Below are 48,465 nucleotides of genomic sequence, written 5' to 3'. Positions count from 1 at the left end.
GCGCTCGGCCCCGGCAAACAGACTGATCATCGGCTCTTACCCTGGATGGCGGTGGAACTATGATGCCAAGGATCGGGGGTTTTTAGAGCTGCCCTGTAGAACCCCTTGATGTAGTCGGACACATCACGGCCCCAACAACCAGTTCGCGATGAAGCGGCGGCCTGACGGACCAGCCGATGAACCTGCGCGAGAAACGGGGCTCCAAAAGCCCTGGGTTCTCAGCTGCTTGTTCTCATACTAAGCCACGCATCCCGAAGCACTCGCGCATCAACCAGCGCGTGGTGCCTATGAGCCGCGACCATTGGATCGGTAGAAAACCTGGCTTCTATAGCCGCTTGCAATGAATAGCCGGTAGCCAGTTGCATTTCAAAATCTGGCGCAGGGCCTAGATCCATTCTCTCGCTGGCCAGTAGGCCAGTGCCATCCAGTGCACTACGAAATAATTCGAAGTCCAGCGGATAGTCTGCGACAACGATTGGGTTTGATGCGGCACCAACGAAATCGCGAAGCGCCCGGGTTAGGGCTAGGGCGCTCATTGCAGCTACGCCACGCTCCAGGAGCGGGTAGACAGTCTGCTGCACGAATAAGGGCGCAGGTGCAGGAAGCTGCTCGCACTCGGCATAAAAGAAGCTCGACCCGTCTTCGCCGACCAAGGCGATGCTCACCAGTTCCGTCTCAAGCAAATCTGCCCATTCGCAATCCAGGAATAATCGCATGCACTTCCTACTATTCGATGATTCTTAATCGAAAAAAGAACTAGCCATATCCATTCGGAAGATCTCCGGTCCACAGGGTCATTTCGTGGCCATTGTGGTCGAGAATCCTCATTGCTCGAAGCTCCGGGTGATTGTCTAAGATATGAGAGAGCTCGTGCAGCACTGCAATAGGTACTGCGCTCCCTCCAAGCCAAGTCACATCAGAACGCTTGCGCATCTTCTCGAGCCCTTCAAGCGCCTTTATGTCCCTAGCGTCGTAGTCGCTGACTTCACCCTTCAGCCTGAAAGGGAGTACATCTGCGCTTATCCGCTGATCGTCGACCTTCGACTGGCCATCGGAATTTGGTGGCTCATTTGTCATGCGCGTTGCCCCTGTGTATATCTCGCGCGACGCCGGATAGGTCCATAGCTGTCGAGGAATTCTCCCATCGCACTTCTACGTTGAAGCACGTCCGCCGGCAGATCAATCCCGAGCTGTTTGGCAACTGAAGTTGCAAAGGAGATTTGGGCCGGAGTTGGCGTCTTGAGATCCCAGTCTAGACAGTCAAGAAGAACAGGAAGCAATCGTCGGGTGACTTGTGCCACGAAGATCTCGCGCTCTGGCTCGTGCAAGAGTCGAGCCCACTGCTCGTGAAGTGCAGCAAGCACATGATCCGGAGCTTCAAATTGGATAAGGACGTCAAGTTCAGAATCGAGCAGTAGAAGCGGCATGGGCTGGCAATCGACTGATACATATATGTAGTCTACCTATGAGGTGGTAGCTACAGAAGTAGCAAGGCCAAATCCTTGTCAGATGACTGACGACAAGTTTGCCGCTCGATTGGGCGCCGCCCTGCGTAGCCTCAGGAGTTCGGCTGGCCTTAGCCAAGAGGGGTTCGCGGACTCAATTTCGATGCACCGGGCGTACTACAGCTCCATCGAAAGAGGCGAGAAGAACATCACCATAGGGACCTTGGCACGCCTCGCCGATGGGCTAAATGTCAAGGTTTCAGAAGTTTTCGAGCTTGCCGGCTTGTAGTGGTCATCCGGCGTCGCATAGATCTCTCGCGACCGGGCGCCAAATTTTTCTCACGCTGGCATAGTCAGGCTTCAGGCTTTCCATTGGTCCTGCTCGGGACACGCAAAGGAGTTAGGTCCGCGCTGGGAAGGGCACCAAGTTGCGCCAACTTGTTTCTCGAAGCTTGGTAGGACTCATAGAATTGCGACCACTTGCTGAAACCGCCCAGTTCGCCGACGGCACGGATCATCGCGACGTGGGACGCCGTTAGCAGGGCGACCTGCGATTCGAGCTCGGCGATGCGCACGTCGCGATCTGCCAGGGCACTGGCCGCAGCGACACCGGAGAGCTTGCCCGGCCTGCCACGCCAACGACGGAACTCGGCTTGCCGCTCCTGATACTGCGCAAGCATGTGGCTGCGTTCGACGCTCCGGGTGATCGACGATGCCGCATTGATTCGCGGATGTAATCGCGCAACGGCCCGAGCGGTAATGTCCTCGTCGCGCGAGAGCAGGTCTTCCAGCACTCGGCGCATTTCTGGATCAGAATCGGATCCGGTTTCTTTCAAGCTGTCGTTATCCATCCATGACTCCGGTGCGGCGAGGAAGGGAGAGGTCGGGACCATCGGGAAATGGCTTTTCGCCTTGCTTGGTCGCCAAGAGCGTACGCACGCCGTCAAGCCGAATCCTGGCATGCTGAATCTGGTTCGTGCGACCGATGCTCTTTGATGGTTTGGCCTCAGCGGTCTCGACAGCCGCGGCAAGCTTGAGTTCGAGCGTCTGCAGGTGACGGCGGTTCTCCGGCAAGTTAGTTGCCGAAAGGTGGCGGCAGCCGGAAAAGCACTCAAGATGCTTTGGACACGGATCGACAGTGAAGCTGTTCAGGCAATGCCCGTAGGGAGTCGCGTGAAAACCGTCCGCTTCAACCTTCAGGAACTCGAACGCGGCGGTGTCACCCTCGGTGCTCTGGATCTTCTTGAACGCATCCACGATTGGACCGCTGGCTTTCCCGGATTGGATCATCTTCGCGACAGTGCTGGCTTTCTCGCCGAGCGCCATTTCCACGTCTGCAGGCAGTTCGAGTTGATCCAGCTCTTCCGCCAGGCTGCGATGATCGTACTCGTAGCTTTGGGCCATGCTGCGGCGATTGAAGCGTTTGGAGATGATGGTGTCGGCCACGCCGAGACGGAAAAGCTCGGTGTTCTGTAGGTGACGCAGGGTGTGGGAGGTGAGTACCAGGTCCTTGTCGTCGTCAGATTGCCCATACCGTTTGAACAACGTGTCACGGGACTTCTGCTCGCCAAGGGAAAGATTGACCAAGCTTGTATCAGGCCGACCAACGGAGACGTATCGGGTGACATCGCAGACTCCATTGTTTCGCTCCTCAGCCAAGGATCGTTTCGGATGCAAGAAAAGAAATTCCCAGGAAGCAAAGCTGCGATCGGTCAGACTGAAAAGCTCAGTGTCCGGCAACTTTGAGCCTGCCGCGACACGAAGGTAATTTTCAAGATCTCCGATTCTCACGAAGACCTTGCTCATGTCGCGCCTTCCGTTGGGTGAGACTGCCCTGCCTTCAACGTCTCTCAGCACCAATGCGCCACCATCTTTGGCCTCAAATCGCGCCATCCGGCGAAAGTACATGCGAGCGGTCGCACTCATTTCACCTTGAAAACTAGCGTTCAAGCTCTCTTGAACCTTGTGGAGCTCGTCGAAGCAATCAGCAGAATAGTTCTGACGGCACTTATGCATCCAATACCGCTTTTTGTCCTCGGCCAGGTCTAACCAGAAGGCGTTTCCGGAGAGGCGGGTGTAGATTTTCGTGGTCGGCACCAGCTCACTGAGCGCGAAGTCTGGCAAAACCCGCCCTGTTTCAGTCTGCTTCCTCAGCGTGTTTCGTAGCGGGTTGGTGATTGCCGCAGCACGGGTCAAGGTCTCGCTCACGATCTCCTCGAACATCTGGGGAACGTAATGAGTCCTGGCGATGAGCACCTTGCTATCAGCATTCTTTGCCTGCTGCTTTTCGGCGAAGTGTCGGATCATGAGCGATTGGGAATACCCACCTAGCTCCCCGGCAGGCCGCTGCTTCGAGTCGTAGTAGTGCCGGTCCGTTCGCCACTCAGCGGGAAGGAGCGTGGCCTCTCCAATTCGGAAGCCCGTCAAGATCATGATCCGAATGGCTGCAAAGCGCAGTTCGTCCACGAAGGTCTGGGGCTGCTCGGTCATGACGATCCGAACCAACTCCCAGAACGCGCGACGTTCGGGTAGGCGCTCAGCGCGTTTGCGTTCTTCCAGGTTGTGCCGAATCTCCGCTTGAGAATTGAGAAATTTGGACCGCCGAGTGGCTCTGGGCTGGAGACGGGCGGCGGCGAGGGCAGGGTAGAGCGGTCCCACATCGGCCAAGTGGTTGGTATCAAACAACACCTTGGTCAGTCCCGCGATCAAGTCGCCAAGCTTGCCGGATGCCTGGATGCTGTTGCCGGTACGAACCGCGAGAGCCATCTCGTCAACAGTGACACCCCACGGCTCGGTGCCTCCCGCGCATGTAGCGATCACGCGCAAGGGACGTACCACGTTGTTGGCGATGTGACCGAACGAATTGCGGCGAACAAATAGCTGCTCCATGACGGCAGCTTTGATGAGGTCTTGCCATGCGGGCGAAAAAGTGCGAGCAGGCAGAACCGGCAGCCCGTTAGAAGAGTGGGCTGCGTTGAGCGCCTCAAGTGCCGAACGTTCCGAACTGAAGTGGCGCAAGCGATGCTTGGGTGCGACGCCTCCTGCTAACGCAGTGAGGTCCCAGTCATACCCTTTGATCGCCGTGCCGCTCTGGTCCAGAGGAATTTCCCAAGGAACCCCATGCGTCGCGGCCAGCTCCATTCCGAGCTTGATGAAAGCGGAGAAGTGGGGATTCAAGACGGCGCACCTTCGAGCTCAACCACCACTGCCTGAACCTCTGCGATCGTCCGTTCAAGCTGTAGATAGGCCGGCGAAACCGCGTCGCCACGGGATGAGTCATGGAAGAACCGCGCCACACCCCGAAAGTCGGCTAGAACTCTCGAGTGCATCTGAACGTCGTAAATCGGCATGAACTTTCGACAGCCATAACAGGACAAGATCGGGTTGTAGGGGCACGCAGCCTGTCCGGAAGTGCATCCACCGATCCCCGTGATGGGAACACCATGTGGCGCTCCGCCGATCTGCTGAGACTCCTTCAACTGAGCGAGCTCTTCTGGACCGATAAACCGATCGTGGGCGATCCGAGCCACGCGCTGATAGATCTCGGAGATTCCCAGTGCCTTGTTCACCCGCTCAGCCTGGTTGGCTGATGTTTCGTAGTACACGAGCGCAGTCGTCACATCAGAGTGCCCAAGGAACTCGGCCAGTTCCTCTTGGCTTGCGCCGGCGTCAACGAGGCGTTGAGCGGCTGTGTGCCGCAGATTGACGGCAGTCGCGCCGAGCTCGAGCAGATCGCGAAGTAGAGAGCTGATACGACGACTTGCTTCATTAGCGGATGTGGCGCCGAACACCCTAGCGCCCGCATCATCACCATCAGCCTGAAAGCGCCGATCTATCTCGACGAAGAGAGGGGTCCACTCGCGCTTCACTCGCCTAAGCAGCGGCTTGGTGGCACTGGAACTACGCTGCTTTGCCATGCGGAATGTGATGTGGACGGACGCAAGCATGTCGACGCCTTCTCGACGAACTTTTACGTCATTAAACGTGAGCATTGCAATCTGAACCGGTCGCATTGCGAACTGGTACGCACAAAGCAACATTGCAGCGTCTTGCACATCTTCGAGAGCCAGCAACGACTTTTCGGCCTGGATCGCCGCTTCATCCAAAAACCGAACTACCGCAGCTTCATCGCCCGCCGAAATAAAGGCCTCGCCGGACCGAACGACGGCGTATTTGTCTTTGAAGGGGAGGGGTAGGGCGGATATGACGTCGTGATAGGAGTCAGCCCATTGGTTGAGTCGATATTTGCATAGCAGTCGAAGGATCGATTTCGCGCACGCGTACGCTTCCGCCGGCAGGCCGCGTGCAGAAAATGCCGCCCAGAACGATCCTATTTCTGTTGGTGCCACCCCCAACAAATTGACGATTCCTGCCTCGCCGATTGCCTTGCTGCCAAGGGCGTACTTGCTTGCCGACGATGGAGCCAGTCCTTCACCCAGGAGGTACAAGAAGACGTGTTTTATCAACAGGGCGAGTTGCTCGGGCAAATGATCAAAACCAACTTTGACAACGCGGCCATCGATATGGACCGCAAAACATTTGGCAGTGGTTGGATCTCGAATTGATCGTTGCTTTTCGTCGAAATCGTCGTAGTACCGAATCACCGGAGGCAACAACGGTAGTTGAGCAACTATTTCGTGAGCCCCAGCTTCCAACTGCCATTGAACATTTTCACTTCTAGCCATGTTGCGCTCCAAGCGTGGCCTAGGACGGGATTGCTCTTAGAACCGCAACTCTCTCATCTAGCGCGTCGTTCCAGACTGACGAGAGGCGATCTTCAAACACTGCCCGGGCGTAGCGAACTGGCATCTGTGACTCTCGGGACCAACCGAAGAAGGCGCGCAACTTCTGCAGGGCTTCGTCCATCGAGTCCCCTTGCTGGAGCAATTGATTCAGCCGCACCACCGCGCACGTGTGGCGGAGGTCATGGGGTGTGACGGACTGTTTTCCGCTGCGGTCCTTCAATTCTTGGCGGATCGACGGTGGCAGGCAGGCGGATACTTTTGCGAACATCTTTGTCACTGATTCTGTCGACAACGGGCTGTTTTGCTGTGTGTTCAGCAGGAAGGCGTGACTTGGCTTTCCTCGATAGTTTTCGACGTAGGTTTGGATCAGCCCAGCGATCGCGTCACTCACCGGCAGTTGACGGACCGAACTCGCCGACTTGATGCTGGGCCTGGAGTACCTCGGATCATCATCGTCGTCGGAATATTGGCTTTCTTGCACGTTCAACCAGCAACGGGATCGCTGCTGTCTTTCATCAAAGGCGTTTTTGATCACGTCCGCGGTAAGGAGCAGTAACTCGCCGCGTCGAAGGCCTTGGTGGAGCATCAACAGGAAGGCCACGAAGGCGAGCCACCGGGTATGCCTGCGTGGAAAGGGATTGCTGGCAGATGATGGGTCCAGGACTTCGTATAACGCCTGGACTACGCTCGCCGGCAGCGATCGGACCTGATTCGTGTGCCTGCTTTGACGGATGTGCAGTTGCCTGTACAGATGGGACAAGCGATGCAATCGGGCCTCGATCTGTCGGAGGCGGTCGGTCGAGAGCGTTGTCTTGGACAACCAAGTAACGATCGACACGACGAATTCAAGCCCAGCTCGCCAGCGCGACTCGTCCGCTGGGCCCACGGAGGGTTGATTTCGGATCGATATGAACCAGGACTCCAGGATGTCGGCGAGCACGGCATCGTTCAGGCTGCCCAACGCGTCATCTAGCGCATGGCTGCCAAACAGACGGTCCGCATGACCGTACAGATTCTCGATGTACCGAAGTTTCTTGATCTGGCTGGATGCGGCGAGGTCGTGGTTGGCCATCAAAGCCCAAACGCCAGCCCAGTACCGTGGCAACCTTTGAACATCATCAATAAGCAAGGCACCGCGTAGCGAGCTTGGAACCAGAGGATCTGTGAGCAGGCAGAGCATAGGCAGATCCCAACAAGCCAAGCAACCTGATTTGTACCATTAATCCTGCTTACTGTTGCGGTCAAAAGGAGCTAAAAGCGGTCCTCCATGCAACACTAAGGGAAGTACCACTTTTTCGCATAATGTATATTATGTCAGAAGCAGATTGGCAGCCAACTACCTCAGAGCCCCATCGTCTTCCTGCAGCTCCCCCTTGAACGGCACATCCGGTGGCGGTCTGGCTGTTGCCGGCTGATCGTTGAGGTTTGGGTCGCTCAGGCCGCAGCCGCCGCCGAACTGCAGCAGCGACACCACGCAGCTTATCTTGGTGGTTGTGCCCGGGATCGGGATCTCGATCTTCTTCAGGCCGCGCCGTACCCATTCCTGCAGCAGCGACTGGTTCGGCATCCAGTACTTGTCCAGCGAGGTCGGCGTGTAGCCGTACGGCGGACGCTTGAGCCAGGTGCCGCCCTGGGCGATCTGGTCGCGGGTCCAGGTGTCCGTTTCGCTGCCCGGCGGTCCGCGGTCGCCGGCGCCGTTGCCGGCATCGCCGGCTCCGGCGGCGACGTGAACGCTGCCGTCTGCGTTGAACATGCCGTTGCGCGCTCCATCGGCGCCTGTGGTTTCACCGGCGCGATGACGGTCGGATTTGCTCCAGTCGTCTGCATTGGACGCAACATCCCAGCCGCCCCTGCGGTCTGCTGGCGCCGGGCCGGCATTACTGGTCGCCGGCTTGGTTGCGGCTGCCGCCGTGGTGCTGCTGGGTTGCGCCGATCGCGCCAAATTCGCCTGTGCCTGATTGGGCTGCGTGGACGCCGCCGATGGTTGCGTTGCCGCAGCTACCGACGTCGGCGCTGGAGTCGTCGGCGTCTGCTGGGCTGGCCCGGCCGGTGCCGGTTGGGGCGTCGGGTCCGGCACGCTTGGCAACTCGGCCGTTCGAATGGCCACGTCAGGCATGCGCACCGTCGGTGTGATCTGGCGGCTGCGCACCGACGGCGCAACGACCTGGGGCCGGTCCAGCACGACGATCTCCCGCTCGCGCACCGTCGGTGCGTTGGCAGTGCGCATCGCGACGGTCGCTGCGGGACGCTGCAATTCGCGCAGTTGCGGCTGCTCGGTCACGGTCTGGATATCGCGCTGGCGCACCTCGATCTGCGGCGCCACCGGCTCGACCGGACGCGGAGCCGCCGTAATCGTCGGCGGTGGCGGTACGACGAAGTCGTTCGTGGCCACCGGTGTTTCGGTGACCTGCAGCGGCGATTCGATCGTGACCGGCGGCACCTGTACGGTCACGCGTGGCACCTCTGGGGCCACCGGTTCGCTGGCAGCGGCAGCCACCGGTTCCGGTGCAATGTCCTGGGCCTGGGGAGCATTTGAAGGAGGATCGACGGACTCGACAGGCGCAGGCTCCGACGGCGCGGCGCTCGATACGTTTGGCCTGCCGGTCGCAGCGGATGCACCGGACGGCGGCGCCGAAGCCGCATCGCCCGAGGCGGCCTGCGCAGCGTCAGCGGGCTGCCCTTGCCCACCGCCCTGCTCTGCCGCACCGTCGCCGATGAAGGTCATGCGCACCCGCGATTCGTCGCCGGTCTTGGTGTCATCCGGCGCCCAGCGCACCGTGACGACCCAGATCAGCAGTGCGATGAAGCCAAGGTGGATCAACAGGCTGCCGAGCAGCGCCAGCCAGTGTTGCGGTCGCTGGTCTTTCGGCCGCGGCTCCCAGTGCTGCCACCACAGGCTGCGAAATGCCTGGAACGGCGACAACAGCAACGCCATGCCAGCACCTGCAGGCGGCGCTGGCCGTGCCAGCAGCACCCCCATCACCTGGTCATCGTCGAACGCAGCCGCCGGCCCGATGCGGCTGCTCATCCAGGTTGCCCAGCCGTAAGGTAGACCGGTACGCCGATCCAGGATGAGCTTGCCCGGCATGCGCGCGCGCAGTGCCTGCAGCAGATCGGCGGCCGTGGTCACCGGTGGCGCGGAATCAGGCCGCGCTGTCGCGCGGGATATACGGCGCGTCGCCGGTGGCGTGGTCGGTCGCGTCGCGCACCGCAATCACGCCGGGCACGCGCCCCATCAGGGTCTTCTCGATGCCCTGCTTCAAGGTCACATCGGCCATGCCGCAGCCATGGCAACCGCCACCGAAGCGCAGCAGCACGACCCCCTCTGCCGAGACCTCCTGCACTGCCACACGGCCTCCATGCGATGCCAGTTGCGGGTTGATCTCGTTCTCCACCACCCAGCGCACGCGCTCCACCATCGATGCGGAATCGGCCGGCGCTTCGCCCTTGATCTTGGGCGCCTTGATGGTGAGCTGCTGGTTGCCGGTGGACTGGGTGACGTAGTCGATCTCGGCGCCATCCACCCAGGGCACGCTGGCGGCGACGATATACAAGGTGAAGCCGTCGCAGTCGATCGCCCATTCGTCGCCGCTCAGGTCCGCCGGTTCGGCAAACTCGAGCCGGGCGTCGGCACGCGGGGTGCCCGCGTCCACCGCGCTCAGGCGCACGCCCATGCCAGGCACGCCTTCGCGTTCGATGAGCTTGCGGAAATAGCTTTGGGCTTTGTCGGATATCTGGATCATGCGGGTTATTCTACCGCTCAATGCGCCTGCGCTCATGGAACACCGTGATCCTGAGTGAACGCGCCGTCCGCCACCCCTGCGAGACCGTCATGACCGATCTGATTCCCCTGGAGCACGCCCATTGCTTGCCGCGCAAGGGCAGTGACCACAAGCTCGGCGACGCACGCCTGGCTGAATTGCTGCCGCAGGTACCGGGCTGGGAGCTGGCCGAAGTGGGCACCGCGATCACCCGCACATTCCGCTTTGCCGACTATTACCGCACGCTGGCCTTCGTCAACGCGCTGGCGTGGATCGCCCACCGCGAAGACCACCACCCCGACCTGGGCGTGCATTATGACCGCGTGGTGGTGCGCTATTCCACCCACGATGTCGGCGGATTGAGCGAAAACGACTTCATCTGTGCGGCCAAGGCCGCCCAGCTTTACGATCAAGGAGCCACCCCATGACCCTGTCTCGCGCTGCCCTCGCCGGCCTGTTCATTGCCGTCGGCATCAGCGGGTGTGGCAAGTCGTCGCAGCAGCCTGCCGCACCGGCGGTGGCACCGACCGAACTGGCCGCCTTGAAGACCCCCCCGCCGGAATACTCCCCGCAGCTGGCCTGTGCCGGCATCGGCGGCACCTCCGTGCTTCGGGTCGTGGTCGGTGTCGAAGGCACCCCGACCGAGGTCTCGGTATCGCAAAGCAGCGGTCAGCCGGTGCTGGACGAAGCAGCGCAAAAACGCGTGCGCGAGTGGAAATTCCGAGCCGCCACGCGCAATGGCCAGGCAGTGCCGCAGACGATCCAGGTGCCGGTCGCGTTCAAGCCACCGGTGCCGCGGCCGGACGAATGCTTTGCCATCGAAGAGCGTGCGCGTCGGGGCGGATAAGAGCGGCTAACAAAACGTAGCGAGCGGTCGTCAGCCGGGTGCGGACAGCGCACAGGCGCCGGAATGCACGAGTGGTACACGCCGATTCCGAGCACCGGTCGCGCCCGACTGACGGCGTCGCGGTAGTTTTTAAGCCGCTCTAAGCCGCCTTCGACGCATTGCGCGAAGAGCGGCCGCGGCAACTCGCCGGCGCGCAGCGCTGGGCGCGACGAACAGCCCGCATCAACTCCGGGTACCAGTGCGCTTGCGTGGTGGCAGCGTGCACTTGCCGTGGTTGTCGCGTTAGACACCACGCGTTCGTCATCCAGGCATGGCCATCCTGCAGCCGCAGTGTGGTGATGCAAAGAGTGCGCAGCAGCAGTCGCCACGCCCCCTGCCGGGTAGGCTCTATTCCACGAGGTCGTGCGTCACATGCTCGAAGTGTCATCCCACAATGTCTGGACCGCATTTGCGGTCACGCTGGCCGCTGGCCTGGCGACCGGACTCGGCAGTCTGATGGTCGTGTTCTCCAAGAAGCCCAACCCGCGCCTGCTGGCGTTCGGGCTGGCATTCGCGGGCGGCGCGATGGTGTACGTGTCGCTGTCGGAGATTCTCAACAAGTCGATCGCCTCGTTTTCCATCGCCTACAACGACAAGCTCGGCTTCACCTTCGGCACACTGGCGTTTCTGGCCGGCATGCTGTTGATCATGGTGATCGACCGCCTGGTGCCCAACCCGCACCAGAGCCTGTCCAGCGACGATCCGCTGTTCCGCGACGACAACCGTGCCTATATCCGCCGGGTCGGCCTGATGACTGCCATCGCCATCACCGCGCACAACTTCCCCGAGGGCCTGGCGACCTTCTTCGCCACACTGGAAAGCCCCGCAGTCGGCATGCCGCTCGCGTTCGCCATCGCCATCCACAACATTCCCGAGGGCATCGCCATTGCGGTGCCGGTGTACTTCGCCACGCGCAACAAGTTCTATGCCTTCGGCGCCAGCCTGCTCAGTGGACTGGCCGAGCCGATCGGCGCCGGCATCGGCTACCTGGCCTTGTCCAGCGTGCTGTCCGAAGCGGTGTTCGGCACGGTCTTCGGCCTGATTTCCGGGGTGATGGTGTTCCTGGCGCTGGACGAGTTGTTGCCGGCGGCCAAGCGCTACGCGCAGGGCCACGAGACGGTCTATGGCCTGGTGGCCGGCATGGGCACGCTGGCGATCAGCCTGGTGTTGTTCCGCTTCGCCACGCCGTAGCGCCCGGCCGAGCCGCGGCCGCCGACACGACGACGCCAGCACCGCCCGGGTACGCCGGCAACGTCCTGGCGGCTTCAATCGGAATGGAAGCGTCGCCGCAGCGCAACGGCGGCCTTAGCGCCCCAGCCGGTCCAATGCCTCGGCCAGCTCCGGCGCCAGCGGTGCGCTCAGCACATAGGGCGTCTTGCCGGCATCCAGCGTGAATTCCAGCGAAGCGGCGTGCAGGAACAGGCGCTTCAGGCCGAGCTGGTCGCGCAGGCGCTTGTTGACCTCCGCTTCGCCATACTTGTCGTCGCCAGCCACCGGGTGCCCCAGGTGCTGGGCGTGCACGCGGATCTGGTGGGTGCGGCCGGTTTCGATGCGGACTTCGCAATAGGAGTGCCCGCCGCGTCGCTCCAGCAGCTTGAAGTGGCTCAGCGAGGGCTTGCCGATCGCATTGACCTGCACATGCCGCTCGCCGCCCTGGCGCAGCCCGATATGCAGCGGCGCATCGACCGTCATTACGCCGTCCGGCATGCGGCCGACCAGCAGGGTCAGATAGCGCTTGGTGATGCCGCGACCGTCGACACGGTCGTCCTCCCGCATCAAGGCCTGCAGTTCGGTCAGCGCCGAACGTTTCTTCGCCACGATCAGCAGGCCGGAGGTATCGCGGTCGAGCCGGTGCACCAGTTCCAGGGTCTGGTTCGGTCGCAGGGCGCGCAGGGTTTCGATGGCGCCGAAGCTGATCCCGCTGCCGCCATGGCTGGCGACTCCGGACGGTTTGTTGAGCGCCAGCAGGCGCGCGTCTTCGAACACGATTGCCGCTTCCAGCCGCGCCAGGAACGACGACGGTGGCGCCGCCTTGTCGCCCTCTTCGGCAACGCGCACCGGCGGAATCCGCACTTCCTCGCCGCCCTCGAGCTTGCGCTCGGCCTTGGCCCGCCCGCCATTCACCCGCACCTGGCCGCTGCGCACCAGCTTGTAGATCAGGCTGCGCGGCGCGCCCTTGAGCTGACCGAGCAGGAAATTGTCCAGCCGCTGCCCAGCACGGTCTTCCGGAACTTTGAGAATGCGCACACCCACACGGTCGGTGGGCGGCTTGGGGGGCTGGTGGTCGGTCATCCGGCTCTTTATTCTGTTACACTCGGCGAGCGAGATAAGGGTTTGATTTCGTTGGAAGTTGATTGGCCAGAAGCCTGCCTTCCGATGATTCCGGCACAGTGCGCGACCACCGCCCCCGGGGCGGCCATGTTAGCGGCTCACCGGCCTACCCGGCCATCGCCGGCGGTTTCCAACCGTCGCGCTGAACATGTCCCGTGCGCTGCCCCGGTCCGTCCGGACGCGGCTGCCGGCCCTGAAACACCTATAAAACTTAAGACAAGCGCTCCCGCGGCCTGCCGTGGTGTTGTAGCGCTGGAAACCCTGGTCAGGCCTGTCCGCGCGTTGCGCGAAGGGCCGACAAGCTGTTCCAGAGGCGAAACGTCACGGCGTTCCGCGCGGTAGAGCGCGAGAGGAACGCAACAATGAAGCGAATGCTGATCAACGCAACGCAGGCCGAAGAGCTGCGCGTGGCGATTGTGGACGGCCAGACCCTGTACGACATCGACATCGAACAGCCGTCCAAGGAACAAAAGAAGTCCAACATCTACAAGGGCCGTATCACCCGGCTCGAGCCCTCCCTGGAGGCGGCGTTCGTGGACTATGGCGCCGAGCGCCATGGCTTCCTGCCGCTGAAGGAAATCTCCCGCGATTATTTCCAGGCTGGCGTCGACCACAACAAGTCGACCATCCGCGAGCTACTTCGCGAGGGTCAGGAAATCGTGGTGCAGGTCGACAAGGAAGAACGTGGCAACAAGGGCGCCGCCCTGACCACGTTCATCTCGCTGGCCGGCCGCTACATGGTGCTGATGCCCAATTCGCCCAGCGCCGGTGGCGTCTCGCGCCGGATCGAAGGCGAGGACCGTGCCGCGCTGAAGGAAGCGCTGGACAAGCTCGACATCCCCGACGACATGGGCGTGATCATCCGCACCGCCGGTGTCGGCCGTGACGCCGAAGAACTGCAGTGGGATCTGGACTATCTGCTGCAGACCTGGAAGGCGATCGCCGAGGCGGCGCTGAGCAAGCCGGCCGCGTTCCTGATCTACCAGGAATCGCGCCTGATCATCCGCGCCCTGCGCGACTACCTGCGCGCCGACATCGGCGAAATCCTGGTCGACACGCCGGAGCTGTATGCCGACGCCCAGGAGTTCATGCAGCAGGTGATGCCGCAGAGCCTGCGCAAGCTCAAGCACTACACCGACGACATCCCGTTGTTTAACCGCTTCCAGATCGAATCGCAGATCGAAGGCGCCTACGAGCGCAACGTGCGTCTGCCGTCGGGCGGCTCGATCGTGGTCGACCAGACCGAAGCGCTGACCGCCGTGGACGTGAACTCCTCGCGCGCCACCAAGGGCAGCGACATCGAAGAAACCGCCTTCCAGACCAATCTGGAAGCGGCCGAGGAAGTGGCCCGCCAGCTGCGCCTGCGCGACCTGGGCGGCCTGGTGGTGATCGACTTCATCGACATGGCCTCGACCAAGCACCAGCGCGAAGTCGAAAACAAACTGCAGAACGCGCTCAAGTACGACCGCGCACGCGTGCAGCTGGGCCGCATCTCGCGCTTCGGCCTGATGGAAATGAGCCGCCAGCGTCTGCGTCCGAGCCTGGGCGAATCCAGCCAGATCGTGTGCCCGCGTTGCGATGGCCATGGCCGCATGCGCAGCGTCGAGTCGCTGTCGCTGTCGATCATCCGCGTGGCCGAAGAGCACGCCATGAAGGAAAACACCGGACAGGTGCTGGTCCAGGCCCCGGTGGAGATCGCCAACTATCTGCTCAACGAAAAGCGCAGCGCGCTGCGTGAGATCGAACAGCGCCACGAGTCGCCGATCATCATCGTCGCCGACGAACAGCTGCACACCCCGCACTACGAAGTCACGCGTCTGCGTGAGAACGAGCTGGGCGAAGACAGCGGCAAGCCGAGCTACCAGCGCGGCACCCCGCGCAAGTTGCCGGTGCATGCGCTGACCAAGGCACAGTTGAACATCCCCGCTGCGCCGGCAGTGACCTCGATCAAGCCCAGCCAGCCGGCTCCGCTGCGGGAAGAGGCCCCTGCCCCGGTCGCCGCAGCAGCACCTGCACCGGCTCCGGTCGCGCCACTGCCGCTTCCCGCGCCGGTGACCGGCGTGGTCGGCTGGCTGAAGCGCATCTTCGGTGGCGTCGAGCCGGTTGCGCCTGCGCCCGAGTCGACCCAGCGTCCGCGTCAGAACGATGCCGGCCGCAGCAACCGCAACGAGCGTAGCGATCGCGGCGGCCAGCGTCGCGACGGCCGTGATGCCCGCAATGGTGGCAACGGCGGCAATCAGCACCGCGGCAATGGCGGCAACGGCAATGGCGCCAACAAGGAGCGTCGTGACGAGCGTCGCCAGCCGGCCAATGGGCAGGCTGCGCAAAACGGCGGTCAGGCGCAGCAGGTGCAGGTGCCCAAGCCGCCGCGCAGCGAGGCACAGCAACAAGCCAAGCAGCCGCAGCAGGCCCAGCAGCAGAAGCAGAAGCCGCAGAACCAGCCACCGCGCCCGCCGCGTGCAGCTGCCCAGCCGCAGGACGGCGCGCCGTCCGAGCGGCAGCAGCGCCCTACGCGTCAGGAAGAAGGAACTGCCTCGGCACAGACGCTGACGTCCACCGCTTCAACCGCAACGACTGCAACCGTGGTCGCGGCGATTGCCGACACCGCAGCACCGGCAACGCCGGCTGCGGCAGCTGCGGTCACTCCGGCACACCCGGTCGAGGTCATCGTGACCGAGTCACAGGCCGATCGCGGTACCGACGCAAATGCTGAGGGTCAGGCGCCGGAGGCAGCAGGCGATGATGCGGCAAATGGCGAAGGCGGCAGCCGTCGTCGTCGCGGTCGTCGCGGTGGCCGTCGTCGTCGTCGCGGCGCTGGTGCAAACGGTGAAGGCGGGACTGGCGTCGATGGTCTGGAGACGGACGATCTGGACGGCGATGCCGAGAGCGATCTCGATGGCGACAACGAGAGCGACGATGCCGGTGCGCAAGCCCACACGTCGGCTGCCCCGCGCGCCGGTCAACCGGAGTTCGACTTCGACGACGACGCGAGCACGCCTGCGGTATCGGCACGCGCCAAGCCGGAATCCAGCACCCGGGCCGCAGTGAAGCCGCGCCCGGTGCCGAAGGAACGGGCGGAAGCGCCGCTGGCGGCCGACACGACGTCGACCACGGCGCCGGTTTCCAATGCCACCCCGTCGTTCGAGCAGCAGGCTGCGACTCCGGCAGTCACTGCAGTCGAGCAGGCACGCGGCGATGTATCACCGGCGGCTTCTTCGGCACCAGTTGCAACCACCGCATCGGCCAGCAACACGGCGCCAGCTGCATCGGCAGCGACTGCGCAGGCTTCTGCCGCTGCGCCGACTGCTTCGCAAGCGCCTCAGGCTCCGGATGTTGCGCAGCAATCGGCCACCTCGCCGGCTCAGGCGCCGGTTGCCGCTGCGGCTCCATCCGCTGCCTCTACACCGGTTGCTGCCTCTGCTCCGGTCGCAACGCCAGCCGCGGCTCCTGCAGCTCGGCCGGTCGAGCGTGCTGCTCCTTCGGCCGCGCGTTCGCCCGAGCCGGCTGTGCAATCAGCGCCGGTGCCGTCGGCATCCGCCGACATTGCAGCGCCTGCAGTTGCTCGGCAGGAACAGGCAGCACCGGTTGCCGCCGCGGCGGCAACGCAAGCTGATACGGTGAAAACCGACGCAGCGCCGGCAGCCGTCAGTGTGCCCACGCCGCTCGCTGCTGCGCCGTCCAGCGCGCAGGCGGACGTCGTGACATCCAAGCCGCCGCATGCCGAGCGGTCAGCGCCGGCAAGCCCGGCAGCCGATGTTGCTGCGACGTCCACCGCCACGGTGCCGCAGACCTCGCCGTCTGCCGACGCTGCGCCGGCACGCAAGCCCTACGCCCCTGTGCAGACCACGCTGCTTGACGCATTCGCTCCGGCCGACGCAACAGCAGCGACTACGGCTGCGACACCGCCGCAGGCCGAAGCGCCGGTGCCGTACAAGGCGCCTGAGCGGCCGGCAGCGGTCGCGCCCGCGCTGTCTGCAGACGCCAACGAGCAGACTGCCGACAAGCCGAAGCCGACGGTCGTCGTGTCCGAGGCAACGAAGCCGGCAGATGCAGCGCGCAATGGCGATGACGCGCAGGAGCAGCAGGACGACACCAACAAGCCGCGTGGCGATCACTGATCGTTGTCTAGCCGGTTGAACCCGCCTGCGTGAATCCAGGCGGGTAGTGTCAAACAAGGCGGCCTTCGGGCCGCCTTGTTTTTGTGTGCGGCAGTGTCATGCCGATACTAGATGACCAGGTTCTGACTGCTGCATCTGCAAGATCGAACCCGAGGGCGTGGCTTACAAAGTGCGCGCCGGATCGGTCAGGCCGTACTGATTGGCCAGACGCGCCAATGCGATGTTGTCCTGGATACCGACCTTCTCGAACAGGCGCGCCTTGTGCGTGTTGATGGTCTTGGCACTGAGGTTCAGGCGTTTAGCGATATCTTCCTGGCGCAAGCCCTGGGTCAGCAACAGCGCCACTTCGAGCTCGCGCGGCGATAGCGCGTCGAAGGGCGAGCTGCCCCCTTCCAGGTTGGACAGGGCCAGATTCTGCGCAATGGTGTTGCCGAGATAGCGCCGGCCCAGTGCGACTTCGCGCACTGCGCGCAGCAACTCCTGCGCATCGCCGCCCTTGCCGACATACCCCGATGCGCCGGCTTCGAGCAGGCGCTTGGGCAATGGGCCATCTTCCAGCACCGACACGATGATGACGCGGGTGCCGTAATCGCCTTTGACGATGCGCTCGGTGATCTCCAGACCGCTGACACCTGGCAGGTGCAGATCGCACAGCACGATCTCGGGCTTGAGCTGACGAATTTGCGGCAAGGCCGCCTCCCCGCTCTCCGCTTCTCCCACCACATCGATGTCCACTTCCTTGGACAGGATCATCTTCATGCCGGTACGCACTAGTGCATGATCGTCGATCAGAAAAACTCTGATGGTCATCCTTGTTGTCCTCGCTGTGCGGCTGGCTGGTGCAGCCTATCTCCGTGAATAATTCAGGGCAAGCTCGATGCAACGTATTACGTCTGAGTCAGAGCGCGAAAGCACCCTGCTGCCACGTGTCGTGGTAGGCATTGGATGCGCTATCGCGGCATGACCGGATGATGCGAGCGCTCCAGATACGCGAACATCGGGCAATTCACGCGCGCTCGGTCAGATTTTTCCTGCTTCGGTACTGGGCGCGCCGTCCACCAACGGCCGCAATTGCGCATCCAGTGCAACGCGTTCGTCGAACACGAAGCAGCGGCCGTCGTAGCCTTCGCCGCCGACTTCTTCGAAATAGCCGAGGATGCCGCCCTCGAGCTGCAGCACGTTGTACATGCCATCGGCCTGCATCCATAGCGCAGCTTTCTCGCAACGAATGCCTCCGGTGCAGAAGCTCACCACGGTGGCGTCGGCCAACGCCGCGCGATGTGCTTCCAGCGCAGCCGGCAGGTCGGTGAACTTGTCGATCGGCAGCGTCAACGCTCCCTGGAACGTGCCGTACGCCACTTCCTGGGCATTGCGCGTGTCCAGCAGCACCAGCGGGCGGCCACGATCGTCGTGCCCTGCCCGTATCCATTCGCGCAGCGTGGCAGGCGTCACCGCCGGCGCACGGCTCTGCAGCGGCGAGGCATCGTCGCGGCGAAAGCTGATGATCTCCGGCTTGACCTTCACCTTGAGCCGCGCGAACGGCTGCAGCGCGCTCAGGCTGTACTTGACGCGCATCTGCGCAAAGCGCGCATCGGCCTGCAGCCACGCATAGAAGGCGTCGATCTGCTCGGCTTCGCCGGCCAGAAACAGGTTGATCCCCTCTTCGGCCACCAGCACCGATCCTTTTAAGGCTTGCTGCCCGGCGTGTGCCAGGACGCTGTCGGCGAGCGACTGCGGGTCCTGGATGGTGACGAATTGGTAGGCAGCGGTATTGGTGATCATGCGGCCATTTTAAGCCGATGCGGCCGCAGGTGCGATCAGCCGCGCAACAGCAGGAACGGCAACAGGACCAGCGAGGCGACAACCAGCATGCCGACCAACGTGGCGATCACGAACAGCGGCCGCTTGCGCAGCAGCGCGCCGAAGGTTTCGGCCGTGCCGGCAGCGAGCGCATCCCGGTGTTGCGCTCGCGCGAGGGCGCCACGCCGGGCCTGATACGCGTCCATCAGCGCCTTGGCGCGCGGGTAATCGGCATCGTCGCTGAGCCAGATACCGCCGGCGGAGATGCCCCAGTTGCTGGGCCGGGTTTCGTAGATCTGCACCAGATGCTCGCGCATCAGCGCCCGCACCTCGTCGGCTTCGTCATCGGGAACATTGCGCAGATTGAGCAGCAGCTTGGCCATGGGCGCGATGATACCGGGAGCCAGGTGCGATAATGGCGCACTCTCTTTGCTGGACCACCCCATGCGCCTTCTGTTGACGCTTTGTGCTGCCCTGCTGCTCGCGGGCTGTGCGCCTGCCCTGCCGCCGTCCGGCGGCACCATCGCCACGTTCGAGCGAATCGACCGCAAGGTCGGCACCGGTGCCGAAGCCACAGCGGGCGCGATGGTCACCGTGCACTACACCGGCTGGCTGTACGACGAAAAAGCCGCCGACAAGCACGGCAAGAAGTTCGACAGCTCGCTCGACCGCGCCGAGCCGTTCCAGTTCGTGCTGGGCGGCCATCAGGTGATCCGCGGCTGGGACGAAGGCGTGGCCGGCATGCGCGTGGGCGGCAAGCGCAGCTTGATGATTCCGCCCGCGTACGGCTATGGCGACAATGGCGCAGGCGGGGTGATCCCGCCCGGCGCATCGCTGGTGTTCGATGTGGAATTGCTCGGCGTGCAGCCGCGCTGAAGGTCTGAGCAATGACGGATGCGAGCAAGCGGCGGCTGGCCGTCATCGGTGGTGGGCCGGCCGGGCTGATGGCGGCAGAGGCGGCATGTGCGGCGGGCCTTGCGGTCGACCTGTACGAAGCCAAAGGTTCGGTGGGGCGCAAGTTCCTGATCGCCGGCAAGGGTGGCTTGAACCTCACCCACTCCGATCCGATGCCGTTGTTTGCGCAGCGCTATCGCGAGCGCAGCGAGGCCGTCGCATCGTGGCTGCAGCAGTTCGATGCGGACGCGCTGCGCGCCTGGGCGCGCGATCTCGGCGTGGAGACCTATGTCGGCAGCTCGGGGCGCGTGTTCCCGATGGATCGCAAGGCCGCGCCGCTGCTGCGCGGCTGGGTGCGCCGACTCAAGGAACAAGGCGTCGCGTTTCATGTGCAGCATCGCTGGCTTGGCTGGGGCGATGACGGTGCGCTGCGTTTCCATTCGCCCACCGGTGATGTCGAACGCACCGCAGATGCCGTGGTGCTGGCGCTCGGTGGCGGCAGCTGGCCGCAGCTCGGCTCCGATGGTCTCTGGCAAGGCGTGCTGCAGGAACGCGGCATTGCGGTGGCGCCGCTGGTGCCGGCCAACTGCGGCTTCGACATCGCCTGGAGCACGCATTTTGTGCAGCGGCATGCCGGTGCGCCGCTCAAGCCCGTGGTCGCGCACTGGCAGGATGGCAGCGGCACACCGCAGCAGTTGCAGGGCGAGTGCGTTGCGACGTCCACCGGCATCGAGGGCAGCCTGATCTATGCGCTGGCTGCGGATCTGCGCGCGCAGATCGATGCCGATGGCGTCGCAGAGCTTGGCCTGGACCTGCTTCCGGGACGCTCGCTGGAACGCGTCAGCGCCGAACTGGAAAAACCGCGCAAGGGACGCAGTTTCAGCGAGCATCTGCGCCGGCAGGTGGGTATCGACGGCGTCAAGGCCGCCTTGCTCTACGAACATCTCGGCAAACAGGCGGGCAGCGATCTCGCGCTGCTGGCGCGTACGCTCAAACGCTTGCCGTTACGCCTGTTGCGGGCGCGACCGCTTGCCGAGGCGATCAGCTCGGCCGGTGGCGTGCAGCTGGAGGCGCTGGATGCGCAGCTGATGGCGCGCTCCCAGCCTGGCGTGTTCTGCGCCGGCGAGATGCTCGACTGGGAAGCGCCGACCGGCGGCTATCTGCTGACCGCCTGCTTCGCCAGCGGATTACGCGCCGCGCATGGCGCGGTGCAGTGGTTGCAGCAGAACGGCCGCGCTACAGACGATCGCTGACCGCCTCGCGCGGCCACACCGATTTGACGTCGTAAATCACCGCACCCGGTTTGCCCAGGGCTGCGATGCGCCGGGTGTCGTAGTCGCGGTACTGCGCATGCGCGACTGCCAGCACAACGGCGTCATACGCGCCTTCGTCCGCAACCTCGCACAACTGCACGCCGGCATGATGCAGCGCTTCTGCAGGGTCGGCCCACGGGTCGCAGGTGTCGACCTGCACGCCCGCGGCTTGCAGCAGCTGCACCAGCTCCAGCGCTCGGCTGTTGCGCAGGTCCGGGCAGTTCTCCTTGAAGGTGGCGCCCAGCACCAGCACCCTGGCCTGCGCGAGCACCACGCCACGCGTGGCCAGCATGCCGCAGACGCGCTCGGCCACGTGCCGGCCGACGCGGTTGTTGACCTGGCGCGCGGTGTGGATCAGGTCCGGGTGATAGCCCACGCTTTCGGACTTGTGCATCAGGTAATACGGATCCACCCCGATGCAGTGACCACCGACCAGGCCGGGACGGAACGGCAGGAAATTCCACTTGGTTCCGGCAGCCTCCAGCACATCCAGCGTGTCGATGCCCAGCTTGTCGAAGATCAAGGCCAGCTCGTTGACCAGCGCGATATTGACGTCGCGCTGGATGTTTTCCACCACCTTGGCGGCCTCGGCCACGCGCATCGACGGCGCCCGCCAGGTGCCGGCGGTGATGATGCTGGTGTACAACGCGTCGACCGCATCGGCGGCTTCTGCGGTGGAGCCTGACGTGATCTTGCGGATATCGCGCAAACGCCGCTGGCGGTCACCCGGATTGACACGCTCGGGGCTGTAGCCACAGAAGAAGTCGTCGTTGAAACGCAGCCCCGATGCGGCTTCGAGCAAGGGCACGCAGACTTCTTCGGTGGTGCCCGGATAGACGGTGGATTCGTAGATCACCAGGTCGCCGGGCTTGAGCGCAGCGGCGATCAGCGTGGTGGCACCGCGCAGCGGTTCCAGGTCGGGCTGCTCGAAGCTGTCGATCGGCGTCGGCACGGTGACGATGAAGATGCTGCATGTAGCCAGGTCCGCAGCGTTCGCGGTGTAGCGCAACCGGGTGGCGGCAGCCAGCTCGGTGTCGTCCAGCTCCAGCGTGGCGTCGTGGCCGTCGCACAGTTGCCCGACCCGCTGCGCATCGATGTCAAAGCCCAACGTATCGCGTTGCTCGCCGAATGCAACGGCCAGCGGTAAGCCGACATAGCCCAACCCAATCACGGCGATGCGGGCCTGCAGCGGAGCGAGTAGCGTGGTGCGGGACATGCGGCTTCCTTCAATCGTGCGCAGCCGGTTGCTGCGCGCCTGCGCGGTGGGAGCATAGCGCAGGCAGCCATCCGGCCATCAGTGCGGCAGGCCTGCGACGCAGCGATTCACAATCGGTGCGTAATCAGGCACGCTATCGCAATGCCCGGGTGGCGAAACTGGTAGACGCAAGGGACTTAAAATCCCTCAGCTGCAAGGCTATGCGGGTTCGATTCCCGCCCCGGGCACGTTCTCACGGCGCTGCAAGTCGCGCAACGCCACCAACGCGCCAACAAGTCTCGCGCGCTACGCCGTCGCAACTATCTCGCATGGCGATCCATGCCGCTTCTGCCTCGTGTATTGCAAATGCGTGGCGCGTCCTCAGGCAAATCCTCCGCTTCGTACATCACCGCAACCGTCAATGCATCAAAGGCTGAGGTGGAGGGCCGCGGGCGGATCAGGCATCAACGCTACGGGTGATGTCGACGGTGACACCAAGACCTGGTCTAACCAAGATGGAGCGGCACGCCCCTCCTCGCATAGCGAATGCAGGCACTCGGCTTTTGCAATGTCTCCTAACAGCATTGATCGCAGTACCAACACATTGCCCCGCGCAACGATGCGATCTTGCCTGCGGCAGAAACGGCGCATTCAGCGCACTGAACAATCGCGCCAGGTACGCGGTCCAGCGTCAGCGGGAAGAAAACAAGCACTTGCCTTCAAGAGCAACGTCAGACAGCAGCATCGACCCATAAAAAAACCTCGTATATCGCTAGATATACGAGGTTTGAATTTGGAGCGGGAAACGAGACTCGAACTCGCGACCTCAACCTTGGCAAGGTTGCGCTCTACCAACTGAGCTATTCCCGCGTGGAGCAAAATTGTACAGCTTGTTACTTCGTTGCGCCAGTCCTGTCGCCGTTGCCGACGCATGAAACAACGCATGCAATGTGGAGGCCTGGGCCGGAATTGAACCGGCGTACGCGGATTTGCAGTCCGCTGCATAACCACTCTACCACCAGGCCGAAACATCAAACCCAAGGCATCCTGCCTTGAAACAACGAGACCTCCGGCAAGGGGCCTTGTCTACATCTGGAGCGGGAAACGAGACTCGAACTCGCGACCTCAACCTTGGCAAGGTTGCGCTCTACCAACTGAGCTATTCCCGCTTGGGAGGCGAAATTCTACAGCGAACAGCATCGCTGTCAACTATTGCTTTCGACTTTTTTCGGTTTGCTGGTGATCGCGGCTTTTTCGTCGGCGCGCAGGCTCGGCCAGGCGGCCTGCAGGTACTGGAATCCGGACCACAGCGTCAGCAATGCGGCGATCGCCAGCGTCCAGTAACCGGCGCGGAAGATCAGGTTGCCGAACCAGATTTGGTGTGTGGGCATCTGCCCCGGCGTCACCGAATACAGCAGGCAGAGCAGCGCGACCATCTGTGCGGTGGTCTTGACCTTGCCGATCACCGCCACCCGTACCTTGGCACGCTGGCCGATTTCGGCCATCCATTCCCGCAACGCCGACACTGCGATTTCGCGGCCGACGATGACCGCCGCCCAGAACGCCATCCACGGTGTGGGGTGGCCCTGTACGATCAGGAACAATGCCACTGCAACCATCAACTTGTCGGCCACCGGGTCCAGGAATGCGCCGAAGGCCGAATACTGGTGATAACGCCGCGCGACCCAGCCGTCCAGCCAGTCGGTGATGGCGGCCAGCGCGAACACACCGGCGGAGGCGAAATTGGTCCAGGTGTACGGCAGGTAGAACACCACGACCAACACCGGGATCATCACGATCCTCAGCAGTGTCAGCCACGTGGGGATGGTCAACTTCATTACGGACTCGACTCGCCTGCCGCATCGGGAAGCGCCAGCCCGTGCAGGTTAGCGTAGATTCGCGCGGCAAGTGCGGCATTGACGCCCTCCACCCGCGCAATCTCGGCCTCGCCGGCGGCCTTGAGCCCGACCAGGCCACCGAAATGCTTGAGCAGGCTCGCGCGCCGGCGCGGACCGATGCCGGGGATATCCTCCAGCTTGCTGGTCATGCGCGCCTTCTGGCGGCGCCCGCGGTGACCGGTGATCGCAAAGCGGTGCGCTTCGTCGCGCACCTGCTGGATGAACTGCAGTGCCGGCGATGCCGCGCCCGGGCGCAGTTCGCGGCCGTCGGCCATGATCAGCGCCTCGTGCCCTGCCCTGCGCTCCTCGCCCTTGGCCACGCCGACCAGCAGCACATTCTCGATGCCCAGATCTGCCAGCGCCCCCTTTGCCTGCGTCAGCTGACCGGCGCCGCCGTCGATCAGCAACACATCCGGCAGCACGCCGTTTTCTTCCACCGCGCGTCGAAAACGTCGTTCGATGGCCTGGCGCATTGCGGCGTAGTCGTCTCCCGGCGTGATCCCGGAAATATTGAAGCGTCGGTATTGGCCGCGCACCGGCCCGTTGGCATCGAACACCACGCACGAGGCCACCGTCGCCTCGCCCATGGTGTGGCTGATGTCGAAGCACTCCACCCGCCTGACCTGCTCTGCCAGCCCTAGCATCTCGCGCAATGCCTCGCTGCGTGCGTGCTGCGCGCTCTGGCTGGTGAGTTCGGTGACCAGGGTCAGCTGTGCATTGCGTGTCGCCAGCAGCAGATAGCCGGCACGCTCGCCGCGCACGTTCCACTTCAACGTCACCTTGTATTCGGCGGCGGTGCCGAGTGCGGCTTCAATCAGCTCAGCATCGGGAATTTCCCGATCGAGCAGGATCTCGCGCGGCGGCGAATGTTCTGCGTAGTACTGCGACACGAACGCAGCCAGGATTTCGGCAGCGCTGTCTTCGCCATTGGTCTTGGGAAAGAACGAGCGCGTGCCCAGGTTGCGGCCGTCGCGGAAACTCAGCAGCAGCACACAGGCCTGACTGGCTTGCGTGGCGCAGGCCAGCACGTCCAGATCCGCCGCGCGGCCGTCCACGTACTGGCGGTTCTGCATGCTGCGCAGCGAGGACAGCAGATCGCGCAGGCGTGCGGCACGCTCGAATTCCAGCGCCTCGCTGGCCTGCTGCATCGACTGCATGATCTCTTCGCCGAGCTGGTCGCTCTTGCCTTCCAGAAACATGGTGGCGCGGCGTACCGATTCGGCGTAGTCGGGCGCGGCGACCAGCTCCACGCAGGGCGCGCTGCAGCGGCCGATCTGGTATTGCAGGCACGGCCGCGAGCGGTTGCGGAACACGCTGTCTTCGCAACTGCGCAGCTTGAACAGCTTGTGCATCAGGCTCAGCGTTTCGCGCACGCCGGTAACGCCGGTGTACGGGCCGAAGTAGCGCCCCTGCACGGCGCGCGGGCCACGGTGCAAGGCGATGCGCGGCCACTGCTCGCGCGTCAGCAGCACGTAGGGATAACTCTTGTCGTCGCGCAGCGACACGTTGTAGCGCGGCGACAGCGACTTGATCAGCTGGTTTTCCAACAGCAGCGCTTCGGCTTCGCTGCGGGTCACGGTGACGTCCATCCGCGCGACTTGCGACAGCATCGAGGTCAGACGCGCATTCTTCGGTGTGCCGTTGAAATAGCTGCCCACGCGCTTGCGCAACGCACCGGCCTTGCCGACATACAGCAGGGTGTCGTCGCCCGCGTACATGCGGTAGACGCCGGGCGCGGTGCTCAATTGCGCAGCAAACGCTTTTCCATCGAAATCGGATTGGAGCCTTGCGTTCATGCTTCTATCGAAACATCGCGCAGTTCGCCGCTCGCCAGGTCATAGCGCAGCACGGCATGGGCATCGGTCTCGGCAATCCACACCGCACCGGCGGCGACCGCCAGTCCGGCCGGGCCATGCAGGCGACGTGGCAGCGCGACCGTGGTCAGTTCGCCGCCGCCCAGACGCAGGCAGCGCAGGCGGCCGTTGCCGGTGTCGGCAATCCACAGCACCGGCGACTCGGCAGCCAGCGCGATGGCTTGCGGAAACTGCAGGCGCGCAGTGCCGCGCGGGCCGTCCTCGTCGCCGAACTGCCAGGTGCCCTGGCCGCCGACCAGGGTCTGTACCAGATCGCCGCGCAATTGCATGGTGCGGATCGACGAGCCCAGGCCATCGCAGATGTAGGCCACCTGCTGCACTGCTGCCAATCCGGCCGGCTGCGCGAACGCGGCCAGATGCCCGCTGCCGTCGCGAATCTCGAGCGCGCCGGTACCGGCGAGCGCGCTCAGTGCGGCGCTGCCCAGGTGATAGCTCCAGATGCGGTTGTCGCCTGCCATGGCGATCAACACCTGATTGTCGGCAACGGCCAGGCCTTGCGGGTAGTTCAACGCCGAGGCGCCGGCGAATGCCAGCGACCCCTCGACCGGCTCGCCGGAACGACCGGTGCCGCACAAGGTGTCGACCTGCCCGCTGCGCAGGTTGATGCGGCGCAGGGCATGATTGCCGGTGTCGGCGACATACAGCTGGTCACGCTCCAGCGCTAGGCCTTGCGGGCGCCGGAACGCCGCTTCACCGACGCCACCATCGATGAAGTCCGCGTTGCCATGGCCGAACTGGCGCAGCACGCGGCCGCCATGCGTGCATTCGAGCACGCGGTGATGTCCGGTGTCGGCGATGTACAGACGGTCCTCGGTGGCGGCAAGACCGGTTGGAAACCGCAGCTCCAGGCGCGGCTCGGGATCGCGCTCGACCACCGCCTGGAGATCGGCATCCGATGGCGGCTGCTGGCCTTCGCACAGTGCGACCAGCGCCTTGTCGAGATCGCCGGTCACCCCGACCAGACGCTGACGTTCACGGCCATAGGCATCGAGCAGCACCAGCGTGGGCCAGGATTCGACGCCGAAACGACGCCAGCTCTCCCAATCCCTGTCGAGCAAAATGGGCGCACTGACACCATGACCGCGGAGCTGCTTGAGCGCACGTTGCGGCTCGCGTTCGCTGTCGAAGCGCGGCACCTGCACCACGATCACCTGCAGCCGGCCGGGGCTGCGTGCCTGCCAATGCGCCAGCTCGGCCAGGCGCTCGGCGCACCACACCGAGCTGGCGTTGACGAATGCCAGCACCAGCGCCCGCCCGCGATGCTCCTGCAGGGTGGATGGCCTGGCATTGAGCCAGGTAGGAAATTCCGGCAATTCCTGGGTGAGCTGGGCAGTCATGGCGTAATTATGCCCAAGCCCGATTAGCCGCGGGTGAGTCTGGCCACGGTCTGGCGCGCAGCGGTATCGACCAGCTGCCAGGCCCTCTCGAAATCATCCATGCCCCCGCTATAAGGGTCGGGGATGTCGTCGCGCTCTTCCACTCCCGCCCAGGGCAGCCACAGCGCGATCCGGTCGCGCAGCGGCGCCGGGGCGAGGCGTTGCAGATCGCGCAGATTGCTGGCATCGGCGCATAGCAGCCAGTCGAAGTGTTCGACGTCTGCGGCACGCACCTGGCGAGCGCGCAATCCGGAGATGTCAACGCCATGGCCGTTTGCACAGCCAATTGCGCGCGGATCGGGTGGATCGCCGGCATGCCAGTCGCCGGTGCCGGCCGAATCGACCTCGATCCGGCGCGACAACCGTGCCGCGTCCAGCCGCGCACGCAAGGCGCCCTCGCCCATCGGCGAGCGGCAAATATTGCCCAGGCACACGATCAGTACCCTCATGCCGCTGCCGCGCGCGTTTGCGCGCGCGCCAGATCGTCCGGCGTATCGATGCCCGGCGGGAACTGTTCGGGCGTCAACGCTACCGCGATGCGGTAGCCGGCCTCCATCACGCGCAATTGTTCCAGCGACTCGATACGCTCCAGCATGCCGGACGGCATTGCGGCAAAGCGCTGCAGAAACCCTGCGCGGTAGGCGTAGATTCCGATATGGCGCAACCATTGCCCATCACCGGGCAAGCTGTCGCGCTGACTGGCAAAGCTGTCGCGATGCCAGGGAATCGGCGCGCGGCTGAAATACAAGGCGTCGCCACCTGCGCTACGCACCAGCTTGACCACATTCGGATCGAACAGCTCGTGCGCGCTGTCGACCTGCGCGGCCAGCGTGGCCATTTCGGCGCCGGAGTGCAGCAGCAGTTCGGCCACCGCACGGATACCGGCTGCGGGCGCGAACGGCTCGTCGCCCTGCAGGTTCACCACGCAGGTGTCGGCCTCCCAGCCGGCGATCCGTGCGCATTCGGCAAGCCGATCGGTCCCCGATATGTGTTCGTCGCTGGTCGTCGCCACGTGCACGCCGGACACGCCTCCGATCACCTCGGCAATGCGCGCATCGTCGGTGGCCACCCAGACCTCGCGCGCACCGGCCAGCAGCGCCCGCTCAGCGACATGCTGAATCATCGGGCGATCGCCGATCAGTTGCAGCGGCTTGCCCGGCAAGCGCGTTGAGGCGTATCGCGCGGGAATGGCGACGACGAAATCTGCAGGCGTTGAGGTGGTCATGCGTGCGCGCTCTGGAAAGCAGGAAGAGTTGAAGAGAACGAGATAACCGAATCGCATGATGTCGTTGTGTGATTGAGCGAAAGGTCCCGCGACGGTGGGTGGGCAAGGACCCTGCAACCAGGCCGCAGATCACCACTACCGGCGCAGCGTTCAAACGCCCTGCCGGCTTGCCAACTTGTCCAGTCGATCCAGCAGGCTCACCCAGAACGCCGCCGGCAACTCTGCCTTGAGCGGCACGCTGTACAGCCACTCGTCGGCGAACGGCCGGCACTTCACCGCGTCTTTTTCCGTCATCAGCACCGGCAGGCGGCTGCCGAAACTGAAATCCGCCGCGCGATAGACGTGGTGATCGGGGAACGCATGCGGCACCACGCCGATGCCGCGCGCGCGCAGCATCGCGAAGAAGCGTTCCGGGTGCGCGATCCCGGCCACCGCATGCACGCGTTGACCGGCCAGCCTGCTCAATGGTTGAGCGCGCTTGCCATCCATCGGTTGCACGCTGTCGATGCTCAGGCGCATCTGCCATTCACCGAATCCGGCGTCATCGGGCCCGGATGGCGTCGCTGCTGCGCTGGCCTGTCCCAGATTGACCACGCGGAAATCGCAGTCGCGTGCACGCGCCGCTGGTTCACGCAGCGGCCCGGCCGGCAACAGGCGCCCGTTGCCGTAGCGGCGCTGGCCATCGACGACTTCGATCTCGACATCGCGGGCCAGCCGGTAGTGCTGCAGCCCGTCGTCGCAAATGACGATGTCGCAGCCCGCTTCGACCAGGGCGCGCGCCGCGGCCAGGCGATCGCTGTCCACGCGCACGCGTGCGCCGGTCTTCCAGGCGATCAGGACCGGCTCGTCGCCGCCGAGCGCGACAGGCGTGTCCGCCTCGACCCAGCGTGGCGTGCCTGATTCGTCACGGCCATACCCGCGACTGGCGACGCCGGGCGTCCAACCGGCCTCCTGCAACTTGGCGACCAGGGCAATCGTCAACGGCGTCTTGCCGGTGCCCCCGGCAGTGACGTTGCCCACCACGATCACCGGCACCGGCACGCCGTGACGCTTGCGCCAGCCGCGGCGATACAGGGCGCGTCGCAGCGCGATGGCAGCGCCGTAGACCGGCGCCAGCAGGCGCGCCGACAGCGGGATCGGTGCATTGTCGTACCAGTAACCCGGCGTGCGGGTTCCGCGCTTGCTCATGCCTGACGTTCGCGAAACTGCATGCCGTGCAGGTGCGAGTACAAGCCGCCCTGCTCCAGCAATTGGTGATGCGTGCCGCGCTCGACGATACGGCCCTGATCCATCACCAGCACCTGGTCGGCATGCTCGATGGTGGACAGGCGGTGCGCGATCACCAGCGTGGTACGGTCCGGCATCAATTTGTGCAAGGCGTCCTGCACCAGGCGTTCGGATTCGTTGTCCAACGCTGCGGTGGCTTCGTCCAGGATCAGGATCGGCGCGTCCTTGAGCATCGCGCGCGCGATCGCCAGACGCTGGCGCTGGCCACCGGACAGGCGCCCCCCCTTGGTGCCCACATGCGACTGCAGGCCGTCGGGCAGTTGCGCAACGAACTCCATCGCGTTGGCGCCCAGGATGGCGCGTTCCAGCTGGCCGGCGTCGGCAGTGCGCATTTCGCCGTAGGCGACGTTGTCGGCGATGCTGCCGTCGAACAGCATCACCTGCTGGCCCACCAGCGCGATCTGCCGACGCAGATCGGCCAGCGCGTACGCCTGCACCGGATGTCCGTCGAGCAGGATCTGCCCGGCTTCCGCTTCGTAGAAGCGCGGAATCAACTTGATCAGGCTGGACTTGCCGCTGCCGGAGCGCCCGACGATGGCGGTCACCGTGCCCGGTTGCGCCACGAAACTGACCTCGGCCAGGGCGGGATTCACCTGGCCCGGATAACGCGCAGTGACATCGCGGAATTCGATCAGGCCCTTGGCGCGCGTCAGCGGCGCCGCGCCCAGATCGGGCTCATCGGGGCTGTCCAGCACCGAGAACAGGCGCTCGGCCGAGGCCAGGCCGCGCTGCACCATGTTCTGCACGTTGGTGAGCTGCTTGAGGCCCGGAATGATGGTCAGCATCGAGGTCATCAGCACCACGAAGTCGCCGGCGGTCAGCCGCCCGGCCAGCGCCTGGGCACCGGCCACGAACAGCAGCGCCGACAGACCGATCGCGCCGATCATCTGCACCGTGGCGGTGGAGATGCCACGCGTGGATTCGACCTTCATCGCCAGACGCAGATTGCGGTCGGCCAGTGCGCCGTAGCGCTCCATTTCGGTCTGCTGGGCGCCGTAGATCTTGACCTCCTGATGACTGGACAGGGTCTGGTCGGCCGCCTGCAGCAGATGCGCGCCACTTTCCTGGATGCTGTGGCTGATGCGCCGGTAGCGCCGCGCCACCTTGTCCATCACCCAGGCCAGCACCGGCGCCAGCACCAGGATGGTCAGCGTGACCTGCCAGCTATGCCACAGCATCAGCGCCAGCGCACCGATCACCTGCAGCGACTGCTGGATCATCACCTTGACCGCATCCACCGCCGCCTGCGCCACCTGGTCCGAATCCGAGCCCAGGCGGATCAGCATCGACGGCACCGGCTCGGAATCGAAGCGCGATCCCGGCAGGCGCAGATACTTGGACATCACTTTGACGCGCAGGTCGCGCGCGATGCTGCGTGCGGATTTGCCCATCGCCATATCGGTGATGTAGCCGGCGACCCCGCGCACCACGAACAACAGGATGATCTGCACCGGCAGCCAGCGACTGACTTCGGCATTCTTGTAGATGAAGGTTTCGTCGGTGATCGGCTTCATCAACGCCAGGAAGCCGGTCGTGCCCGCCGCTTCGATCAGCGCGGCAATCAGCGCGGCGACCAGCAACAGGCGATACGGCTTGGCGAAGGCCAGCAGGCGACGGTACGTGCGCCAGGACGAAACTGGCGCCGGGCGGTCGTTGGAGGTGGTCACTGGCGGGTTCCGTTAGTGCGTGTCTGGCCGGTCGTAGGTGTCACCCCGGCTTGAGGCGCTGTGGCGATCGCGATCCGGCGGAAGCCGAGTTGCCCCAATGCATCCTGCGCGGTCACTACCGCTTGATACGGCGTACGCGCATCGGCGCGCAGCAACACTGTCTGCTCGCGGTCGTCGCCAGCGAGCTGGGCGATGGTCTGCTTGAGCGCGTCCACGTCCGAACGCAGCACTTCCTGGTCGTTGATGAAGTAACGCCCATCGGCATTGACCAGCACGCTCAACGAACGTGGCGGCGCGCTGCTGTGTTGGTCGCTGGCGGTCGGCAGCTGCAGCTGCAGCGTGGAGCGTGCGTCGAAGGTCGTGGTCACCACGAAAAAGATGATGAGGACAAGGATCACGTCAATCAATGGCACCAGATCGATCTGCGGCTCGTCCTGGCCTCGGTCACTGCCGATGCGCATCCGTCAGCCCTTTGCCATGACAGGTTTGCCAGCTGCCGCGACCGGCGTCGCGGCGGCCGGCACAATGCGGCCGTCCATCGTGTCCAGCAACAAGGTGGCTTCCTGCTCCATCTCGATGATGTAGCCGGCGATGCGGCCCTTGAACAAGCGGTGCGCCATCAATGCCGGCACCGCGATGATCATGCCGGTGGCCGTGCACACCAGCGCCTTGCCGATGCCGCCCGCCAGCTGGTTCACATCGCCCACGCCGTGATCGAGGATGCCCAGGAACATCTGGATCATGCCGACCACCGTGCCCAGCAGTCCCAGCAGCGGCCCGGCCGAGGCGATGGTGCCCAGGGCATTCAGATAGCGCTCCATGCGGTGCACCACATGCCGGCCGGTGTCCTCGATGCGCTCGCGAATCAACTCACGCGGACGACCACGTACGTCCAGCGCAGCGGCCAGCAAGGCGCCCAGCGGCGAATTGTGCCGCAGCGACTCGATATGGCTGGGATCCAGTTTGCCGCGCGCGGCCCAGTTACGGACCTCTTCGCCCAGACCTGGCGGGGTCACTTCGTTGCGGCGCAGGCTCCACAGACGCTCCAGCACGATCGCCAGGGCGATCACGCCCAGCAACAGCAACGGCACCATCGGCCAACCGCCTGCCTTGACCAGCTCCAACACGATTCGATTCCTCCGGCAACGCGGCCGCCTATTCGCTGGTCGATAGGATAGCAGCCGACCGCCGCCGTTCTGCAGCATCCCATAGCCGTGGCTGCCAGCGTCGCCGCTCGCGTACCTGCAGGCCGTCGGCGCCCAGCCAGACCCGGATCGCCCCGGCCTGGGCCGTGTTCAGCACCTCGACGCCACTGCCCTGCCAGCGCTGCACCACCTCGGCACGCGGGTGGCCGAAGCGGTTGCCGTGGCCGGAGGACACCAGCGCCAGCCGCGCGCCGGTAGCGACGATGAAGCCGGCATGCGAGCCGTCGGCGCTGCCATGGTGCGGGACTACCACCAGATCGGCGCGCAACTCCGGGGCATGTTGCCGCAGCAGGCGGCGCTCGACGAGCTCATCGATATCGCCCGGCAACAATGCGCTTCCATATCGCGTCTGGATCCGCAGCACGCAACTGGATTGATTGCGCAGATACGGAAAGCCAGCGCTGGGATGCAGGAAGCGAAAGTGCACCCCGTCCCATGCCCACTGTTGGCCGCCACGGCAGCGGGTGCTGACGTCCAGCGGCGCCTGCGGCGCCGCCGCCGTCATCGCAACGGGCAACCCGGCACGCACCGCTGCATAGCCGCCGGCATGATCGGCGTCGGCATGACTGAGCACGATGGCATCCAGGCGGCGCACCCCGAGCGCGCGCAAGGCCGGCAGCACCACCCGCTCGCCGGCATCGAAGCCATCGCGCACCGCCGGGCCGGTATCGAACAGCAGCGTATGCCGTTGCGTGCGCACCAGCACCGCCAGGCCCTGCCCCACATCCAGCACCTGCACGTCGGCCTCTCCGGCCGCGGGCAGTTCGCGGTCCGGCCACAGCAGCGGCAACCACAACAGCAACGCCAGGGATTTGCCGGGCGTACCGCGCGGCAGCAACAACCAGAACGCGCCGAGCAAGGCCGCGATCAACGCGATCGCATCGGACTCGGGCACCCACCACAGCGCCACCGATGTCTGCCCGAGCCAGACCAGACCCGGCCAGATCAGCTCGAAGCACCATCCCGCCAATCGCCATGCCCACACGCCTGCTCCCGGCTGCACTGCTTCCAGCCCGGTACCCAGCAAGGCGAGCGGCACCACCACGAACGTCCACCAGGGAATGGCGACCAGATTGGCCAATGGCCCAACCAACGATGCCTGCCCGAACAGGCTGACGGTCAACGGTAGCAGGCCAACGGTGGCGACAGTCTGGGCGGACAGGAAGCCCCGCACGATCGCGCGATCGTCCGAAGGCAGACACCACACCAGCCAGGCCACCCCGGCAAAGCTGAGCCAGAAGCCCGCCACCAGCACGCTCAACGGATCCCATAGCAGCACTGCCAACAAGGCCAGCGCGAGGATCTGCGCGGTGCTTGCACGGCGCCGTAGTACCCGCGCCAATGCGACCACGGCAATCATCAGCACGGTGCGCACGGTGGGCAGCGCCAAGCCCGCCAGCACCGCATACCCTGCCGCACCGAGCAGGGCGGCGACTGCCGCCGCGTGGATACGCGGGATCCGCGTTCCAAGCGCGGGCCAGGATCGCCAGAGTCCGGCGACCAGCACGGCGACGAATGCAGCGACCAGCCCCACATGAAATCCCGAGATCGCAATCAGATGACTGAGCCCGGTCGCGCGCAGGGTGGCCCAGGCTGCGTCGTCCAGCCCGCGCGTGTCGCCCAACGCGAGCGCGCGCAGGTAAGGCGCCGATGGCCCGGGCACGCGCTCGGCCATGCGCTGCGACATCCCTTCGCGCCAGGCATCCACGCCGCGCGCCGCAGCGGTCTGACGCGCCGCGGCCGGCACCCGCACATAGCCGGTGCCGGCAATGCGCTGCGCCAGTGCCTGCCGCTCGGCATCGAAGCCGCCGGGATTGCGCAAGCCGCGCGGCGCGCGCAGCTTGAGCCGCAGCTGCCAGGTGGCGCCCGCGCGTAGCGCGGCACGCGGCCCGATGCGCTCGGCACCGAAGTCGTCATACCAGGCCAGCTGCAGCAGCTTGCCGCGCACTGCGGCAGGCTGTGCGGGATCGTCGTCCACGCGCAGTTGAAAGCGCGTGCGTCGTGGCTCGGCGACCGGCAGTTCGACAATCTGGCCGCGCACCGTCAGTTCTCGCGCTTCATCCTGCGGGCGCAGTTGTGCCTGCAGGACGCCGGCGACCTGCCAGCCCATCAGACCGAAACCGAAGACAGCGCTGGCCAGTGCCCACACCAGCATGATCCGCCGCGGACGCAGCCATGTGCCGAGGCCGATGCCCAACGCCGCTGCACCAAGGCATGCCGCATAGACCGCACGCGACAGCAGCGCAGGCGACCACGCGCACACCACGATGCCCAGCAACAATGCCGCTGCCACGGTCATCGTCGATACGCACTGCGGCGTCGGCGGTGCCTGTGCTGACGCATCCATGCTGTCGGTCGCCATCCTGGCCGTGGTCCATCCACCGACGCAAGTTAGACCAGCGCCGGCATTGGGCACAGCAGCGAGCGGCGCATTTCCCGGTAGGAATAAGGCTGCGCCTGCCGTGGTGCATCCAGCCGGTGAAAGGTGCTGCTAGAGGTGCAGTACGCTGGGCATGACGACGTGTGCAGACCGCGCACCGACCGCATCCGCATGCATTCGCCTCGATTTCATGCCTGTTGAGCTACGTTCGTTACTGTTGTCGAAGGGTTTCCGCCATGCGTAAAGGCACTGCACTGATTGTCGGCGTGACCGGCATTTCCGGTTACAACCTCGCCAATGTCCTGGTGGCCGATGGCTGGACCGTCTACGGCCTGGCGCGGCGCCCGCTGCCCCAGGACGGCGTGCTCCCGCTTGCGGCCGATCTGCTGGATGCCGAAAGCACCAGTACCGCGCTGCGTGGCCTGCCGATCACCCACGTGTTCTTCTGCACCTGGACACGGCGCGACACCGAGCGCGAGAACGTCGAAGCCAACGGCGCGATGATGCGGCATCTGTGCGAAGCGCTGAGCGATGCGCCGCTGCAGCATATGGCACTGGTTACCGGCACCAAGCACTACCTGGGCGCGTTCGAGAACTACGGTAGCGGCAAGGCGGAAACGCCGTTTCGCGAAAGCGAGCCGCGCCAGCCTGGCGAGAACTTCTACTACACGCTGGAAGACCTGTTGTTCGCGCACGCCGAGCAGCACGGCTTCGGCTGGAGCGTGCATCGCTCGCACACCATGATCGGCATGGCCAATGGCAGCAATGCGATGAACATGGGCGTGACGCTGGCGGTGTATGCATCGCTGTGCAAGCACACCGGCCAGCCGTTCGTGTTTCCCGGCTCGCAGGCGCAGTGGAACAGCCTCACCGACCTGACCGATGCCGGCCTGCTCGGCAAGCAGCTGGCCTGGGCCGGCCTGAGCCCGGCCGCACGCAACCAGGCCTTCAACACCGTCAACGGCGATGTGTTCCGCTGGCGCTGGATGTGGGGCCAGATTGCCGACTTCTTCGGGCTCGACGCTGCGCCCTGCCCCGAGACGCCGCAGCCGCTGGAGGCATGCCTGAACGAGACCGCGCCGGCACGATGGAGCGAGATCGCCAGCCAGCATGGCCTGGTGGAAGCCGACGTCAATCGATTGGCATCCTGGTGGCACACCGATGCCGACCTGGGCCGCGAGATCGAGTGCGTCAACGATATGACCAAGAGCCGCGAACTGGGCTTTGCGGATTTCTACGATAGTCGCGCATCGTTCCTGGAATTGTTCACGCGTCTGCGCGCGCAGCGCATCATTCCCTGATGCGCTAGGTCGTCGCCACACACGTGGCGGCGACCGTTCTTCCTGTCAGGCGAGCCCTGTCACCGCGAACATCAACGCGATTCTGCGCGCGGGCACTACGTGCTGAGCGCGCATGGTATGGCCACTGTCGGTCGACGCATCACGCGGATGCACCCGCAACCAGCGTCAGGATCTTCGACCTGAGATCCGCGGTTCAACACCGCCCAGCCGCCAGGAATTCCGACGGCCAGGCAGTGCTTCTCACACCGCAGATGGTGCCAATTCGCGCAGCTTGCCCTGATGCAGCTCGAGCACGCGGTCCAGGCGCCGCGCCAGGCTGCGATCGTGCGTCACCAGGACCAGGCTGGTGCGCTGTGCACGATTGAGTTCCAGCATCAGCTCGAACACGGTCTCGGCGGTCTTGTCGTCCAGGTTCCCGGTGGGCTCATCGCCCAGCACGCAGCCCGGCTTGTTCACCAGCGCACGCGCCACCGCCGCACGCTGGCGCTCGCCGCCTGACAATTCGCTGGGCTTGTGCTCGATGCGATGTCCGAGCCCGACCGATTCCAGCAACTGCAAGGCCTGCGCCCGCGCCACCGACACTTCTTTCCCGGACAACAGCACCGGCATCATCACGTTTTCCAGCGCGGTGAATTCCGGCAGCAGATGATGGAACTGGTAGACGAAACCCAGGGCCTGATTGCGCAGCTTGCCGCGCTCGCCATCGGACAACGCCGACATGCGCCGACCGGCCACATACACCTCCCCGGAGGTTGGAATGTCCAACCCGCCGAGCAGATGCAGCAGCGTGCTCTTGCCCGCACCGGAGGCACCGACAATGGCGACGGTTTCGCCGGTCGCCACGGTCAGATCCAGGCCGTCGAACACCGGCGTGCGCATCTTGCCTTCGGCGTAGGTCTTGGCCAGACCCTCGGCGCGGATCACCGCCTCTGCTTGGTGTGGCATTTGCACGGCCGGTTCCCTGATCTCATTCATAACGCAGCGCCTCCGCCGGCTGGGTACGCGACGCGCGCCATGCCGGATACAAGGTCGCCAGGAAACTCATCGCCAACGCGACAACGGTGATCACCACCACGTCCTGGGTCTGCATGTCAGTCGGTAAGCCGGTGATGTAATACACGTCCTCGGGCAACAGCTTGACGCTGAAGATCGTCTCGATCACGCCGAGGATGCGTTCCAGATTGAGCGTCAGCACGATGCCGCCGATCACGCCCATGATCGTGCCCATGAAACCGATCAACGAGCCCTGCACCATGAACACCTGCATCACCCCCGCGGGCGACAGTCCCAGCGTGCGCAGGATGGCGATATCGGCCTGCTTGTCCGTGACCAGCATCACCTGCGAGGACACCAGGTTGAACGCGCCCATCGCCACGATCAGCGACAGCAGGATGCCCATCACGGTCTTTTCCATCTTCAACGAGTGGTAGAGATTGGCGTTCTCCTGGGTCCAGTCGCTGACCCGGTACGGGCCGTGCAACTTCATCGCCAGATCGCGCGCGACCGGCCAGGCCTGATCCATGTCGTGCAGGCGCAGCCGCACGCCGGTGACGCCGTCCATGCGCAGCACGCGTGCCAGGTCCTGCATGTTGACCACGGCCAGGCCGCGGTCGATCTCGTTGTAGCCCGCCTCGAAGATTCCGCTGACGGTGAAGCGTTTGAGCCGCGGCATCGCGCCCAGCGGCGTGGCCTGGGTGTCGCTGAGCAGCACCACGATGCTGTCGCCCATGTCGACGCCGAGCCAGATCGCCAGCTCCTTGCCGATGACGATGTTGTAGGAGCCCGGGGTCAGGCTGTCGACCGACCCCTGCTGCATCTTCTTGGCCAGCACCGACACCTTGCCTTCTTCGGCAGGAACGATGCCGCGCACGATCGCCGGCTGCTTGCGCGGGCCCTGCAGCAGCGATTCGGTTTCGATGTAGGGCGCGGCACCGGCGATGCGTGGATCGGCCATGGCGACCTCGACCGCGTGTTGCCAGTCGTGCATCGGCGCGCCGTCCGCGCTGACCGTGGCATGCGCGGCCATCTGCAGCAGGCGGTCGCGGATTTCCTTCTGGAAACCGCTCATCACCGCCAGCGTGGTGATCAGCACGGTCACGCCCAGGGCGATGCCCAGGATCGATGCCATCGAGATGAACGAGATAAAGCCATTGCGCCGCTTGGCACGCAGGTAGCGCAAGCCGATGGCAACCGGGATAGGTTTGAACATGCGGTTCAACCAGAAAAGGGACGCTATGGTGCCACTTGCGGCCGCCGGGACGAAATGGCGTGTGCCTGAGCGGCCAGACGCAGTTCACGTCGCCGCGCTGCGGGTAAGGTATCCGGCCAGAAATGCAGGCGTTGGCGACGTGCATCCAGGCCGGTCCACGACACCACCGCAATCGGCCCGCGCCACGCCACCTGCAGGCCTTGAACCTGCTCGCCGTCCACGCTGGCGGGCGTTTCACTCCAGGGCACAACCACTTCCCGTGCTGGCGAACGCAACAGCACCCGCAGCGATCGCCCGCCGGTCAACACTGCATAGACGGACAACGACACTGCCGCCCCCAGCGGCACCCCGCTGCGCCAGAGCGCCCACAAGGCGAGCGCGTTCAGCACGCCCAGCGCGCAAACAAGCCCGCGCGAGGGCCGCCATTCAAGCCGGCATGGCGCGAATATCGGCGATGAGTGCGGCGTTGGCGGCATCGGGGCAGGCTTCGTATCCCATGAACCAGCGCCACAACTTATCGTCTTCGCAATCCAGCAGCTGTAGGAAAACCGCGCGCTCGGAGTCGGAAGCCTGCGCCCAGCGCCGATCCAGATAGCGCCCGAACAATTGATCGAGCTCGCGCATGCCGCGCCGGCAGCGCCAGCGCAGTTTCTTCAACAGGGTTTGTTCGTCCATCTCCCTCTCCACCTCGCCTTGCCGGCGCCGAAAACGACAGCGGCACCAGACCAAGGGCCGGTGCCGCTGTGAACCATCTCCCCGCCGAGGCGGGTCCGTGTTGCCTTGCGATCAGGCGCGACGCGCCATCATCAATTTCTTGATCTCGGCGATCGCCAGCGCCGGGTTCAGACCCTTGGGGCAGGTCCGCGCGCAGTTCATGATGGTGTGGCAGCGATACAGCTTGAACGGATCTTCCAGGTCGTCCAGGCGCGCACCGGTGTCTTCGTCACGCGAATCGATGATCCAGCGATACGCCTGCAGCAGGATCGCCGGGCCCAGATAGCGCTCGCCATTCCACCAGTAGCTCGGGCAACTGGTCGAGCAGCACGCGCACAGGATGCACTCGTACAGCCCATCGAGCTTGCGGCGGTCTTCCGGCGACTGCAGCCGCTCGCGATCCGGCGGCGGCGGGGTCTGGGTGCGGATCCACGGCTTGATCGACGCGTACTGCGCGTAGAAATGCGTCAGATCCGGCACCAGGTCCTTGATCACGCTCATGTGCGGCAGCGGGTAGATCGGCACCTCGGCCTTGCCGCAGGCGGCGATCGCCTTGGTGCAGGCCAGCGTGTTGGTGCCGTCGATGTTCATCGCGCACGAACCGCAGATGCCCTCGCGGCAGGAGCGACGGAATGCCAGCGTCGGGTCGATTTCGTTCTTGATCTTGATCAGCGCGTCCAACACCATCGGGCCGCACTTGTCGAGATCGATCTCATAACTGTCGGTACGCGGGTTGGCTTCGCCATCCGGATCCCAGCGGTAGACCTTGAAGGTGCGCTTGTTCTTGGCGCCCTGTGCAGGGTAATGCTTGCCCTTGCCGATCTTTGAATTCTTGGGGAGGGTGAACTCTGCCATAGCTGCTCTCGTTGGCTCAGGCGATGCGCGGTGCGGACGACAACCGCACCAAGCGCATGAAGGTAAAGATGACGGATGCCACCGCCGAGGCGGTGGCGCAACGGCCGGCGGCATGCCGGCGTTGCCCCTGCGTCATGAAGCGATCCGGCTGGCGCGGTGCATGGCTGCCGTACCCGGACAGGCCGGCCGGCAGACACAACGCGGAAGCGGTTCGATCCATGCGCATCGATCAGTAAACGCGCGGCTTCGGCGGGACCACGTCCACGTCCTTGCTCAACGTGTACATGTGCACCGGACGATATTCGAACGCGCACTTGCCCTTGTCGTCGACGGTGACCAGCGTGTGCTTCTGCCAGTTGACGTCGTCGCGGTCCGGGAAGTCTTCGTGCGAATGCGCGCCGCGGCTTTCGTGGCGCTGCTCGGCCGAGTTGATCGTCGCCACTGCATTGAGCAGCAGGTTGTTCAACTCGTAGGTCTCGATCAGATCCGAATTCCACACCAGCGAGCGGTCCGACACCTTGACGTCTTCGAAAGTGGCAAAGATTTCAGCCATCTTGTCGACGCCTTCCTTCAGCGTCTTGCTGGTGCGGAACACGGCCGCGTCCGACTGCATGGTGCGCTGCATGTTGTCGCGAATCACCGAGGTCGGTGTGGAGCCGTTGGCGTAACGCAGCTTGTCCAGCAGGCCCAACGCCTTGTCGCAGGCATCGGACGGCAGTGTCTTGTGCGGCTGGTTGGGCTTGACCGTCTCGGCGCAGCGGTTTGCCACCGCACGGCCGAACACCACCAGATCCAGCAGCGAGTTGGAACCCAGGCGGTTGGCACCGTGTACCGATACGCAGGCGGCTTCGCCGATCGCATACAGGCCGGGCACGACCGCATCCGGGTTATCGCCCTGCTTGCGCACGACTTCGCCGTAGAAGTTGGTCGGAATGCCGCCCATGTTGTAGTGCACGGTCGGCAACACCGGAATCGGCTGCTTGGTCACGTCCACACCGGCAAAGATGTGCGCGCTCTCGGCGATGCCGGGCAGCTTTTCGTTGATGACTTCCGGGCCGAGATGGGTCAGGTCGAGCAGGATGTGATCCTTGTGCTCGCCTACGCCGCGGCCTTCGCGGATCTCCACGGTCATCGAACGCGACACCACGTCGCGCGATGCCAGATCCTTGTAATGCGGTGCATAGCGCTCCATGAAGCGCTCGCCGTTGCTGTTGCGCAGGATGCCGCCTTCGCCACGCACGCCTTCGGTGATCAGGCAGCCGGCACCGTAGATGCCGGTGGGATGGAACTGCACGAACTCCATGTCCTGCACCGGAAGGCCGGCACGCATCACCAGGCCGCCGCCGTCACCGGTACAGGTATGGGCGGAGGTGGCACTGAAGTAGGCACGGCCATAGCCGCCGGTGGCCAGGACCACGCCATGGGCGCGGAACAGATGCAAGCTGCCATCGGCCATGTCCAGCGCCAGCACGCCGCGGCACACGCCTTCCTCGTCGAAGATCAGGTCGAGCGCAAAGTACTCGATCATGAAGCGCGCGTTGTGCGCCAGGGACTGCTGATACAGCGTGTGCAGCATCGCATGACCGGTACGGTCGGCCGCCGCACAGGTGCGCTGTGCGGATGGTCCTTCGCCGTACTTGGTGGTCATGCCGCCGAACGGGCGCTGATAGATCTTGCCCTCTTCGGTGCGCGAAAACGGCACGCCGTAGTGCTCGAGCTCGATGATGGCCGGGATCGCCTCACGGCACATGTACTCGATCGCGTCCTGGTCGCCCAGCCAATCGGAGCCCTTGATGGTGTCGTAGAAGTGGTAGCGCCAGTCGTCCTCGCCCATGTTGCCGAGCGCGGCCGAAATGCCGCCCTGCGCCGCAACGGTATGTGATCGGGTCGGGAAGACCTTGGTCAAACAGACGGTCTGCAAGCCCTTCTGGGCCAGGCCGAACGTGGCGCGCAAGCCAGCGCCGCCTGCGCCCACCACGACCATGTCGTACTTGTGTTCTGTGATCTTATAAGCGGACATCTAATCTGGATTCCTGTTCTGGGTGCCCGATGACTCAGGCACCGCCCAGCGCGATGCGCGCCACTGCGAAAATGCTGACGATCGCGCCAAGCGCGGCAACGAATTTGACCGTGGTCTGCAACGCAAGCGCCAGCAACGAGTTGTGGATGTAATCCTCGAGCACCACTTGCAGACCGATCTGCGCGTGCCAGAACATCGCCACCAGGAAGCCGACCAGCAATATCGCGTTCCAGGGTTTGGACACGGCCGCGACCGCGGCCGGGTAGTCCGAACCGAGCAGGCTCAGGACGAAGACCAGGAACCAGATCGACAACACCACCAGCGCGGTGGCGGTCAGTCGCTGCAGAACGAAATGCTCGGTACCGGTCTTGGCCGCGCCCAGACCACGCACGTTTTTCAGCGGAGTACGGTAACGGTTCATGCGCCAGCTCCGATCACGACATAGGCCCAGATCGCGGCGGTTATCAGCAGGCTGACCAGCACCGAGGCCCAGCCACTACGCACGAAGGCGGGAATGCTGAAGCCGTACCCGAAGTCCTGCACGATATGGCGGATACCGTTGCACAGATGGTAGGCAAATGCCCATGTCCAGCCGAACAGGAAAAGCTGACCATACCAGGCACCAAGCTGCTGGGTGAGGCAGGTCCAGTGGTCCTGGCCGATCATCAACACCAGCAAAGCGGCGGCGATGACCAGCGCTCCTGCTGACAAAATGATGCCGGTCGCTCGATGCAGGATCGAGGTAACCATTTGTATCTGCCAGCGATACACCTGGAGATGCGGGGAAAGAGGACGTTCGCGGATCGCCATTCGCTGGGCTCGTTTTCTCGGCTGGGCGGCACTAGACCGCTGTGGCTAAAAGCTGCTCAAAAATCGATGCAGCGTCCATTTTTTTCCCAGTCGCCGTAGCGCGTTGGCTCAGGGCCTTCGCGTCCACCGATCTCCTTGGGCAGTGGCTGCTTCTCGGGAATAGGCTCCTGAGGAGAAGGCTGCGTCTCGGAATCCTGCGCTGGGGTGGGGGTTGGATGGCCTATCATAGTGGTCTCACAACATTGCGATTTTAGTCCTCCCCTTCCGTGGCTGACAACCTGAATCTCATTCCGCAGGGTTTCGGCTCCCTGCACGACATGCAATACGTCCGCTTGATCGGGGCGGATGCAGTGGCGTTCGCGCATGCGCAATTTGCCAACGACGTACAGGCGCTGGCGATCGGGCAGTGGCAATGGAATGCGTGGTTGACGGCAAAGGGGCGCGTGATCGCCATCTTCGCACTCCTGCGTGAGGACGACACCCACCTGCTGATGCTGTTGCCCGATGGCAATGCGGCCGAGATCGCAACCCAACTCGGCCGTTTTGTGTTCCGGCGCAAGCTCAAGATCGGCGTCGCGGCGCTTTCGGCGTATGGCGGCCATGCCGCGCCTGCGCGCGCGCAAGGCGCGCAGGCCGATATCGGAACGCAGCGTATCGAATTGGACATGGGCAGCGATGCCTTGCCGCGCACGCTGGTGCTGCTTGCGGGCGAGCAGGCATTGGCAGCGCCTATCGAATCACGGCACATGGATGCCGACTGGCGCCGTACGGACCTGCAACTGGGGCTGGCGCGCCTGCCCGATGCGCAACGCGAGCAATGGACACCACAGCAGCTGGCGCTGGATCGCCTGCACGCGTTCAGCGTCAAGAAGGGCTGCTACCCGGGCCAGGAGATCGTCGCGCGCACACACTTCCTGGGCAAGGCCAAGCGTGCGCTGCAATTGCTGCAGGTCGATGCGGTTGGCAGCGATGCGCCGGTCGACGCGGGCCAGGCCGTGCTGCTGGGCGATGCCACTGTCGGCACGCTGGTCAGCGTGGCGGGCGATCTTGCGCTGGCGGTATTGCCGCTGGAGCTGACCCTGGAGACCGACGCCGTGCTGCAGGCGGGCGCGCATGCCGCCCGCCCGCTTGCGTTCGTGCAGGGACTGGCGCGTTAGGCCAGCGCCAGCCGTTCGCCGCTGGCCGGGTCGAAGAAGTGCAGCGCCTCGCTGCGCAGCGCCAGGCGCAGCGGTTCCCCCACCGCCGGCAAGGCCTGCGGCGCAACCCGGATCACCAGCGGCTGGCCGCCGCGGTCGAGGTTGAGGAAGATCTCGTTGCCGACCGGTTCGATCACCTCGACACGCGCGTCAAAGCCCAGCGCGGCATCGCCTGACGGCTGCAGGTGTTCCGGGCGCACGCCGACGATCACCTCGCGACCGAACCAGCTGCGCTCCACCCGTGCCGCACCCAGCGGCACGCGCCAGCCATCGGCCATCACCAGATGCAGGCCGTCCTGCTCATCCAGGCGCCCCTGCAGCACGTTCATCGCCGGGCTGCCGAGGAATCCGGCCACGAACAGATTGGCCGGGCGGTCGTACAACGCCATCGGGCTGTCGATCTGCTGGATCACCCCATCCTTGAGCACCACGATGCGCTGGCCGAGCGTCATCGCCTCGACCTGATCGTGGGTGACGTAGATCATCGTGGTGCCGAGCTTGCGATGCAGCTGCGCGATCTCGGTGCGCACGCTGTGGCGCAGCTTGGCATCCAGATTGGACAGCGGCTCATCGAGCAGGAACACCGACGATTCGCGCACCATCGCCCTTCCCAGCGCCACACGCTGACGCTGGCCGCCGGACATCGCCTTGGGCAGCTTGTCGAGCATCGGGGTCAGCCCCAGCAGCTCGGCGGCGTTGTTGACCCGCTCGGCGATGACCTGTTTGGGGTGGCCGCGCAGCTTGAGCCCGAAGGCCAGGTTCTCGGCCACGGTCATGTGCGGATAGAGCGCATAGCTCTGGAACACCATGGCGATGTCGCGGTCCTTCGGGGCCACGTCGTTGACCACGCGCTCGCCGATCTTCAGCGTGCCGGCGCTGATGTCCTCGAGCCCGGCGATCATGCGCAACAGGGTCGACTTGCCGCAACCGGACGGACCGACCAGCACCATCAACTCGCCATCGGCGACCTCGAAGCTCGCACCCTGCACCGCGACCTGACCGTTCTCGTAGACCTTGCGGACACCTTCCAACTGCACTTTCGCCATTTTCGGCCTCAACGTAAGTTGTGCGCCCTGCCCTCGGCCCTCCCGACGGCGGTGACGCGACATGCGCCTGCAAGGAAATCTCCTGCAAACGAATGCATTGGTTTATTCTGACATGTAATCGTTTTCACATGGCAACATCGATCTCGGGAGGGACCATGCCGCCACCGACCCAAGCCGCTGCTTCAAGCGGTGCAGCCTACCGTGCAAGACCCGGCATTTCGCCGCGCATGTGCAGGTATCCCGCCGCGGCGCTAACCGCTGACGGCCACTTGCTGCAACAATCGGGGATTGGGCGTGCGCGTCCATCCCCCACTGCGCGCACGCCAGTGTCGCTCAGCAACAGACGTACCGACCGCCGGCTGTCCGGCGCCTTTCCGACCAGCTGCTGATCATGATGTCTCCAGAATCCGAAATTCGGTCCATGCATAACACCCTGATCCTGTTCGGCGCCACCGGCGATCTCGCCCAGCGCTATCTCTTCCCGTCCCTGCTGCGATTGTTCGTCGATGGCCTGCTGCCGGAGGATTTCCGTATCCGTGCGCTGGCGTTGTCGCCACACGACACCGAGGCATTCCGCGAGGTCCTGCGCCCGCGCCTGGCCGCCGCGCTGCCGATCGCCACGCCCGGACAGATCGAAACGCTGCTGCAGCGTGTCGACTATCGCTCGGTGGATCTGCGCGATGCCGAGTCGGTGGCCAATGCCGTGCGCGAGCTGGCCAGCCGCCAGTGCGTGAGCTACCTGGCGATTCCGCCGGGCCTGTACATCAGCACCTGCCAGGGCCTGGCCCTGGGCGGTGCGCTGGCCGCGCCGCATCGGCTGATGCTGGAAAAGCCGATCGGCCACGACTCGGACAGCGCCCGCGAGATCCTGCAGTCGATCGGCGCGCTGATCGACGAAGACCGCGTATTCCGCCTGGACCATTACCTGGGCAAGGCGGCAGTGCAGAACCTGATCGCGCTGCGCTTCGGCAATACGCTGCTGGAAGCGGTGTGGAACCGCACCTACATCGAGTCGGTGCAGATCCTGGTGGCCGAAAGCGAAGGCGTGGACGGGCGCGATGCCTACTACGCGCGCTCCGGCGCGCTGCGCGACATGGTGCAGAGTCACATCCTGCAGTTGTTGTGCCTGGTGGCGATGGAGCCGCCGGCCTCGCTGGAAGCGGACCGCATCCGCGACGAGAAGGTCAAGGTGCTGCGCGCCCTGCGCCCGATGACCGCCGAGCATGCCGCCCACGACAGCGTGCGCGGCCGCTACACCGCCGGCAGCATCAACGGCCAGCCGGCGCAGGCCTATCACCCGCCGGAGGGCAGCGACGTGGAAACCTTCGTCGCGGTGACCGCGCATATCGACAACTGGCGCTGGGCCGGGGTGCCGTTCCACCTGTGCACCGGCAAGCGGCTGGCCGAACGCTCCACCCGCATCGTGGTCACGCTCAAGCCGGTGACGCATTGGCTGTTCGAACGCCCGGACCGGCAGAACGCCGTGCCCAATCGCCTGACCTTCCAGCTGCAGCCGCAGGAAAACATCGAGCTCGGCCTGATGAGCAGCTTGGCCGGCCCGGAATGGGGCGCGATCGAACTGCAGCCGCTGGAACTTGAACTGTCGGTGCCGACCGGCCTGCACCGCCGCATCGCCTACGAGCGCCTGTTCGTGGATGCCTTCAACGGCAACCCGGCGCTGTTCGTGCGCGACGACGAGGTCAAGGCCGCCTGGTCGTGGATCGACAGCGTCAGCGATGCGTGGAAAGACGCGCAGTTGCCGCTGCAGCCCTACCCGGCCGGCAGCTGGGGCCCCGATGCCGCGGGCCCCTTCCTGCCCCCGGCCACCGACGCACAGGGACACACCGCATGACCGCTCCTTCCAAGCCGGTGCTGGTTGCCGATATCGGCGGGACCAATGCGCGCTTCGCGCTGGCCGACGTCGACGCCTCGGTGCCGCTGCTGGATGACACCTCGCGCGAATTTGCGGTGGTCGATTTCGGCTCGCTCGGCGAAGCCGCGCGCTATTACCTCGACCAGATCGGCGTGCAGGCCACCCAGGGCGTGTTCGCCGTGGCCGGCCGCGTGGACGGCGACGAGGCGCGCATCACCAATCATCCGTGGGTGATCTCGCGCTCGCGCACCGCTGCGATGCTGGGCTTCAGCACCCTGCACCTGATCAACGACTTCGCCGCGCAGGCCATGGCGATCAGCCTGCTGCGCCCGCAGGACGTGGTGCAGGTCGGCGGCGCCAGCTGGCGGCCGGCGCCGATCGACCAGCCGCGCAACTACGGCGTGATCGGCCCGGGCACCGGGCTGGGCGTGGGTGGCCTGATCATCCGCAACGGGCGCTGCTTCCCGCTGGAAACCGAAGGCGGCCATGTCAGCTTCCCGCCCGGCACGCCAGAGGAGATCCGCATCCTGGAGATCCTCTCCGAGCAGTTCGGCCGGGTTTCCAACGAGCGCCTGATCTGCGGCCCGGGCCTGGTCAACATCCATCGCGCGCTCAGCGAGATCGCCGGGGTCGACCCGGGCCCGCTGCAGCCCAAGGACATCACCGCGCGTGCGGCTGCGGGCGACCCGCGCTCGTCGCGCACCATCGATCTGTTCTGCGCCATCTTCGGCGCGATCGCCGGCGACATGGTGTTGATGCAGGGCGCCTGGGACGGCGTGTTCCTCACCGGCGGGCTGGTGCCCAAGGTGCTGGATTCGCTGCAGCATTCCGGCTTCCGCCAGCGCTTCGAACACAAGGGACGCTTCTCCGCGATCATGTCGCGGGTGCCATCGCTGGCCGTCATGCATCCGCATGCCGGCCTGCTCGGCGCCGCCGCCTATGCGGTGGATGCGCAGCGTCAGCATCCAGGGGAGCAACGATGAACCTGCAGGACAATCCGCGCATCACACTGGTGCGCTACGAAGACCCGGCCGAATGGAC

General features: G+C 64.6%; 45 protein-coding genes, 4 tRNA genes, 1 other RNA gene and 1 pseudogene (1 of these 51 only partly in view). 13 read left to right on the top strand and 38 right to left on the bottom strand.

What is annotated here, in order from left to right; translation table 11 throughout:
- Nucleotides 1-218: 218 nt before the first annotated feature.
- Together FHT08_RS07800 and FHT08_RS07795 are read right to left on the bottom strand one after the other, a co-directional pair.
- Nucleotides 219-716 (bottom strand): 3'-5' exoribonuclease, encoded by a 498-nt coding sequence (locus FHT08_RS07800; protein ID WP_166774732.1) that lies wholly within the window; start codon nucleotides 714-716, stop codon nucleotides 219-221.
- A 357-nt stretch (nucleotides 717-1,073) separates the two neighbouring features.
- On the bottom strand, nucleotides 1,074-1,427 hold the full coding sequence (locus tag FHT08_RS07795) for a hypothetical protein (protein ID WP_144080876.1): 354 nt from the start codon (nucleotides 1,425-1,427) through the stop codon (nucleotides 1,074-1,076).
- Between the two features lie 82 nt (nucleotides 1,428-1,509).
- On the opposite strand from FHT08_RS07795, the gene FHT08_RS07790 reads away from it, so the two are divergent.
- Complete coding sequence (locus FHT08_RS07790) at nucleotides 1,510-1,734, top strand: helix-turn-helix transcriptional regulator (RefSeq protein ID WP_029819464.1); 225 nt, start codon at nucleotides 1,510-1,512, stop codon at nucleotides 1,732-1,734.
- A gap of 64 nt (nucleotides 1,735-1,798) precedes the next feature.
- Here the strand turns inward: FHT08_RS07790 and FHT08_RS07785 are convergent, their stop codons facing one another.
- The 6 genes from FHT08_RS07785 to FHT08_RS07760 all read right to left on the bottom strand — a co-directional run bounded on the left by FHT08_RS07785 (nucleotide 1,799) and on the right by FHT08_RS07760 (nucleotide 9,933).
- Complete coding sequence (locus FHT08_RS07785) at nucleotides 1,799-2,296, bottom strand: hypothetical protein (protein ID WP_033837294.1); 498 nt, start codon at nucleotides 2,294-2,296, stop codon at nucleotides 1,799-1,801.
- The gene (locus tag FHT08_RS07780; protein WP_055026678.1) at nucleotides 2,289-4,622 is read right to left on the bottom strand and encodes a hypothetical protein; all 2,334 of its coding nucleotides are present in this window, start codon (nucleotides 4,620-4,622) and stop codon (nucleotides 2,289-2,291) included. Before FHT08_RS07780 ends, FHT08_RS07785 begins: the two co-directional genes overlap by 8 nt.
- Complete coding sequence (locus tag FHT08_RS07775; RefSeq protein WP_236730793.1) at nucleotides 4,619-6,130, bottom strand: site-specific integrase; 1,512 nt, start codon at nucleotides 6,128-6,130, stop codon at nucleotides 4,619-4,621. Before FHT08_RS07775 ends, FHT08_RS07780 begins: the two co-directional genes overlap by 4 nt.
- A 19-nt stretch (nucleotides 6,131-6,149) precedes the next feature.
- Nucleotides 6,150-7,370 carry a site-specific integrase gene (locus FHT08_RS07770; protein WP_033837295.1) on the bottom strand — a complete coding sequence of 407 codons (1,221 nt, stop codon included), beginning with the start codon at nucleotides 7,368-7,370 and terminating at the stop codon, nucleotides 6,150-6,152.
- Nucleotides 7,371-7,526: 156 nt separating this feature from the next.
- Complete coding sequence (locus FHT08_RS07765) at nucleotides 7,527-9,320, bottom strand: transmembrane repetitive protein (RefSeq protein WP_166774731.1); 1,794 nt, start codon at nucleotides 9,318-9,320, stop codon at nucleotides 7,527-7,529.
- Nucleotides 9,321-9,333: 13 nt separating this feature from the next.
- Complete coding sequence (locus FHT08_RS07760) at nucleotides 9,334-9,933, bottom strand: NfuA family Fe-S biogenesis protein (protein WP_104537339.1); 600 nt, start codon at nucleotides 9,931-9,933, stop codon at nucleotides 9,334-9,336.
- An 89-nt stretch (nucleotides 9,934-10,022) separates the two neighbouring features.
- Here FHT08_RS07760 and FHT08_RS07755 point away from each other — a divergent pair, with 89 nt between their 5' ends.
- Both FHT08_RS07755 and FHT08_RS07750 read left to right on the top strand, forming a co-directional pair.
- A complete protein-coding gene (locus FHT08_RS07755; protein ID WP_104537888.1) occupies nucleotides 10,023-10,379 on the top strand; it encodes a 4a-hydroxytetrahydrobiopterin dehydratase in 357 nt (118 codons plus the stop codon).
- Entirely contained in the window at nucleotides 10,376-10,798 is a 423-nt protein-coding gene (locus tag FHT08_RS07750) for an energy transducer TonB (protein WP_104537338.1), read from the top strand. The genes FHT08_RS07755 and FHT08_RS07750 overlap by 4 nt, the downstream gene beginning before the upstream one ends.
- A 4-nt stretch (nucleotides 10,799-10,802) precedes the next feature.
- On the opposite strand, the gene FHT08_RS07745 is transcribed toward FHT08_RS07750, so the two are convergent.
- Nucleotides 10,803-10,878, bottom strand: a non-coding RNA gene (locus FHT08_RS07745) — sX9 sRNA.
- 331 nt (nucleotides 10,879-11,209) lie between these two features.
- Between FHT08_RS07745 and zupT the strand changes: the two genes are divergently transcribed.
- Nucleotides 11,210-12,028, top strand: coding sequence for a zinc transporter ZupT (zupT, locus tag FHT08_RS07740; RefSeq protein ID WP_104537337.1), 819 nt, complete (start codon nucleotides 11,210-11,212; stop codon nucleotides 12,026-12,028).
- Nucleotides 12,029-12,142: 114 nt separating this feature from the next.
- On the opposite strand, the gene FHT08_RS07735 is transcribed toward zupT, so the two are convergent.
- Nucleotides 12,143-13,129, bottom strand: coding sequence for an RluA family pseudouridine synthase (locus FHT08_RS07735; RefSeq protein WP_104604630.1), 987 nt, complete (start codon nucleotides 13,127-13,129; stop codon nucleotides 12,143-12,145).
- Between the two features lie 410 nt (nucleotides 13,130-13,539).
- On the opposite strand from FHT08_RS07735, the gene FHT08_RS07730 reads away from it, so the two are divergent.
- The gene (locus FHT08_RS07730; RefSeq protein ID WP_166774793.1) at nucleotides 13,540-17,286 is read left to right on the top strand and encodes an Rne/Rng family ribonuclease; all 3,747 of its coding nucleotides are present in this window, start codon (nucleotides 13,540-13,542) and stop codon (nucleotides 17,284-17,286) included.
- Nucleotides 17,287-17,448: 162 nt separating this feature from the next.
- Here the strand turns inward: FHT08_RS07730 and FHT08_RS07725 are convergent, their stop codons facing one another.
- From FHT08_RS07725 to FHT08_RS07715, 3 genes are all read right to left on the bottom strand, one after another.
- Complete coding sequence (locus tag FHT08_RS07725; protein ID WP_016904564.1) at nucleotides 17,449-18,096, bottom strand: response regulator; 648 nt, start codon at nucleotides 18,094-18,096, stop codon at nucleotides 17,449-17,451.
- Between the two features lie 210 nt (nucleotides 18,097-18,306).
- Nucleotides 18,307-19,068: a sulfurtransferase gene (locus tag FHT08_RS07720; RefSeq protein WP_166774730.1), complete on the bottom strand. Its 762-nt coding sequence runs from the start codon at nucleotides 19,066-19,068 to the stop codon at nucleotides 18,307-18,309.
- Nucleotides 19,069-19,103: 35 nt separating this feature from the next.
- Nucleotides 19,104-19,469 carry a DUF6164 family protein gene (locus tag FHT08_RS07715; RefSeq protein WP_104537333.1) on the bottom strand — a complete coding sequence of 122 codons (366 nt, stop codon included), beginning with the start codon at nucleotides 19,467-19,469 and terminating at the stop codon, nucleotides 19,104-19,106.
- 61 nt (nucleotides 19,470-19,530) lie between these two features.
- On the opposite strand from FHT08_RS07715, the gene FHT08_RS07710 reads away from it, so the two are divergent.
- Together FHT08_RS07710 and FHT08_RS07705 are read left to right on the top strand one after the other, a co-directional pair.
- Nucleotides 19,531-19,962 carry an FKBP-type peptidyl-prolyl cis-trans isomerase gene (locus FHT08_RS07710; protein WP_104537332.1) on the top strand — a complete coding sequence of 144 codons (432 nt, stop codon included), beginning with the start codon at nucleotides 19,531-19,533 and terminating at the stop codon, nucleotides 19,960-19,962.
- 11 nt (nucleotides 19,963-19,973) lie between these two features.
- Entirely contained in the window at nucleotides 19,974-21,233 is a 1,260-nt protein-coding gene (locus FHT08_RS07705; RefSeq protein WP_104537331.1) for a TIGR03862 family flavoprotein, read from the top strand.
- Here the strand turns inward: FHT08_RS07705 and FHT08_RS07700 are convergent.
- Nucleotides 21,217-22,509 (bottom strand): nucleotide sugar dehydrogenase, encoded by a 1,293-nt coding sequence (locus FHT08_RS07700; RefSeq protein WP_104537330.1) that lies wholly within the window; start codon nucleotides 22,507-22,509, stop codon nucleotides 21,217-21,219. The two genes, FHT08_RS07705 and FHT08_RS07700, sit on opposite strands and share 17 nt — an antisense overlap.
- Nucleotides 22,510-22,652: 143 nt before the next feature.
- Between FHT08_RS07700 and FHT08_RS07695 the strand changes: the two genes are divergently transcribed.
- Nucleotides 22,653-22,736 (top strand) — tRNA-Leu (locus tag FHT08_RS07695).
- 546 nt (nucleotides 22,737-23,282) lie between these two features.
- On the opposite strand, the gene FHT08_RS07690 is transcribed toward FHT08_RS07695, so the two are convergent.
- From FHT08_RS07690 to FHT08_RS07630, 13 genes and pseudogenes are all read right to left on the bottom strand, one after another.
- Nucleotides 23,283-23,358, bottom strand: a tRNA-Gly gene (locus FHT08_RS07690).
- 81 nt (nucleotides 23,359-23,439) lie between these two features.
- Nucleotides 23,440-23,513: transfer RNA gene (locus tag FHT08_RS07685), tRNA-Cys, on the bottom strand.
- 68 nt (nucleotides 23,514-23,581) lie between these two features.
- Nucleotides 23,582-23,657 (bottom strand) — tRNA-Gly (locus FHT08_RS07680).
- Between the two features lie 36 nt (nucleotides 23,658-23,693).
- Nucleotides 23,694-24,326, bottom strand: a complete 633-nt coding sequence (pgsA, locus tag FHT08_RS07675; RefSeq protein ID WP_104537329.1) for a CDP-diacylglycerol--glycerol-3-phosphate 3-phosphatidyltransferase — start codon at nucleotides 24,324-24,326, stop codon at nucleotides 23,694-23,696.
- A complete protein-coding gene (gene uvrC / locus FHT08_RS07670; protein WP_166774729.1) occupies nucleotides 24,326-26,182 on the bottom strand; it encodes an excinuclease ABC subunit UvrC in 1,857 nt (618 codons plus the stop codon). Before uvrC ends, pgsA begins: the two co-directional genes overlap by 1 nt.
- Nucleotides 26,179-27,597 carry a hypothetical protein gene (locus FHT08_RS07665; protein ID WP_166774728.1) on the bottom strand — a complete coding sequence of 473 codons (1,419 nt, stop codon included), beginning with the start codon at nucleotides 27,595-27,597 and terminating at the stop codon, nucleotides 26,179-26,181. The genes uvrC and FHT08_RS07665 overlap by 4 nt, the downstream gene beginning before the upstream one ends.
- A 23-nt stretch (nucleotides 27,598-27,620) precedes the next feature.
- Entirely contained in the window at nucleotides 27,621-28,085 is a 465-nt protein-coding gene (locus FHT08_RS07660) for a low molecular weight protein-tyrosine-phosphatase (protein WP_104537326.1), read from the bottom strand.
- A complete protein-coding gene (gene kdsB / locus FHT08_RS07655) occupies nucleotides 28,082-28,861 on the bottom strand; it encodes a 3-deoxy-manno-octulosonate cytidylyltransferase (RefSeq protein WP_166774727.1) in 780 nt (259 codons plus the stop codon). The genes FHT08_RS07660 and kdsB overlap by 4 nt, the downstream gene beginning before the upstream one ends.
- Before the next feature lie 150 nt (nucleotides 28,862-29,011).
- The gene (gene lpxK / locus FHT08_RS07650; protein ID WP_166774726.1) at nucleotides 29,012-30,049 is read right to left on the bottom strand and encodes a tetraacyldisaccharide 4'-kinase; all 1,038 of its coding nucleotides are present in this window, start codon (nucleotides 30,047-30,049) and stop codon (nucleotides 29,012-29,014) included.
- Nucleotides 30,046-31,815: a lipid A export permease/ATP-binding protein MsbA gene (gene msbA, locus FHT08_RS07645; RefSeq protein ID WP_166774725.1), complete on the bottom strand. Its 1,770-nt coding sequence runs from the start codon at nucleotides 31,813-31,815 to the stop codon at nucleotides 30,046-30,048. The genes lpxK and msbA overlap by 4 nt, the downstream gene beginning before the upstream one ends.
- Nucleotides 31,812-32,276: a biopolymer transporter ExbD gene (locus tag FHT08_RS07640; protein WP_166774724.1), complete on the bottom strand. Its 465-nt coding sequence runs from the start codon at nucleotides 32,274-32,276 to the stop codon at nucleotides 31,812-31,814. Before FHT08_RS07640 ends, msbA begins: the two co-directional genes overlap by 4 nt.
- A gap of 3 nt (nucleotides 32,277-32,279) precedes the next feature.
- A complete protein-coding gene (locus FHT08_RS07635) occupies nucleotides 32,280-32,942 on the bottom strand; it encodes a MotA/TolQ/ExbB proton channel family protein (RefSeq protein WP_104537321.1) in 663 nt (220 codons plus the stop codon).
- Nucleotides 32,836-35,382: pseudogene (locus FHT08_RS07630) on the bottom strand (DNA internalization-related competence protein ComEC/Rec2); the annotation flags it as partial. The pseudogene FHT08_RS07630 and the gene FHT08_RS07635, both read right to left, overlap by 107 nt.
- Before the next feature lie 254 nt (nucleotides 35,383-35,636).
- On the opposite strand from FHT08_RS07630, the gene FHT08_RS07625 reads away from it, so the two are divergent.
- Nucleotides 35,637-36,701: an SDR family oxidoreductase gene (locus FHT08_RS07625; RefSeq protein ID WP_166774722.1), complete on the top strand. Its 1,065-nt coding sequence runs from the start codon at nucleotides 35,637-35,639 to the stop codon at nucleotides 36,699-36,701.
- 240 nt (nucleotides 36,702-36,941) lie between these two features.
- Here FHT08_RS07625 and lolD read toward each other — a convergent pair whose 3' ends face one another.
- The 10 genes from lolD to FHT08_RS19980 form a co-directional block, all read right to left on the bottom strand.
- Nucleotides 36,942-37,676 carry a lipoprotein-releasing ABC transporter ATP-binding protein LolD gene (gene lolD, locus FHT08_RS07620; protein ID WP_166774721.1) on the bottom strand — a complete coding sequence of 245 codons (735 nt, stop codon included), beginning with the start codon at nucleotides 37,674-37,676 and terminating at the stop codon, nucleotides 36,942-36,944.
- Nucleotides 37,669-38,910 (bottom strand): lipoprotein-releasing ABC transporter permease subunit, encoded by a 1,242-nt coding sequence (locus FHT08_RS07615; RefSeq protein ID WP_166774720.1) that lies wholly within the window; start codon nucleotides 38,908-38,910, stop codon nucleotides 37,669-37,671. The genes lolD and FHT08_RS07615 overlap by 8 nt, the downstream gene beginning before the upstream one ends.
- Nucleotides 38,911-38,933: 23 nt before the next feature.
- Nucleotides 38,934-39,386 (bottom strand): hypothetical protein, encoded by a 453-nt coding sequence (locus FHT08_RS07610; protein WP_166774719.1) that lies wholly within the window; start codon nucleotides 39,384-39,386, stop codon nucleotides 38,934-38,936.
- A complete protein-coding gene (locus tag FHT08_RS07605; protein WP_104537316.1) occupies nucleotides 39,337-39,585 on the bottom strand; it encodes a succinate dehydrogenase assembly factor 2 in 249 nt (82 codons plus the stop codon). The genes FHT08_RS07610 and FHT08_RS07605 overlap by 50 nt, the downstream gene beginning before the upstream one ends.
- Nucleotides 39,586-39,696: 111 nt before the next feature.
- Nucleotides 39,697-40,479, bottom strand: coding sequence for a succinate dehydrogenase iron-sulfur subunit (locus FHT08_RS07600; RefSeq protein WP_039521725.1), 783 nt, complete (start codon nucleotides 40,477-40,479; stop codon nucleotides 39,697-39,699).
- A 16-nt stretch (nucleotides 40,480-40,495) separates the two neighbouring features.
- On the bottom strand, nucleotides 40,496-40,705 hold the full coding sequence (locus FHT08_RS07595) for a hypothetical protein (protein ID WP_166774718.1): 210 nt from the start codon (nucleotides 40,703-40,705) through the stop codon (nucleotides 40,496-40,498).
- 3 nt (nucleotides 40,706-40,708) lie between these two features.
- Nucleotides 40,709-42,499: a succinate dehydrogenase flavoprotein subunit gene (gene sdhA / locus FHT08_RS07590; protein WP_104537314.1), complete on the bottom strand. Its 1,791-nt coding sequence runs from the start codon at nucleotides 42,497-42,499 to the stop codon at nucleotides 40,709-40,711.
- Nucleotides 42,500-42,533: 34 nt separating this feature from the next.
- Nucleotides 42,534-42,920: a succinate dehydrogenase, hydrophobic membrane anchor protein gene (sdhD, locus tag FHT08_RS07585; protein ID WP_104604661.1), complete on the bottom strand. Its 387-nt coding sequence runs from the start codon at nucleotides 42,918-42,920 to the stop codon at nucleotides 42,534-42,536.
- On the bottom strand, nucleotides 42,917-43,309 hold the full coding sequence (gene sdhC, locus FHT08_RS07580; protein WP_104537312.1) for a succinate dehydrogenase, cytochrome b556 subunit: 393 nt from the start codon (nucleotides 43,307-43,309) through the stop codon (nucleotides 42,917-42,919). The genes sdhD and sdhC overlap by 4 nt, the downstream gene beginning before the upstream one ends.
- 56 nt (nucleotides 43,310-43,365) lie before the next feature.
- On the bottom strand, nucleotides 43,366-43,536 hold the full coding sequence (locus FHT08_RS19980; protein ID WP_166774717.1) for a DUF1674 domain-containing protein: 171 nt from the start codon (nucleotides 43,534-43,536) through the stop codon (nucleotides 43,366-43,368).
- 39 nt (nucleotides 43,537-43,575) lie between these two features.
- Between FHT08_RS19980 and FHT08_RS07570 the strand changes: the two genes are divergently transcribed.
- Nucleotides 43,576-44,466 (top strand): folate-binding protein YgfZ, encoded by an 891-nt coding sequence (locus FHT08_RS07570; protein ID WP_166774716.1) that lies wholly within the window; start codon nucleotides 43,576-43,578, stop codon nucleotides 44,464-44,466.
- On the opposite strand, the gene ugpC is transcribed toward FHT08_RS07570, so the two are convergent.
- On the bottom strand, nucleotides 44,463-45,551 hold the full coding sequence (ugpC, locus tag FHT08_RS07565) for a sn-glycerol-3-phosphate ABC transporter ATP-binding protein UgpC (RefSeq protein WP_104537310.1): 1,089 nt from the start codon (nucleotides 45,549-45,551) through the stop codon (nucleotides 44,463-44,465). The two genes, FHT08_RS07570 and ugpC, sit on opposite strands and share 4 nt — an antisense overlap.
- A gap of 421 nt (nucleotides 45,552-45,972) precedes the next feature.
- On the opposite strand from ugpC, the gene zwf reads away from it, so the two are divergent.
- The 3 genes in view from zwf to pgl are tightly spaced (each overlapping or abutting the next) and all read left to right on the top strand, a layout consistent with a single transcriptional unit that may run on beyond the window.
- Nucleotides 45,973-47,403, top strand: a complete 1,431-nt coding sequence (zwf, locus tag FHT08_RS07560; protein WP_166774715.1) for a glucose-6-phosphate dehydrogenase — start codon at nucleotides 45,973-45,975, stop codon at nucleotides 47,401-47,403.
- Nucleotides 47,400-48,407 carry a glucokinase gene (gene glk / locus FHT08_RS07555; protein WP_016902597.1) on the top strand — a complete coding sequence of 336 codons (1,008 nt, stop codon included), beginning with the start codon at nucleotides 47,400-47,402 and terminating at the stop codon, nucleotides 48,405-48,407. The genes zwf and glk overlap by 4 nt, the downstream gene beginning before the upstream one ends.
- A protein-coding gene (gene pgl / locus FHT08_RS07550; RefSeq protein ID WP_104537308.1) for a 6-phosphogluconolactonase crosses the window boundary here: on the top strand, nucleotides 48,404-48,465 show its start. 658 nt of this gene lie beyond the right edge of the window; only the first 62 of its 720 coding nucleotides appear in the window; its start codon is at nucleotides 48,404-48,406; its stop codon lies off the right edge, out of view. Before glk ends, pgl begins: the two co-directional genes overlap by 4 nt.

It is taken from the genome of Xanthomonas sp. CFBP 8151 (assembly GCF_011761885.1).
GTDB classification, from domain to species: Bacteria; Pseudomonadota; Gammaproteobacteria; order Xanthomonadales; family Xanthomonadaceae; genus Xanthomonas; species Xanthomonas arboricola_B.
Note: the sequence above shows the minus strand (reverse complement) of the source record. Positions and strands in the feature narration are given on the sequence as shown.

What these genes read in the sequence shown, in the direction of transcription:
- FHT08_RS07605 (WP_104537316.1), bottom strand. Translation starts at nt 39,585, where the DNA reads ATGGACGAACAAACCCTGTTGAAGAAACTGCGCTGGCGCTGCCGGCGC.
- FHT08_RS07760 (WP_104537339.1), bottom strand. Translation starts at nt 9,933, where the DNA reads ATGATCCAGATATCCGACAAAGCCCAAAGCTATTTCCGCAAGCTCATC.
- zwf (WP_166774715.1), top strand. Translation starts at nt 45,973, where the DNA reads ATGCATAACACCCTGATCCTGTTCGGCGCCACCGGCGATCTCGCCCAG.
- FHT08_RS07610 (WP_166774719.1), bottom strand. Translation starts at nt 39,386, where the DNA reads ATGCCGCCAACGCCGCACTCATCGCCGATATTCGCGCCATGCCGGCTT.
- FHT08_RS07755 (WP_104537888.1), top strand. Translation starts at nt 10,023, where the DNA reads ATGACCGATCTGATTCCCCTGGAGCACGCCCATTGCTTGCCGCGCAAG.
- FHT08_RS07600 (WP_039521725.1), bottom strand. Translation starts at nt 40,479, where the DNA reads ATGGCAGAGTTCACCCTCCCCAAGAATTCAAAGATCGGCAAGGGCAAG.
- FHT08_RS07785 (WP_033837294.1), bottom strand. Translation starts at nt 2,296, where the DNA reads ATGGATAACGACAGCTTGAAAGAAACCGGATCCGATTCTGATCCAGAA.
- lpxK (WP_166774726.1), bottom strand. Translation starts at nt 30,049, where the DNA reads ATGAGCAAGCGCGGAACCCGCACGCCGGGTTACTGGTACGACAATGCA.
- FHT08_RS07795 (WP_144080876.1), bottom strand. Translation starts at nt 1,427, where the DNA reads ATGCCGCTTCTACTGCTCGATTCTGAACTTGACGTCCTTATCCAATTT.
- FHT08_RS07720 (WP_166774730.1), bottom strand. Translation starts at nt 19,068, where the DNA reads ATGATCACCAATACCGCTGCCTACCAATTCGTCACCATCCAGGACCCG.
- kdsB (WP_166774727.1), bottom strand. Translation starts at nt 28,861, where the DNA reads ATGACCACCTCAACGCCTGCAGATTTCGTCGTCGCCATTCCCGCGCGA.
- FHT08_RS07705 (WP_104537331.1), top strand. Translation starts at nt 19,974, where the DNA reads ATGACGGATGCGAGCAAGCGGCGGCTGGCCGTCATCGGTGGTGGGCCG.
- FHT08_RS07660 (WP_104537326.1), bottom strand. Translation starts at nt 28,085, where the DNA reads ATGAGGGTACTGATCGTGTGCCTGGGCAATATTTGCCGCTCGCCGATG.
- FHT08_RS19980 (WP_166774717.1), bottom strand. Translation starts at nt 43,536, where the DNA reads ATGATAGGCCATCCAACCCCCACCCCAGCGCAGGATTCCGAGACGCAG.
- FHT08_RS07625 (WP_166774722.1), top strand. Translation starts at nt 35,637, where the DNA reads ATGCGTAAAGGCACTGCACTGATTGTCGGCGTGACCGGCATTTCCGGT.
- FHT08_RS07715 (WP_104537333.1), bottom strand. Translation starts at nt 19,469, where the DNA reads ATGGCCAAGCTGCTGCTCAATCTGCGCAATGTTCCCGATGACGAAGCC.
- sdhD (WP_104604661.1), bottom strand. Translation starts at nt 42,920, where the DNA reads ATGAACCGTTACCGTACTCCGCTGAAAAACGTGCGTGGTCTGGGCGCG.
- FHT08_RS07800 (WP_166774732.1), bottom strand. Translation starts at nt 716, where the DNA reads ATGCGATTATTCCTGGATTGCGAATGGGCAGATTTGCTTGAGACGGAA.
- FHT08_RS07750 (WP_104537338.1), top strand. Translation starts at nt 10,376, where the DNA reads ATGACCCTGTCTCGCGCTGCCCTCGCCGGCCTGTTCATTGCCGTCGGC.
- FHT08_RS07790 (WP_029819464.1), top strand. Translation starts at nt 1,510, where the DNA reads ATGACTGACGACAAGTTTGCCGCTCGATTGGGCGCCGCCCTGCGTAGC.
- FHT08_RS07710 (WP_104537332.1), top strand. Translation starts at nt 19,531, where the DNA reads ATGCGCCTTCTGTTGACGCTTTGTGCTGCCCTGCTGCTCGCGGGCTGT.
- glk (WP_016902597.1), top strand. Translation starts at nt 47,400, where the DNA reads ATGACCGCTCCTTCCAAGCCGGTGCTGGTTGCCGATATCGGCGGGACC.
- lolD (WP_166774721.1), bottom strand. Translation starts at nt 37,676, where the DNA reads ATGAATGAGATCAGGGAACCGGCCGTGCAAATGCCACACCAAGCAGAG.
- sdhA (WP_104537314.1), bottom strand. Translation starts at nt 42,499, where the DNA reads ATGTCCGCTTATAAGATCACAGAACACAAGTACGACATGGTCGTGGTG.
- FHT08_RS07595 (WP_166774718.1), bottom strand. Translation starts at nt 40,705, where the DNA reads ATGCGCATGGATCGAACCGCTTCCGCGTTGTGTCTGCCGGCCGGCCTG.
- FHT08_RS07665 (WP_166774728.1), bottom strand. Translation starts at nt 27,597, where the DNA reads ATGACTGCCCAGCTCACCCAGGAATTGCCGGAATTTCCTACCTGGCTC.
- FHT08_RS07725 (WP_016904564.1), bottom strand. Translation starts at nt 18,096, where the DNA reads ATGACCATCAGAGTTTTTCTGATCGACGATCATGCACTAGTGCGTACC.
- FHT08_RS07730 (WP_166774793.1), top strand. Translation starts at nt 13,540, where the DNA reads ATGCTGATCAACGCAACGCAGGCCGAAGAGCTGCGCGTGGCGATTGTG.
- pgsA (WP_104537329.1), bottom strand. Translation starts at nt 24,326, where the DNA reads ATGAAGTTGACCATCCCCACGTGGCTGACACTGCTGAGGATCGTGATG.
- FHT08_RS07775 (WP_236730793.1), bottom strand. Translation starts at nt 6,130, where the DNA reads ATGGCTAGAAGTGAAAATGTTCAATGGCAGTTGGAAGCTGGGGCTCAC.
- FHT08_RS07640 (WP_166774724.1), bottom strand. Translation starts at nt 32,276, where the DNA reads ATGCGCATCGGCAGTGACCGAGGCCAGGACGAGCCGCAGATCGATCTG.
- FHT08_RS07735 (WP_104604630.1), bottom strand. Translation starts at nt 13,129, where the DNA reads ATGACCGACCACCAGCCCCCCAAGCCGCCCACCGACCGTGTGGGTGTG.
- ugpC (WP_104537310.1), bottom strand. Translation starts at nt 45,551, where the DNA reads ATGGCGAAAGTGCAGTTGGAAGGTGTCCGCAAGGTCTACGAGAACGGT.
- FHT08_RS07700 (WP_104537330.1), bottom strand. Translation starts at nt 22,509, where the DNA reads ATGTCCCGCACCACGCTACTCGCTCCGCTGCAGGCCCGCATCGCCGTG.
- sdhC (WP_104537312.1), bottom strand. Translation starts at nt 43,309, where the DNA reads ATGGCGATCCGCGAACGTCCTCTTTCCCCGCATCTCCAGGTGTATCGC.
- zupT (WP_104537337.1), top strand. Translation starts at nt 11,210, where the DNA reads ATGCTCGAAGTGTCATCCCACAATGTCTGGACCGCATTTGCGGTCACG.
- uvrC (WP_166774729.1), bottom strand. Translation starts at nt 26,182, where the DNA reads ATGAACGCAAGGCTCCAATCCGATTTCGATGGAAAAGCGTTTGCTGCG.
- FHT08_RS07770 (WP_033837295.1), bottom strand. Translation starts at nt 7,370, where the DNA reads ATGCTCTGCCTGCTCACAGATCCTCTGGTTCCAAGCTCGCTACGCGGT.
- FHT08_RS07615 (WP_166774720.1), bottom strand. Translation starts at nt 38,910, where the DNA reads ATGTTCAAACCTATCCCGGTTGCCATCGGCTTGCGCTACCTGCGTGCC.